General features: G+C 61.1%; 54 protein-coding genes and 1 pseudogene (1 of these 55 cut by a window edge). 18 read left to right on the forward strand and 37 right to left on the reverse strand.

Translation table 11 applies throughout. The annotated features are described in order from the left end of the window. Positions 1–192: 192 nt before the first annotated feature. From pcaC to pcaR, 11 genes are all read right to left on the reverse strand, one after another. Positions 193–585: a 4-carboxymuconolactone decarboxylase gene (gene pcaC / locus CFII68_RS07460; RefSeq protein WP_014336968.1), complete on the reverse strand. Its 393-nt coding sequence runs from the start codon at positions 583–585 to the stop codon at positions 193–195. Between the two features lie 10 nt (positions 586–595). After that, the gene (gene pcaD / locus CFII68_RS07455) at positions 596–1,396 is read right to left on the reverse strand and encodes a 3-oxoadipate enol-lactonase (RefSeq protein ID WP_018610918.1); all 801 of its coding nucleotides are present in this window, start codon (positions 1,394–1,396) and stop codon (positions 596–598) included. Positions 1,397–1,408: 12 nt separating this feature from the next. Continuing rightward, positions 1,409–2,773, reverse strand: coding sequence for a 3-carboxy-cis,cis-muconate cycloisomerase (locus CFII68_RS07450; RefSeq protein WP_018610919.1), 1,365 nt, complete (start codon positions 2,771–2,773; stop codon positions 1,409–1,411). 44 nt (positions 2,774–2,817) lie between these two features. Further along, positions 2,818–4,113, reverse strand: coding sequence for an MFS family transporter (locus tag CFII68_RS07445; RefSeq protein WP_018610920.1), 1,296 nt, complete (start codon positions 4,111–4,113; stop codon positions 2,818–2,820). A gap of 197 nt (positions 4,114–4,310) precedes the next feature. After that, positions 4,311–4,877: a protocatechuate 3,4-dioxygenase subunit alpha gene (pcaG, locus tag CFII68_RS07440; RefSeq protein WP_018610921.1), complete on the reverse strand. Its 567-nt coding sequence runs from the start codon at positions 4,875–4,877 to the stop codon at positions 4,311–4,313. Position 4,878: 1 nt separating this feature from the next. Continuing rightward, the gene (gene pcaH, locus CFII68_RS07435) at positions 4,879–5,583 is read right to left on the reverse strand and encodes a protocatechuate 3,4-dioxygenase subunit beta (protein ID WP_018610922.1); all 705 of its coding nucleotides are present in this window, start codon (positions 5,581–5,583) and stop codon (positions 4,879–4,881) included. A gap of 37 nt (positions 5,584–5,620) precedes the next feature. After that, complete coding sequence (pcaF, locus tag CFII68_RS07430) at positions 5,621–6,826, reverse strand: 3-oxoadipyl-CoA thiolase (protein WP_174553540.1); 1,206 nt, start codon at positions 6,824–6,826, stop codon at positions 5,621–5,623. Beyond that, positions 6,823–7,602 carry a CoA-transferase subunit beta gene (locus CFII68_RS07425; RefSeq protein ID WP_014336962.1) on the reverse strand — a complete coding sequence of 260 codons (780 nt, stop codon included), beginning with the start codon at positions 7,600–7,602 and terminating at the stop codon, positions 6,823–6,825. Before CFII68_RS07425 ends, pcaF begins: the two co-directional genes overlap by 4 nt. Further along, positions 7,599–8,459 carry a CoA transferase subunit A gene (locus tag CFII68_RS07420; RefSeq protein WP_018610924.1) on the reverse strand — a complete coding sequence of 287 codons (861 nt, stop codon included), beginning with the start codon at positions 8,457–8,459 and terminating at the stop codon, positions 7,599–7,601. The genes CFII68_RS07425 and CFII68_RS07420 overlap by 4 nt, the downstream gene beginning before the upstream one ends. A gap of 292 nt (positions 8,460–8,751) precedes the next feature. Next, positions 8,752–10,098: an MFS transporter gene (locus tag CFII68_RS07415; RefSeq protein WP_018610926.1), complete on the reverse strand. Its 1,347-nt coding sequence runs from the start codon at positions 10,096–10,098 to the stop codon at positions 8,752–8,754. Between the two features lie 140 nt (positions 10,099–10,238). Beyond that, entirely contained in the window at positions 10,239–11,081 is an 843-nt protein-coding gene (pcaR, locus tag CFII68_RS07410) for a pca regulon transcriptional regulator PcaR (RefSeq protein ID WP_003184507.1), read from the reverse strand. A 580-nt stretch (positions 11,082–11,661) separates the two neighbouring features. Between pcaR and CFII68_RS07405 the strand changes: the two genes are divergently transcribed. Together CFII68_RS07405 and CFII68_RS07400 are read left to right on the forward strand one after the other, a co-directional pair. Continuing rightward, positions 11,662–11,862, forward strand: a complete 201-nt coding sequence (locus CFII68_RS07405) for a hypothetical protein (RefSeq protein WP_003184509.1) — start codon at positions 11,662–11,664, stop codon at positions 11,860–11,862. Between the two features lie 365 nt (positions 11,863–12,227). Beyond that, positions 12,228–13,703 (forward strand): inorganic phosphate transporter, encoded by a 1,476-nt coding sequence (locus CFII68_RS07400; RefSeq protein ID WP_018610931.1) that lies wholly within the window; start codon positions 12,228–12,230, stop codon positions 13,701–13,703. Between the two features lie 253 nt (positions 13,704–13,956). Here CFII68_RS07400 and ccoM read toward each other — a convergent pair whose 3' ends face one another. The 3 genes from ccoM to CFII68_RS07390 form a co-directional block, all read right to left on the reverse strand. Further along, on the reverse strand, positions 13,957–14,073 hold the full coding sequence (gene ccoM, locus CFII68_RS28080; RefSeq protein ID WP_018610934.1) for a cytochrome c oxidase subunit CcoM: 117 nt from the start codon (positions 14,071–14,073) through the stop codon (positions 13,957–13,959). A gap of 144 nt (positions 14,074–14,217) precedes the next feature. Beyond that, positions 14,218–14,379, reverse strand: a complete 162-nt coding sequence (locus CFII68_RS27760) for a hypothetical protein (protein ID WP_003198631.1) — start codon at positions 14,377–14,379, stop codon at positions 14,218–14,220. Between the two features lie 94 nt (positions 14,380–14,473). Beyond that, positions 14,474–14,815 carry a hypothetical protein gene (locus tag CFII68_RS07390; RefSeq protein WP_018610938.1) on the reverse strand — a complete coding sequence of 114 codons (342 nt, stop codon included), beginning with the start codon at positions 14,813–14,815 and terminating at the stop codon, positions 14,474–14,476. A 229-nt stretch (positions 14,816–15,044) separates the two neighbouring features. Here CFII68_RS07390 and rapA point away from each other — a divergent pair, with 229 nt between their 5' ends. Next, positions 15,045–17,891, forward strand: a complete 2,847-nt coding sequence (rapA, locus tag CFII68_RS07385) for an RNA polymerase-associated protein RapA (protein ID WP_018610940.1) — start codon at positions 15,045–15,047, stop codon at positions 17,889–17,891. Between the two features lie 954 nt (positions 17,892–18,845). On the opposite strand, the gene CFII68_RS07375 is transcribed toward rapA, so the two are convergent. The 4 genes from CFII68_RS07375 to CFII68_RS07360 all read right to left on the reverse strand — a co-directional run bounded on the left by CFII68_RS07375 (position 18,846) and on the right by CFII68_RS07360 (position 22,837). After that, positions 18,846–19,688 (reverse strand): cache domain-containing protein, encoded by an 843-nt coding sequence (locus CFII68_RS07375; RefSeq protein WP_018610944.1) that lies wholly within the window; start codon positions 19,686–19,688, stop codon positions 18,846–18,848. Between the two features lie 188 nt (positions 19,689–19,876). Next, positions 19,877–20,752: a hypothetical protein gene (locus CFII68_RS07370; protein WP_018610946.1), complete on the reverse strand. Its 876-nt coding sequence runs from the start codon at positions 20,750–20,752 to the stop codon at positions 19,877–19,879. Positions 20,753–20,859: 107 nt separating this feature from the next. Further along, positions 20,860–21,852: an NAD(P)-dependent oxidoreductase gene (locus CFII68_RS07365; RefSeq protein ID WP_018610948.1), complete on the reverse strand. Its 993-nt coding sequence runs from the start codon at positions 21,850–21,852 to the stop codon at positions 20,860–20,862. A gap of 85 nt (positions 21,853–21,937) precedes the next feature. After that, on the reverse strand, positions 21,938–22,837 hold the full coding sequence (locus tag CFII68_RS07360) for a LysR family transcriptional regulator ArgP (protein WP_018610950.1): 900 nt from the start codon (positions 22,835–22,837) through the stop codon (positions 21,938–21,940). A 97-nt stretch (positions 22,838–22,934) separates the two neighbouring features. Between CFII68_RS07360 and CFII68_RS07355 the strand changes: the two genes are divergently transcribed. From CFII68_RS07355 to CFII68_RS07340, 4 genes are all read left to right on the forward strand, one after another. Beyond that, a complete protein-coding gene (locus CFII68_RS07355) occupies positions 22,935–23,537 on the forward strand; it encodes a LysE/ArgO family amino acid transporter (protein ID WP_018610952.1) in 603 nt (200 codons plus the stop codon). Positions 23,538–23,712: 175 nt separating this feature from the next. Continuing rightward, positions 23,713–24,309: a superoxide dismutase gene (locus tag CFII68_RS07350; RefSeq protein WP_018610954.1), complete on the forward strand. Its 597-nt coding sequence runs from the start codon at positions 23,713–23,715 to the stop codon at positions 24,307–24,309. A gap of 294 nt (positions 24,310–24,603) precedes the next feature. Next, positions 24,604–26,655, forward strand: coding sequence for a bifunctional diguanylate cyclase/phosphodiesterase (locus CFII68_RS07345; protein ID WP_018610956.1), 2,052 nt, complete (start codon positions 24,604–24,606; stop codon positions 26,653–26,655). Between the two features lie 269 nt (positions 26,656–26,924). Beyond that, positions 26,925–28,268, forward strand: coding sequence for an imelysin family protein (locus CFII68_RS07340; RefSeq protein WP_014336951.1), 1,344 nt, complete (start codon positions 26,925–26,927; stop codon positions 28,266–28,268). A 164-nt stretch (positions 28,269–28,432) separates the two neighbouring features. Here the strand turns inward: CFII68_RS07340 and CFII68_RS07335 are convergent, their stop codons facing one another. The 4 genes and pseudogenes from CFII68_RS07335 to CFII68_RS07320 all read right to left on the reverse strand — a co-directional run bounded on the left by CFII68_RS07335 (position 28,433) and on the right by CFII68_RS07320 (position 30,676). Then, positions 28,433–29,668, reverse strand: a complete 1,236-nt coding sequence (locus CFII68_RS07335) for an RNA polymerase sigma factor (protein ID WP_018610959.1) — start codon at positions 29,666–29,668, stop codon at positions 28,433–28,435. 5 nt (positions 29,669–29,673) lie between these two features. Continuing rightward, a pseudogene (locus tag CFII68_RS07330) lies at positions 29,674–29,802 on the reverse strand (polyketide cyclase); the annotation flags it as partial. A gap of 27 nt (positions 29,803–29,829) precedes the next feature. Continuing rightward, entirely contained in the window at positions 29,830–30,174 is a 345-nt protein-coding gene (locus CFII68_RS07325; protein WP_018610963.1) for a YciI family protein, read from the reverse strand. 67 nt (positions 30,175–30,241) lie between these two features. Continuing rightward, positions 30,242–30,676: an SgcJ/EcaC family oxidoreductase gene (locus tag CFII68_RS07320; protein WP_018610965.1), complete on the reverse strand. Its 435-nt coding sequence runs from the start codon at positions 30,674–30,676 to the stop codon at positions 30,242–30,244. Between the two features lie 141 nt (positions 30,677–30,817). On the opposite strand from CFII68_RS07320, the gene CFII68_RS07315 reads away from it, so the two are divergent. Continuing rightward, positions 30,818–31,303 (forward strand): N-acetyltransferase, encoded by a 486-nt coding sequence (locus tag CFII68_RS07315; RefSeq protein WP_018610967.1) that lies wholly within the window; start codon positions 30,818–30,820, stop codon positions 31,301–31,303. A gap of 103 nt (positions 31,304–31,406) precedes the next feature. On the opposite strand, the gene CFII68_RS07310 is transcribed toward CFII68_RS07315, so the two are convergent. After that, positions 31,407–31,904 (reverse strand): GyrI-like domain-containing protein, encoded by a 498-nt coding sequence (locus CFII68_RS07310; RefSeq protein ID WP_018610971.1) that lies wholly within the window; start codon positions 31,902–31,904, stop codon positions 31,407–31,409. 79 nt (positions 31,905–31,983) lie between these two features. Then, positions 31,984–32,646, reverse strand: coding sequence for a LysE family translocator (locus tag CFII68_RS07305; RefSeq protein ID WP_018610973.1), 663 nt, complete (start codon positions 32,644–32,646; stop codon positions 31,984–31,986). 208 nt (positions 32,647–32,854) lie between these two features. Here CFII68_RS07305 and alaC point away from each other — a divergent pair, with 208 nt between their 5' ends. After that, positions 32,855–34,072, forward strand: coding sequence for an alanine transaminase (gene alaC, locus CFII68_RS07300; protein WP_003198594.1), 1,218 nt, complete (start codon positions 32,855–32,857; stop codon positions 34,070–34,072). Positions 34,073–34,162: 90 nt separating this feature from the next. On the opposite strand, the gene CFII68_RS07295 is transcribed toward alaC, so the two are convergent. Further along, complete coding sequence (locus CFII68_RS07295) at positions 34,163–35,515, reverse strand: GntP family permease (RefSeq protein WP_018610977.1); 1,353 nt, start codon at positions 35,513–35,515, stop codon at positions 34,163–34,165. A gap of 92 nt (positions 35,516–35,607) precedes the next feature. Then, on the reverse strand, positions 35,608–36,141 hold the full coding sequence (locus CFII68_RS07290; RefSeq protein WP_018610979.1) for a gluconokinase: 534 nt from the start codon (positions 36,139–36,141) through the stop codon (positions 35,608–35,610). Between the two features lie 216 nt (positions 36,142–36,357). Between CFII68_RS07290 and CFII68_RS07285 the strand changes: the two genes are divergently transcribed. The 3 genes from CFII68_RS07285 (at position 36,358) to CFII68_RS07275 (ending at position 38,824) form a co-directional block, all read left to right on the forward strand. Further along, positions 36,358–37,389 carry a LacI family DNA-binding transcriptional regulator gene (locus CFII68_RS07285; RefSeq protein WP_018610981.1) on the forward strand — a complete coding sequence of 344 codons (1,032 nt, stop codon included), beginning with the start codon at positions 36,358–36,360 and terminating at the stop codon, positions 37,387–37,389. A 166-nt stretch (positions 37,390–37,555) separates the two neighbouring features. Beyond that, positions 37,556–38,110, forward strand: a complete 555-nt coding sequence (locus tag CFII68_RS07280; RefSeq protein WP_018610983.1) for a hypothetical protein — start codon at positions 37,556–37,558, stop codon at positions 38,108–38,110. 291 nt (positions 38,111–38,401) lie between these two features. After that, a complete protein-coding gene (locus CFII68_RS07275; protein WP_018610989.1) occupies positions 38,402–38,824 on the forward strand; it encodes a GNAT family N-acetyltransferase in 423 nt (140 codons plus the stop codon). Between the two features lie 125 nt (positions 38,825–38,949). On the opposite strand, the gene def is transcribed toward CFII68_RS07275, so the two are convergent. Together def and CFII68_RS07265 are read right to left on the reverse strand one after the other, a co-directional pair. Then, entirely contained in the window at positions 38,950–39,489 is a 540-nt protein-coding gene (def, locus tag CFII68_RS07270; protein ID WP_018610991.1) for a peptide deformylase, read from the reverse strand. After that, the gene (locus CFII68_RS07265) at positions 39,486–40,436 is read right to left on the reverse strand and encodes a YihY/virulence factor BrkB family protein (protein ID WP_018610993.1); all 951 of its coding nucleotides are present in this window, start codon (positions 40,434–40,436) and stop codon (positions 39,486–39,488) included. Before CFII68_RS07265 ends, def begins: the two co-directional genes overlap by 4 nt. A 245-nt stretch (positions 40,437–40,681) precedes the next feature. On the opposite strand from CFII68_RS07265, the gene CFII68_RS07260 reads away from it, so the two are divergent. Further along, complete coding sequence (locus CFII68_RS07260) at positions 40,682–41,059, forward strand: hypothetical protein (RefSeq protein WP_018610995.1); 378 nt, start codon at positions 40,682–40,684, stop codon at positions 41,057–41,059. Positions 41,060–42,048: 989 nt separating this feature from the next. On the opposite strand, the gene fadD1 is transcribed toward CFII68_RS07260, so the two are convergent. Together fadD1 and fadD2 are read right to left on the reverse strand one after the other, a co-directional pair. Beyond that, on the reverse strand, positions 42,049–43,740 hold the full coding sequence (fadD1, locus tag CFII68_RS07255) for a long-chain-fatty-acid--CoA ligase FadD1 (RefSeq protein WP_018610999.1): 1,692 nt from the start codon (positions 43,738–43,740) through the stop codon (positions 42,049–42,051). A 374-nt stretch (positions 43,741–44,114) separates the two neighbouring features. After that, positions 44,115–45,803, reverse strand: coding sequence for a long-chain-fatty-acid--CoA ligase FadD2 (gene fadD2, locus CFII68_RS07250; protein ID WP_018611000.1), 1,689 nt, complete (start codon positions 45,801–45,803; stop codon positions 44,115–44,117). 213 nt (positions 45,804–46,016) lie between these two features. On the opposite strand from fadD2, the gene CFII68_RS07245 reads away from it, so the two are divergent. Together CFII68_RS07245 and CFII68_RS07240 are read left to right on the forward strand one after the other, a co-directional pair. After that, positions 46,017–46,961 carry an alpha/beta hydrolase gene (locus tag CFII68_RS07245; RefSeq protein ID WP_018611002.1) on the forward strand — a complete coding sequence of 315 codons (945 nt, stop codon included), beginning with the start codon at positions 46,017–46,019 and terminating at the stop codon, positions 46,959–46,961. Between the two features lie 44 nt (positions 46,962–47,005). Further along, positions 47,006–47,476 carry a MaoC family dehydratase gene (locus CFII68_RS07240; RefSeq protein ID WP_014336929.1) on the forward strand — a complete coding sequence of 157 codons (471 nt, stop codon included), beginning with the start codon at positions 47,006–47,008 and terminating at the stop codon, positions 47,474–47,476. A gap of 130 nt (positions 47,477–47,606) precedes the next feature. Here the strand turns inward: CFII68_RS07240 and CFII68_RS07235 are convergent, their stop codons facing one another. From CFII68_RS07235 to CFII68_RS07220, 4 genes are all read right to left on the reverse strand, one after another. Further along, on the reverse strand, positions 47,607–48,470 hold the full coding sequence (locus tag CFII68_RS07235; RefSeq protein WP_018611004.1) for an HlyD family secretion protein: 864 nt from the start codon (positions 48,468–48,470) through the stop codon (positions 47,607–47,609). A 9-nt stretch (positions 48,471–48,479) separates the two neighbouring features. Then, positions 48,480–48,686 carry a DUF1656 domain-containing protein gene (locus CFII68_RS07230; protein ID WP_003198565.1) on the reverse strand — a complete coding sequence of 69 codons (207 nt, stop codon included), beginning with the start codon at positions 48,684–48,686 and terminating at the stop codon, positions 48,480–48,482. After that, positions 48,673–50,673, reverse strand: coding sequence for an FUSC family protein (locus CFII68_RS07225; RefSeq protein ID WP_018611006.1), 2,001 nt, complete (start codon positions 50,671–50,673; stop codon positions 48,673–48,675). The genes CFII68_RS07230 and CFII68_RS07225 overlap by 14 nt, the downstream gene beginning before the upstream one ends. A 382-nt stretch (positions 50,674–51,055) precedes the next feature. Then, positions 51,056–51,520, reverse strand: a complete 465-nt coding sequence (locus CFII68_RS07220; protein ID WP_014336925.1) for a PA2169 family four-helix-bundle protein — start codon at positions 51,518–51,520, stop codon at positions 51,056–51,058. A 207-nt stretch (positions 51,521–51,727) separates the two neighbouring features. On the opposite strand from CFII68_RS07220, the gene CFII68_RS07215 reads away from it, so the two are divergent. Together CFII68_RS07215 and CFII68_RS07210 are read left to right on the forward strand one after the other, a co-directional pair. After that, on the forward strand, positions 51,728–51,964 hold the full coding sequence (locus CFII68_RS07215; protein ID WP_014336924.1) for a DUF3820 family protein: 237 nt from the start codon (positions 51,728–51,730) through the stop codon (positions 51,962–51,964). Between the two features lie 16 nt (positions 51,965–51,980). Then, a complete protein-coding gene (locus CFII68_RS07210) occupies positions 51,981–53,168 on the forward strand; it encodes an aminotransferase class V-fold PLP-dependent enzyme (RefSeq protein ID WP_018611009.1) in 1,188 nt (395 codons plus the stop codon). Positions 53,169–53,382: 214 nt separating this feature from the next. On the opposite strand, the gene CFII68_RS07205 is transcribed toward CFII68_RS07210, so the two are convergent. The 3 genes from CFII68_RS07205 to zwf are packed head-to-tail and all read right to left on the reverse strand — an operon-like array spanning position 53,383 to position 56,235. Continuing rightward, positions 53,383–54,048 carry a bifunctional 4-hydroxy-2-oxoglutarate aldolase/2-dehydro-3-deoxy-phosphogluconate aldolase gene (locus CFII68_RS07205; RefSeq protein WP_018611012.1) on the reverse strand — a complete coding sequence of 222 codons (666 nt, stop codon included), beginning with the start codon at positions 54,046–54,048 and terminating at the stop codon, positions 53,383–53,385. Positions 54,049–54,065: 17 nt separating this feature from the next. Further along, positions 54,066–54,779, reverse strand: coding sequence for a 6-phosphogluconolactonase (gene pgl, locus CFII68_RS07200; protein WP_018611014.1), 714 nt, complete (start codon positions 54,777–54,779; stop codon positions 54,066–54,068). Beyond that, the gene (zwf, locus tag CFII68_RS07195; RefSeq protein ID WP_018611016.1) at positions 54,766–56,235 is read right to left on the reverse strand and encodes a glucose-6-phosphate dehydrogenase; all 1,470 of its coding nucleotides are present in this window, start codon (positions 56,233–56,235) and stop codon (positions 54,766–54,768) included. The genes pgl and zwf overlap by 14 nt, the downstream gene beginning before the upstream one ends. A gap of 196 nt (positions 56,236–56,431) precedes the next feature. Between zwf and CFII68_RS07190 the strand changes: the two genes are divergently transcribed. Then, positions 56,432–56,719 carry the 5' portion of a MurR/RpiR family transcriptional regulator gene (locus CFII68_RS07190; RefSeq protein WP_170842276.1) on the forward strand. 573 nt of this gene lie beyond the right edge of the window, so 288 of the gene's 861 nt are visible here — the first part of the coding sequence; it begins with the start codon at positions 56,432–56,434; its stop codon lies off the right edge, out of view.

Below are 56,719 nucleotides of genomic sequence, written 5' to 3' on the forward strand. Positions count from 1 at the left end.
ATCGCGAGCAGGCTCGCTCCCACAGGGGGATCAGTGCCGAGCACAAAATTTGTGCTCACTGAAAATCCAGTGTGGGAGCAAAGCTTGCTCGCGATCGCGGTGGGTCAGTGGCATTTCTGGTGAGTGAGGCATTGCATCGCGAGCAAGCTTTGCTCCCACAGTATTGACTCCCACAGGGATTGGCGGTGGTTCTCAAGCCCGCGATTCGACGCCCAATTCATCCCACACCGACTCGGCCAGGTGGAAGGTGGCGTTGGCTGCCGGGATGCCGCAGTAGATGGCGCTCTGCATGATCACTTCCTTGATCTCGCTGCGGCTCACGCCGTTGTTGGCGGCGGCGCGCAGGTGCAGCTTGAGTTCTTCGTTGCGGTTCATGCCAATCAGCATGGCAATGGTGATCAGGCTGCGGGTATGGCGCGGCAGGCCCGGGCGGGTCCAGATGTCGCCCCAGGCGTGACGGGTGATCATCTCCTGGAATTCGCTGTTGAACTCGGTCAGGGCATTGAGGCTGCGATCGACGTGGGCATCGCCCAGCACCGCGCGGCGCACTTGCATGCCTTCGTCGTAACGTTGTTTCTCGTCCACAAAAAACTCCTCAGGCACGGCCAGAATCGAGCAGGAAATCCAGCACCCGCGCGCTGAACGCGGCGCCGGCCTGGACGTTGGACAGGTGCGCGGCGTAGAACTCGGCGTACTCGGCCCCACGGACCCGCTCCTGGATAAAGTGCCCACCCGACGGCGGCGTCACCGCATCTTCAGTGCCGGCGATCACCAGCAGCGGTACGCGAATCGACGACAACTGCTCGCGGAAATCGGCATCACGCACCGCCGCACAGTTGGCGGCATAGCCCTGAGGCGAAGTGGCGGCGAGCATGTCGGTGATTTTTTTTGCCGTCGCAGGCTGGGCCTCGGCAAAGTCAGGAGTAAACCAACGGGCAATCGAGGCATCGCGCAACGCCACCATCGCCGCCTTACCGTCACGCAGCACGGTTTCGATACGCGGGTTCCACACCGACGGATCGCCGATCTTGGCCGCGGTGTTGCACACCACCAGTTTGTGCAGGCGCTCGCCGGCGTTGATCCCCAGCCACTGGCCGATCAAGCCCCCCATGGACAAGCCACAGAAATGCACCTTGTCGAGGTTCAACTGATCAAGCATCGCCAGCACATCGCGGCCCAGTTGTTCGATGCTGTACGGTCCTTCGGTGACCAGCGACTGGCCATGGCCGCGCGTGTCGAAGCGCAGCACACGAAAGTGTTCGCTGATAGCCGCGACCTGGTCGTCCCACATGTGCAGGTCGGTGCCCAGGGAATTGGAGAGCACCAACACAGGGGCGTCTTGCGGCCCATCAAAACGATAGTTCAGATCGCCCTCGGCGAGTTTGACGAATCCCACAACAATCTCCTTTCAGGCGTTCAAGGCTAGGTGTTCGGCCACGGCCCGGGCGACCCAGGTCTGGGCTTGTCCGAGGTAGTGCGCCGGGTCGAGCAGATGATCAAGCTCGGTCGCGGATAGCTGCGCAGTGACCTGAGGTTCATCCCCCAGCACATCACGCAAATGCCGTTGCTCGGCCACGGCGCGCTTGCAACATTGCTCCAGCAGATGGTGCGCCGTGTCGCGCCCGACACGCTGGGCCAGGACGATGCTCACCGCTTCGGCCAGCACCAACCCCTGGGTCAGTTCCAGGTTGCGGGCCATGCGCGCCGCGTCCACTTCCAGCCCTTCGGCCAGCAGCCGCGCCTGGTGCAAGGCACCGGACACCAGGCAGCAGATCTCCGGCAGGGTTTCCCATTCGGCATGCCACAGGCCCAGGCTGCGCTCGTGCTCCTGGGGCATGGCGCTGAACAGCGTCGACAATAAGCCAGGCACTCGCGTCGCCGCGCCGATCAGCACCGCCGCGCCCACCGGGTTGCGCTTGTGCGGCATGGTGGACGAACCGCCCTTGCCCGGCGCCGACGGCTCGAACGCTTCGCCGGCCTCGGTCTGCATCAACAGGCTGACGTCGCGGCCCAGCTTGCCCAGGCTGCCAGCGATCAAACCCAGCACCGCGCCGAACTCCACCAGGCGATCGCGCTGGGTGTGCCACGGTTGTTCCGGCAGGTTCAGTTGCAACTCGGCGGCCAGGGCTTCGGCGACAGGTAGCGCCTGTTCGCCCAACGCGGCGAGCGTTCCGGAGGCACCGCCGAATTGCAGCACCAGCAAGCGCGGCTTGAGTTCCCGCAAGCGTTGGCGACTGCGAGTGATCGCCCCCAGCCAACCGGCGATTTTCATGCCCAGAGTCACCGGCGTGGCGTGTTGCAGCCAGGTGCGCCCGGCCAACGGCGTGGCAGCGTAGCGTTCAGCTTGTCGGGCCAGGGTGACGGCCAGTTGCGCCAACTCTCCCTCAATCAAGCCCAACGCTTGGCGCAGTTGCAGTACCAATCCGCTGTCCATCACATCCTGACTGGTGGCGCCCAGGTGTACGTAGCGTTCAGCTTCGGCACTCTCGGTGGCGATGCGCTTGCCCAACGCCTTGACCAGCGGAATCGCCGAATTGCCGGCACTGGCAATCGCATCGCTCAACGCGGAAAAATCGTACAGCTGGGCACGGCAGGCGTTCTCGATCGGCGCCACCGCATCCTGAGGGATCAACCCTACCCGCGCCTCGGCCCGGGCCAGCGCGGCCTCGACATCCAGCATGGCCTGGACCCGCCCCGCATCGCAGAACACCTCGCGCATGTCGCGGGCGGTGAAGTAGGCATCGAACAGCTGATTGCCCGGTCGTTCGCTCATAAACAGTCCTTGGGTGCGCCGGCCTCACGGCCGGCGCGGTTGGGTCAAAGGTCGTGGTGCAAATACGCCGGCTGCTTGGGCAGGCGCAGGCTGAACAGGAACGCCACCACCATCATCACCGTGACATACCAGTAAAAGGCGTTCTCCATGCCCTGGGCCTTCAGGCTCAAGGCAACGTACTCCGCCGAACCGCCAAAAATCGCATTGGCCACCGCGTAAGCCAACCCTACTCCCAGTGCCCGCACTTCAGGTGGAAACATTTCCGCTTTCACCAGGCCACTGATGGAGGTGTAGAAACTGACAATCGCCAGCGCCAACGTAATCAGGACAAACGCCAGGAACGGGCTGCTGATGCTTTTGAGGGTCAGCAGGATCGGCACCGTGCACAACGCTCCCAGGGCTCCGAACCAGAGCATGGAACTACGCCGGCCGATCTTGTCCGCCAACATGCCGAACAACGGCTGCATGCACATATACAGGAACAGCGCGCCGGTCATGATGTAGCTGGCGGTCTTGGCGTGCAGGCCGGCGGTGTTCACCAGGTATTTCTGCATGTAGGTGGTGAACGTGTAGAAAATCAGCGAGCCGCCGGCGGTGTAGCCCAGCACGGTGATGAACGCAGCCTTGTGATCGCGAAACAACGCCATAATGCTGCCAGCGTCCTTGTTCTCGCGCATTTCCTTGCTGCTGGTTTCCTTCAAAGAACGTCGTAGGAACAGGGAGATCAACGCCGCCACCGCGCCCACCACGAATGGAATCCGCCAGCCATAGGCGCGCAGTTCGTCTTCGCTGAGAAACTGTTGCAGGATCACCACCAGCGACACCGCCAGCAGTTGCCCGCCGATCAGCGTCACGTACTGGAACGAGGCGAAAAAGCCACGTTGGCCCTTGAGGGCGACTTCGCTCATGTAGGTGGCGGTGGTGCCGTATTCGCCACCTACCGACAGGCCCTGCAGCAAGCGCGCAAACAACAGCAACAGCGGCGCCCAGACGCCGATGTCCTTGTAGGTGGGCAGGCAGGCGATGAGCAACGAGCCAAAGCACATCATCAGCACCGAAATCATCATCGAGTTCTTGCGCCCGTGACGGTCCGCCACCCGGCCAAAAATCCAGCCGCCGATGGGCCGCATCAGGAACCCGGCGGCGAACACACCGGCCGTGTTGACCAGTTGCACCGTAGGGTTGTCCGAAGGGAAGAACGCCGGCGCGAAATAAATCGCACAGAACGCATAGACGTAAAAGTCGAACCATTCGACCAGGTTGCCGGATGAGGCGCCGACGATGGCGAAGATGCGCTTGCTGCGTTCTTCACCGGTGTAATGGCTGATTGGGATGGCCATGGGTTACTCACTCGTTGGGGACTGACGAAGTTCTAGACACACTTAGTAACAATCCCGTTCCACAGTATTGCATTGCCTGGACTGACGCTATCGCGGGCAAGCCTTGCTCCCACAGGGGTTGTTGCCATTGCTCAACCACATGTCGTGTACCCCTGTGGGAGCAAGGCTTGCCCGCGATGGCTCCACGATTGGCTCACTCAGTAATCGAAGAACACCGTCTCGGCATCCGTGCCCTGCAGGATCACGTTCCACTGATACACGCCCGACGCATCGGGCTTGCTCACGATCGTGGCGCGACGCTCCTCAGGTACGCAGGCCAGCAGCGGGTCGGTTTCGTTGGCCTGTTCGCCGTCGAAGTAGATGCGCGTCAGCAAATGCTTGACCAGCCCGCGAGCGAACACCAGCACCACCAGGTGCGGTGCCTGGGTCGTACCGTTCAACCCTGGCACAGTGCCCGGCTTGATGGTGGTGAAGCGGAAGCGCCCTTCGGCATCCACCGGCACCCGGCCGAAGCCTTCGAAGTGCGGGTCCAGGGGTTTGTCCTGGTCGTCTTCCGGGTGGGCGTATTTGCCGGCGGCGTTGGCCTGCCAGACTTCCAGCATCGCGTCGTTGACGAACTGGCCATTGCCGTCGACCACCTGCCCGGTGATCGCCACGCGCTGGCCAAGGGTTTGTGTGACGGTCAGGTCTTCGCGGTTCAGCCAGGTCAGGCCGATGTGGTAGTACGGGCCAACGGTGTGGGACGTGGTGGCGGTGAGCGTCATCTTATTTCTCCATCGGCGTGGCATCGCGGCCGCGCAAGACGATGTCCCAGCGGTAACCGAGGGCGTAGTGAGGGACGGTTTTTTCCAGGTCGAAACGGGCGATCAGGCGTTCCTTGGCACGGGTGTCCGGCACGCAGTTGTAGATCGGGTCGTAGGCCAGCAACGGGTCGCCAGGGAAATACATCTGCGTCACCAGGCGCGTCAGAATGCTCGGCCCGAACAGTGAGAAATGGATGTGCGCCGGGCGCCAGGCGTTGTGGTGGTTGCCCCACGGATAGGCGCCAGGCTTGATGGTCTGGAACTGATACCAGCCGTCGGCGTCGGTGACGGTACGACCGGTGCCGGTGAAATTCGGGTCCAGCGGCGCGTCATGGTTGTCGCGGTCGTGGTTGTAGCGACCGGCGGCGTTGGCCTGCCAGATCTCCACCAGAATGCCCGGCACCGGCCGGCCATTCTCATCCAGCACGCGCCCGTGGATGATGATCCGCTCCCCCAGCGGCTCGCCGGCATGCTGGGCGGTCAGGTCGTGGTCCTTCTCTTGCACGCGGTCGGCACCGACAGTCGGGCCGGTAATTTCCGACAGCGAATGCGGCAGGAACACCAACGGCTTGGACGGCGAGCGCAGGTTGGTGGACTGGTACGGCGGGTGCAGATACTCCGGCTGGGTGCCCGCTTGGGGGCGACGATAACCAGGCTTGTCAGTCATGAAGCATTCCTCGGTTTCTTATTAGTAGAACGACGCGTCAGACGCGTTCGATCGCCAGCGCCAGCCCTTGGCCGACGCCGACGCACATGGTCGCCAGGCCTTTCTTGCCGCCGGTCTTTTCCAGATGGTGCAGCGCCGTCAGTACCAAGCGCGCCCCGCTCATGCCCAGGGGATGGCCGAGGGCGATGGCGCCGCCGTTCGGGTTGACCTGGGGCGCATCGTCCGCCAGACCGAGGTCGCGCAACACCGCCAGGCCCTGGCTGGCAAACGCTTCATTGAGTTCAATCACATCGAAATCCGCGACCGCCAGGCCCAGGCGCTCAATGAGCTTGCGCACCGCCGGCACCGGACCGACGCCCATCACTCGGGGCGCCACGCCGGCACTGGCCATGCCCAGCACTTTGCCGCGCGGCGTCAGGCCGTGTTTCTTCACCGCTTCGGCCGACGCCAGGATCAGTGCAGCCGCGCCGTCGTTGACACCCGAGGCGTTGCCGGCAGTGACGGTCTTGTCGGGGCCGTTGACCGGTTTGAGTTTGCTCAAGGTTTCCAGCGTGGTGTCGGCGCGAGGATGCTCATCCTGCTCAACCACGGTTTCGCCTTTTTTATGGGTGATGCGCACCGGAACGATTTCTTCGGCAAAAAAACCCGCCGCCTGGGCCGCCGCCGTGCGCTGTTGGCTGCGCAAGGCGAAAGCGTCCTGGTCGACGCGGGATACGGCGTAGTCATCAGCCACGTTATCGGCGGTCTGCGGCATCGCGTCCACGCCATATTGGGCTTTCATCAATGGGTTGATGAAACGCCAGCCGATGGTGGTGTCTTCCAGCTTCATGTTGCGGGAAAACGCCGCGTCGGCCTTGCCCATTACGAACGGCGCACGGGACATCGACTCCACCCCACCGGCGATGGCCAGTTCCATTTCACCACTGGCGATGGCGCGGAACGCCGTGCCGATGGCGTCCATGCCCGAGGCGCAAAGACGGTTGAGGGTCACGCCGGGAATGCTTTCCGGCAGGCCCGCCAACAGCAGCGCCATGCGCGCCACGTTGCGGTTGTCTTCGCCGGCCTGGTTGGCGCAGCCGAGAAACACTTCGTCCACCGCGCTCCAGTCCACCGATGGGTTGCGCTCCATCAGCGCCTTGATCGGCACGGCCGCCAGGTCGTCGGCACGCACGGCGGACAAACCGCCGCCAAACCGACCGATAGGGGTTCGAATCGCATCACAGATATAAACGTCGCGCATCAGGCTTCTCCCGGTGCCTGGCCGTGGGCCGCCGCGGTACGAGCTTCCAGGTCGCGCAGTGCGCGCAGCTCCACTTCGGTCGGTTCGGCGGTGGTTTGCACCTGGTCGGCGAAACGGATCGCCCACCCGGTGGCCGCAATGACTTGCTCGCGGGTCACGCCGGGGTGCAACGCGGTGACCACGAACTCATGGGTGTCGGCTTCCGGTTCCATGATGCACAAGTCGGTGATGATACCGACGGGACCGGCGCCTGGCAGGCCCAGGCGTTTGCGTGAATCGCCGCCTTCACCATGGCCGACCGAAGTGATGAAATCCAGCTTGTCGACAAACGAGCGAGCCGACTGCTTGAGGATGATCAACACGCTCTTGGCCGAACCGGCGATTTCCGGCGCGCCACCGGCACCCGGCAAGCGGACTTTCGGCTGATGGTAGTCGCCCACCACCGTGGTGTTGATGTTGCCGAAACGGTCGACCTGGGCGGCGCCGAGGAAACCGACGTCGATACGCCCGCCCTGCAGCCAATAGCGAAAAATCTCACCGGTCGGGACGACGGTATCGGCGGTTTCTGCCAGCTCACCGTCACCGATGGACAGTGGCAGTACGCTGGGCTTGGCACCGATCGGGCCGGATTCGTAGATCAATACGACGTCCGGCGACGAGGTCAGCCGCGCCAGGTTGGCCGCTTTCGACGGCAGGCCGATGCCAACGAAGCACACGGCATTGTTCTTCAAGCGACGCGCCGCGGCGACGGTCATCATTTCGTTGGTGGAGTAAGTCATGGTTTCACCTGCGAAGCGGCTGCCAGTCTGGCCTGGAATTCACTGAAGTCTTTAGTGCCATGGATGTATTCGTTGATCCAGGCGGTAAAGGTCTCACGGTCCCGGGCGATCGGATCCCACGCCTGGTAGAAACGGTTGTCACGCTCGGTGTAGCCGTGGGCGTAGGACGGATGAGCGCCACCCGGCACGTGGCAGACGGCGCTCAATGCCCAGGTCGGCAGCACGCAGGCGTTCATCGGTGCATTGAGGTCATCGACGATTTCTTCCACGGTGACGATGCAACGCTTGGCGGCCAGGGCGGCTTCTTTCTGCACACCGAGGATGCCCCACAGCAGCACGTTGCCCTTGCGGTCGGCTTTCTGGGCGTGGATCACCGTGATGTCCGGGCGCACCGAAGGCACGGCGGCCAATACTTCACCGGTGAAGGGACAGGTCACGCTCTTGATCAGCGGGTTGACCTTCGGCAGGTCGGAACCGGCGTAGGCCCGCAGCACCGCGAACGGCAGGCCGGAGGCGCCGGCGACGTAGGCGTTGGCCAGGTCGGCGTGGCTGTGTTCCTCGATCTCCAGCGGGTGTGGCCATTGTTTCTCCACGGCATCGCGCAAGCGGTGCAACGACCCTACGCCAGGGTTGCCGCCCCAGGAGAAAATCAACTTGCGAGCACAACCGGCGCCGATCAACTGGTCATAGATCAGGTCAGGCGTCATACGCACCAGGGTCAGATCTTTCTTGCCCTGGCGAATGATTTCATGACCCGCCGCCGTAGGAATCAGGTGAGTGAAGCCTTCGAGCGCGACGGTATCGCCGTCGTTGACGAATTGCTTCACCGCGTCGTGCAGCGAAAGGATTTCAGCCATGGGGCAGGCTCCCGTTTTCCAGTAGACCGACATGAAGAAAAAGGCGCGAGGTTAAGCGCCGGAGTGACTGAAGATTAAGCCGGGGGGAAAAGCCAAACAATCCGATAATCGACTGAGTGTTCGTTTATCGAACAGATTGTTGTTTGGCTATCTATTTGCACAAAGCCATCCTCTTGTGGGAGCGAGCCTGCTCGCGATAGCGGTGTATCAACTTGCATAAGTGTTGACTGATCCACCGCAATCGCGAGCAGGCTCGCTCCCACAGGTCTTTCGCAGGCTTAAGCTTTATGGCTCAGGTCGCATCCGCATGACTGACCATGCCCTTGATCACCACCGCCGTGGTCGCCAGGGCCGCCGGGATCACCAGGGCGGTCAGGACCTGTTCGAAGTTCCAGCCCAGGCCCAGCAGGGTCGCGCCCATCCAGGCGCCGAGGATCGCGCCGAAACGACCGATGCCCAGCATCCACGAGACACCAGTGGCGCGGCCTTGGGTCGGGTAGAAACGCGCGGCCAGGGAAGGCATCGCCGATTGCGCGCCGTTGACGCACATGCCGGCCACCAGCACCAGGGTGGCGAGCAAGGTGATGTTGCCCAGACTCTGCCCCACCGCGTAGGCAAACACCCCGGCCATCAGATAGAAAATGCCGATGACCTTGTGCGGATTGAACCGGTCCATCGCCCAACCCACCCCGACGGCGCTCAACACGCCGCCGAATTGGAACAGCGCACCGATAAACGCGGCCTGCTCCATGCTCGCGCCGCTGTCGCGCATCAGGGTCGGCAGCCAACTGGTCAACAGGTAGACGATCACCAGGCCCATGAAATAGGTCAGCCACAGCAGCAAGGTGCCAGCGCTGTAGGTGCCGGAGAAGATCACCGCCAGCACATTGCGGGCTTTCACGGTTTTCTGTTCCGGCACACTGAAACTCGCCGCTTGGGCCACCGTGTTCGGTTCGATCGGTGCCAGGGTCTTGCGCACCTTGTCGGTACCGCGATTGTGCACCACCAGATAACGCGCCGACTCCGGCAGCCAGAACAGCAACACGACCGCCAGGATCAACGGCAGGATCCCGCCAATCAGCAGCAGGCTGTGCCAACCGAACGCCGGTATCAGCTTGGCGGAGATGAACCCGCCGCCGGCCATGCCCAGGTTGAAGCCGCAGAACATGCTGGTCACCAACAGGGATTTCTTGCGTTCCGGGGTGTATTCCGAGAGCAAGGTGGTGGCGTTCGGCATCCCGGCGCCCAATCCCAGACCGGTCAGGAAACGCAGTACCAGCAATTGATCGACGTTGGTGCTGTAGGCCGACGCCAGGCTGAAGGCGCCGAACAGCAGGACCGCGCCCACCAGTACGACTTTTCGTCCGAAGCGATCAGCCAGCGGCCCTGAACCCAATGCGCCAAACACCATGCCGATCAGCGCGGCGCTCATCACCGGGCCTAGGCTGGCGCGATCGATGCCCCAGTCCTGGGACAGCGCCGGGGCGATGAAGCCCATGGCCGCTGTATCGAGGCCGTCGAGGAAAACAATCAGGAAACAAAGAATCACCACCCGCCACTGGTAGCGCGAAATGGGTTGGGCATTGATGAAGGACTGCACATCGAGGCAGTTGCCTACGGAGGTCTGGGGCTGGTTCATTTTATTTTTATTCCACGCGATAAACGCAGGCGAACGATCAGGGACCGGCGAAACCCGCCGGATGACGCTGCGCGACATTAATGAGGGCAGGCAAATACCGTCAATTCATCGCCGCCGACTGTGTGCGTTTATCGAACAGCTTAAGTGAACAGCTGCGCGCTCAAGTCGCGGCTGGCCCCCAGCAGGCCTGGCAGGAAACGCTGTTCCAGCTCATTGCGGCTGACCCGCCCGGCATGGGTACTGACATTCAGCGCCGCGACCACCTGGCCGGAAGCGTCGTACACCGGCACGGCAATCGAACGCAGGCCCTGTTCCAGTTCCTGGTCGACGATGCACCAGCCTTGCTGCCGTACCTGTTGCAGGCATTCGAGCAATGCCTCGGGGGTGTGCAAGGTGCGGCTGGTCTTGGCTTGCAGGTCGGCGTGGTCGAGGTAGTCGCGCAGCGAAGCATCATCCAGGGCCGCCAGGAGAATCCTGCCCATTGAGGTGCAGTAGGCTGGCAGGCGCCCGCCGACCGACAGATCGACCGAAATCAGGCGCTGGGTGGTGGCTGACCGGGCGATATAGAGGATGTCGTCGCCTTCGAGCGTGGCCATGTTGCAGGCTTCGTGCAATTGCTCGCTCATGCGGTCCAGGTACGGCTGGGCAGAAACAGCCAAAGGCGTCGAGGACAGATAGGCGTGCCCCAGCGTCAGCACTTTGGGCAGCAGCGAATAGGTGCGTCCGTCCGTGGTGGCGTAACCAAGCTTGATCAAGGTATGCAGGCAACGTCTGACGGCCGCTCGAGGGATTTCCGTGCGATGGCTGATCTGGGCGATAGTCAGGTGCCGCTTGCGCTCCTGGAAGGCCTGGACCACAGCCAATCCGCGGGCCAGGGAGGTCATGAAATCAGGATCGCCGGTCAGGGCCTGGATCCGTTTGGCCGGCGAGGCGACGATCGGTGGCGCGACTGAAGTGAAAGCATTGCGCAATTGGTCGTTCATGTCTGGTCCTTCCCCGGGAATGACGGCTATTACAAGCGGCGGCCCGACGGACAGACAAGGGTCGGACCGTCAACAGTGTTCGATTATCGAACCAGCAACCGATAATCGCAATCCTGCCAGGTATCATGGATTCGCCAGCCGTCGAACGCTCGATAACAAGTTGGGCGATAGTGACAAGCGATTTGACGGAAGGGGTGGCCGATATTGAACTTGTCGCCTTGAAGGGCATCAGGATACCGGCACTAGCAAGCATCTTCTGAAACCTGATTGACACAAGTTTTCACATACAAACATCCATTCACACAAACAACAGGCCCTTTGAATTTTTCCCGATAGTGTTATTCAGCTGGACCGCTATAATGCAACTCAGCGACGGTACGGCCAATCGACCGTTTCCGTACGCCGGCACCTTTGGTTAATACCGTGGCGCCCGAAGCACCTCTAGGGTCGCTTCCCCTGTATTGGCAACAACACGAAGCCCTGATGCTACGTCAGCTGTCAGCTCTGGTGCCGTGGCCGTCTGCATGTTCTGCATGCAGTGCGTATCACCAGATTCAATTTCAATTAATTAGGTAAAACTGTGACGAAAGACGAACTGCGCGCGGAACTTGAGCGCCAGGAACAACGTTACAAGGAAGTTTACGGCGGGGAAGTCACCACCTACGCCGCGCAACCTGAACCGGAACGCAAACCCTGGCGCAAGCGCGCCACCGTTCAGGACCAGGCCTTCACCCAGGAACTCCAGAAAATGGAAAAAGAACTCAAAGCCGAAGAGCAATGACGCTCTGGGCCTGATGTTCTTGTGAAGAGGTCTCCGGCCACCACCCAGACCGGAAACCGTAGTGCACGCCCGCCATGAGCGGGCCGCCATCCGCTCCCGTCCGACGGCAGGGAAGGGTCATGGCCGACCTCCTTTTCAGATATTTCATACAACCGCGTGAGGCGTCTGTCAGTGGGCGGCGATCCTGTTCGGGTGCGCTTTGCGCCACCTAATCAAAGGGTTACGCACCCCGCGGAAAACCTCGCTCCGGCGGCTTTCCTACAAATTATTTCGTTGAAGAATGTTACCGATGAGCAGGCAATGCATCGATTACCGAGGTTTTCTGGCATAATCGCGCCCCCTTACGACCGGGTCAGAAAACCTTCATGATCGATTTATTCAGCGGACTGGATGCTTGGGTGCTTGTGAGCCTCTTGCTCGCCCTGGCTTTTGTCCTCGCCTTCGAGTTCATCAACGGCTTTCATGACACCGCTAACGCGGTTGCCACTGTTATCTACACCAAAGCCATGCCGCCTCATCTGGCGGTGTTCTTTTCCGGTGTGTTCAATTTCCTCGGCGTGCTGCTGGGTGGCGTGGGGGTGGCGTACGCCATCGTTCACCTGCTGCCCGTGGAACTGCTGATCAATGTGAACACCGGACACGGGCTGGCCATGGTGTTTTCGCTGCTCGCAGCGGCCATTACCTGGAACCTGGGCACCTGGTACTTCGGTATCCCGGCGTCCAGTTCCCACACGTTGATCGGCTCGATCCTCGGCGTGGGCCTGGCCAACGCGCTGATCAACGATATTCCGTTGGCCGACGGGGTGAACTGGCAGAAGGCGATCGATATCGGCGCCTCCCTGGTGTTCTCGCCCATGGCCGGTTTCCTGATCGCCGCCCTGGTGCTGATCAGCCTGAAATGGTGGCGTCCGCTGTCGAAGATGCACAAGACGCCAGAACAGCGCCGCCAGATCGACGACAAGAAGCACCCGCCGTTCTGGAACCGCCTGGTGCTGGTGATCTCGGCCATGGCCGTCAGCTTTGTCCACGGTTCCAACGATGGTCAAAAAGGTATCGGCCTGATCATGCTGGTGCTGATCGGTATCGTGCCGGCGCAGTTCGTACTCGACTTGGGCAGCACCACCTACCAGATCGAGCGGACCCGTGACGCGACCCTGCACCTGAGCCAGTTCTACCAACGCAACAGCGAGTCCCTGGGTGAATACCTGGCACTGGGCAAAAGCGTGAAAGGCGATCTGCCAGAGAAGTTCCGCTGCAACCCGCAGCAGACAGAGCCGACCATCAATGCCCTGCTGGACACGCTCAAAGGCGTGGCGGACTACCATTCGCTGCCGTCGGAACGACGCATCGAGGTTCGTCGCTACCTGCTCTGCCTGGACGATACGGCGAAGAAGGTCGGCAAGCTGCCAGGCCTGGCCGCCCGTGAAAAAGACGACCTGAACAAGCTGCGCAAGGACCTGACCGCCACCACCGAATACGCCCCGTTCTGGGTGATCCTGGCAGTCGCCCTGGCGCTGGGCCTGGGCACCATGGTCGGCTGGAAGCGTGTGGTCCTGACCATCGGCGAGAAGATCGGCAAGCAAGGCATGACCTACGCCCAGGGCATGTCGGCGCAGATCACCACCGCGTGCATGATCGGCATGGCGAACATCTTCAGCCTGCCGGTTTCCACCACCCACGTACTCTCCTCGGGCGTGGCCGGCACCATGGTCGCCAACAAGAGCGGCCTGCAAGGCGGCACCGTGCGCACCATCCTGCTGGCCTGGGTGCTGACCCTGCCGGCGACGGTGGCGCTGTCGGCCGGGCTGTTCTGGCTGGCGTCCAAGGCCCTGGGCAGCTGATTCCAGCGGCTCAAAAAAGAAGGTGCGATCCTTGCGGTTCGCACCTTTTTTTATGCCCAACGCTGAACAACTTGTGGGAGCGGGCTTGCTCGCGAAAGCGTCGGTTCAGTCAGCTATTCAGTGGCTGACATACCGCTTTCGCGAGCAAGCCCGCTCCCACAGTTGTTTTGTGTCAAACAGGGGAAATTTGCCAAAAAAAAGGGCGACCGAAGTCGCCCAAAATGCCTTGCGTGCTCGTTGTAACCGGAAAGACCTAGGGTTCTTTGCGCTTGTGTGCGTCTTTCCAGATGAATAATCCAAAGCCTGCGAAAAATACGACCATGAGGCCAACCGTCAGCACTCCGGCAAACACCACATTATCGAAAAACATGACTGGCCTCCTGGTCTTGCCCCTGTTGCGATGGGTTCAAGTTAACCAATCAGGCCTGGATGAAAATTGACCGGGGTCAATAACGCCCGCAAGCGGGCGAAAAGGTGGGGAAATAACTGATCTGCATCAATGGATCGAGGGGGTTCAGCGCTTTTTCGGTTTGTTTTTCGACTTTTTCTTGGGCTTGCCCAAGGGCATGGCCTGCTCGAAAGCCTGACGGACTTCATTGAGGCGTTTTTCGTTGAGGTCGTGAACGCGCTTGGCGCGTTCGGCACTGAGGTCGATCAGCTTGTCGTCTTGGCTCATGGCGTGTGGGCATCATGCAGTGAATTGCGGATGCCCCCATGATGCGGGCTGTCGGCGGCGTTGACCAGCCTGCGTACGTCGGCAAACACCTGAATCAGATCTGGATATCGACCCACAAGCCCTGGCGCGACTCGTCGTCTATCAGCGGCACCACCGGCACGGTGTTGTCGGCGTTGAGTTCGTTGCCCGGTACGGCCAGGTGTTCTTCAGGGTCTTCATCGGCCTCGCGGTGGCGCTTGTCACGCTCCTGCCGGCGACGCTGCTCCTCGCGCAACAGCAACGCGGCCTCTTCCGGGTCGCGGTTTTTCAGGTCGATGGTGCTTTCGTTGGAGCTTTGCTGCACCGGGACCACGGGCGGTATGTCCGGTCGCTGGCGAACCGGATCCTGTTGAGCGGTGACGGGTACGGCGCTCAAAGGGAGCATGGGTGGCAACATAAAGGTCTCCTGTCTTCAGGTTGTCGGCTGGGAAAGTGGCAGCTTGAACCGCCGGTCCGAAACTTGTGACCCAGTTGGCATTGCAGCGATCCCCAGGGCCAAGCTTGTTTGATCGCAGGGCAAGCTTAAGTTCCGTGCCACCGGTAATGAATCAGCATACGTAAATCCTTTGGTCTGAAGGATCCTTCCGTTAAGATAACCGGCTTTTTCAAGGCGGGAGTCAGGCAGCATGGCGCAGCAGTATCAACCGGGGCAACGCTGGATCAGTGACAGCGAAGCCGAGCTGGGTTTAGGCACCGTTCTGGCACAGGACGGCCGCTTGTTGACCGTGCTCTATCCGGCCACTGGCGACACTCGCCAGTACGCGCTACGGAATGCGCCGCTCACCCGTGTACGGTTTTCGCCGGGCGATGTGATCACTCACTTCGAAGGCTGGAAAATGACCGTGCGCGAAGTCGATGACGTCGATGGGCTGCTGGTCTACCACGGCCTCAACGGGCAGAACGAAGTCGTCACCCTGCCCGAAACCCAGCTGTCGAACTTTATCCAGTTCCGCCTGGCGAGCGACCGTCTGTTCGCCGGCCAGATCGACCCACTGGCGTGGTTCTCCCTGCGCTACCACACCCTGGAACACACCAGCCGCCAGTTGCAGTCTTCGCTTTGGGGCCTGGGCGGCGTCCGTGCCCAGCCGATTGCCCACCAATTGCACATTGCCCGAGAAGTGGCCGACCGCATTGCGCCGCGGGTGTTGCTGGCGGACGAAGTGGGCCTGGGCAAGACCATCGAAGCCGGCTTGATCATCCACCGTCAGTTGCTGTCCGGCCGCGCCAACCGCGTCCTGATCCTGGTACCGGAAAACCTCCAGCACCAGTGGCTGGTGGAAATGCGCCGACGCTTCAACCTGCAGGTCGCGTTGTTCGACGAAGAACGCTTCATCGAAAGCGATGCCAGCAACCCGTTCGAAGACACGCAACTGGCCCTGGTGGCGCTGGAATGGCTGGTGGACGACGAGAAGGCCCAGGACGCGCTGTTCGCCGCCGGCTGGGACCTGATGGTGGTCGACGAGGCCCATCACCTGGTATGGCACGAAGACCAGGCCAGCCCGCAATACGCCCTGGTCGAACAACTCGCCGAGACGATCCCCGGCGTGCTGCTGCTGACCGCAACCCCGGAACAACTGGGCCAGGACAGCCACTTCGCCCGCCTGCGCCTGCTGGACCCAAATCGCTTCCACGACCTCAAGGCCTTCCGCGCCGAGAGCGAAAACTATCGCCCGGTGGCCGAAGCCGTGCAGGAGCTGCTGGACAAGGGCCGTCTCTCGCCTGAGGCCCACAAGACCATCCACGGCTTTCTGGGCAACGAAGGCGAAGCCTTGCTGACCGCCGTCAATGATGGCGATGTCGAAGCCAGTGCCCGCCTGGTACGTGAGTTGCTGGACCGCCACGGCACCGGCCGCGTGCTGTTTCGCAACACCCGCGCCGCTGTGCAGGGCTTCCCCGAGCGCAAGCTGCATGCCTACCCGCTGCCGTGCCCGGACGAATACCTCGAGCTGCCCCTGGGCGATCACCCCGAGCTGTACCCGGAAGTCAGCTTCCAGGCCCAGCCGGACGCCAGTGAAGAAGAGCGCTGGTGGCGTTTCGACCCGCGGGTCGAGTGGCTGATCGACACCCTGAAGATGCTCAAGCGCACCAAAGTACTGGTGATCTGTGCCCACGCCGAAACTGCCATGGACCTGGAAGACGCCCTGCGCGTGCGTTCCGGCATCCCGGCCACGGTGTTCCACGAAGGCATGAATATCCTGGAACGCGACCGCGCGGCGGCCTATTTCGCCGACGAAGAGTTCGGTGCCCAGGTGCTGATCTGCTCGGAAATCGGCAGTGAGGGCCGCAACTTCCAATTCGCCCATCACCTGGTGCTGTTCGATCTGCCGGCGCACCCGGACTTGCTGGAACAACGCATCGGTCGTCTGGACCGGATCGGCCAGAAACACACCATCGAACTGCACGCGCCGTACCTGGAAACCAGCCCGCAAGCGCGGCTGTTCCAGTGGTACCACGAAGCGCTGAATGCCTTCCTCAACACTTGCCCGACCGGCAACGCCTTGCAGCATCAGTTCGGCCCGCGCCTGCTGCCATTGCTGGAAGAAGCCGACGATGGCCAGTGGCAAGCGCTGATCGACGAAGCCCGCACCGAACGCGAGCGCCTGGAGGCCGAGCTGCACACCGGTCGCGACCGTTTGCTGGAGCTCAACTCCGGCGGCGCCGGTGAAGGCGATGCGCTGGTGGAAGCCATTCTCGAGCAGGACGACCAGTTCGCCCTGCCGATCTACATGGAAACCTTGTTCGACGCCTTTGGTATCGACAGCGAGGACCATTCGGAAAACGCGCTGATCCTCAAGCCGAGCGAAAAAATGCTCGACGCCAGCTTCCCGCTGGGCGACGACGAAGGCGTGACCATCACCTACGACCGCAACCAGGCACTGTCACGCGAAGACATGCAGTTCATCACCTGGGAGCACCCGATGGTGCAAGGCGGCATGGACCTGGTGCTGTCCGGGTCCATGGGCAACACCGCCGTGGCACTGATCAAGAACAAAGCCCTCAAGCCCGGCACCGTGTTGCTGGAATTGCTCTACGTCAGTGAAGTAGTGGCTCCGCGCTCGCTGCAACTGGGCCGCTACCTGCCGCCGGCCGCCCTGCGCTGCCTGCTGGACGCCAACGGCAACGACCTGGCCGCCCGGGTCTCGTTCGAAACCTTGAACGACCAGCTCGAAAGCGTGCCCCGTGCCAGCGCCAACAAGTTCATCCAGGCCCAGCGCGACCAGCTAACGCCCCGGATCAATGCCGGCGAAGAAAAGATCGCCCCGCGTCACGCCGAACGCGTGGCCGAGGCCCAGCGTCGCCTGGCCGCCGATACCGACGAGGAACTGGCACGCCTGACCGCCCTGCAAGCGGTCAACCCGACCGTGCGCGACAGCGAACTGGTAGCCCTGCGCCAACAGCGCGAGCAAGGACTGGCGATGCTTGAGAAGGCGGCGTTGCGTTTGGAGGCGATTCGGGTGTTGGTGGCGGGCTGAGTTTGGCGGGGGGTCCCGATATGGGTCCCCGCTGTGGTGGTTTTATCGGGTGTATATCCGTTGCTGCGGTAACGGCGGCTGGCGGTTCCGCTCTTACAGCGGCTCACTTTTGAGAAGCGCAAAAGTAAGCAAAACGCTTTTGCCCCACCACTCGGCACCTCGCTTAGGCTCGGTGTGCCCTCACTCCGGCATTGCTCCGTGGGCCCGCCGCGAAGGGCCATCCATGGCCCAGCGCGGCTATCCCGGCATCCATGCCGGGATACCCACTCCACAATGCCTGCGTTCGGCCAGCGTGGTTAACGGGGCGCCGAAATCAACGTCCTCCCCGAGGCGGCCTGATAGCCGACCTGGCTCTCCCGGTCGTACACCCATCAGATCTGTGGGAGCAAAGCTTGCTCGCGATGGGGCCAGTCAGCTCAACATCCATGTGACTGAACCACCGCCATCGCGAGTAAGCTCGCTCCCACATTCAGTCTTCAGCGGACAAAAAATTTATATTCAACACAGAACCACTGTGGGAGCGGGCTTGCTCGCGAAGAGGCCGGTACATCCAGCATCTTCATCGACTGTATCGCCGCCTTCGCGAGCAAGCTTTGCTCCCACAGATCTGACGGTTGTAAGACCGGGAGAACCAGGTCGGCTATTAGGCCGCCTCGGTTTTGTTTTTGATCTGGGGCGCCCCGTTAACCACGCTGGCTGAACGAAGGTATTGCGCAGTGGGCATCCCGGCATGGATGCCGGGATAGCCGCGCTGGGCCATGGATGGCCCTTCGCGGCGGCCCACGGAGCAATGCCTTCGTTCAGGCATGCCGAGCCTAGGCGAGGCACCGAGTGGTGGGGCAAAAGCGTTTTGCTTACTTTTGCGCTTCTCAAAAGTGAGCCGCTGTAAGAGCGGAACCCTAAGTAGCCGTTACCAAAGAAACGGATATACACCCAAAACCCAGCCCTAACCCCTCAAGGACTGTAATACCCCACCGCCACCAGAAAATGCCCAACCTTCTTCAAGTACGCATGCTTGTCCTCAACCTTGCCAGTCACCGGGTTCTTCCAGCGATACTCATACTCCCCCACATCCTGCTTGCCGATCATGGCCAGGATCGGCTCCCCCACCGGCTTGCCATCCGGATCCTTGACCTTGGCGAAATCGGTATTGATCAAGCGCAGATTGGTGCCGTGGCCAACATACCGCCGGGTATCGAGGTCAACGACAAAGACATACAGGTCATCCTGCAGATACCCGCCCTTGAGGGAGTTGACCGCCGTCAGCGTGGTTTTCTCGTTTTTCAGCAGATCACTTGAGGCCTTGTCCAGCAGCGCCCTGGCCTGCTCGGCGGAAGCCCGGGGCAGGTAGTAGCCGACGGCCAGGATCCGCTCGCCGACGCGCTGGAAATACACATGCTTGCGCTCGACCTTGCCGTCCGCCCAGTTCTGCCAACGGTACTCGGCTTGCTGGATGCCACTGGCCTCGGGAGTCTTCAAGGCGTCCTTGAAGGCTTTGCGCAGGTCCGGGCCCAGCACTTCGGACACGTCTCGCCCGATCAGCGCCGAGGAAGGCCCGCCGCTGGCGAGCATCACACCCTGGGTATCCACCACGAATACGTAGCGATCCTTGTCGACGAATTCCCCTTGGCGACTGAAGGCAGCAAAGGCTTTGTCGCCGTTGTCGTGGTAGTAGGCCAAGGCCTTTTCCAGCAGCGAGCGGGCCGCCTGGCCGTCATCCGGTGTCGCTGCCTGAACCGGTGCCAGCCCCAGCACAAGCATTGCGCCCAGCCAGGCCATCTTGTGAAAAAAAACCATATGCGCGCCCCTCGTTCTTGTTGGTGTTTCAAGAGCGTAGACGGCGTGGGGAAGTAGGAGCTGACGAGTGCAACGAGGCTGCGATCTTTTCCCAGACAATTAAGTCTTGAGCGAAAGATCAAAAGATCGCAGCCTTCGGCAGCTCCTACAGGGATAGGCGCGGGCCGAACATCAGGGCCACCTCAGGCTTATTGAGCCCCAGCGCGCAGTTGCTGCTGCAAGTTCTGGATCTGCGCTTGCAAGGTGTTGATGTTGCGAGTGACCTGGCCGCGGAAGGCGTCGAACTCGGCAGTGTTGCCGTTATCCTGCTGGCTCTTGAGCACGATCACGTCTTGCTCCAGGCGGTCGATGGCCGAGTTGGAGGTGGCTCTTTTCAGGGCGGTGATGTCAGCACCGATGCTCTTGAGCTGGGCATCCAGGGCACCACCCTCACCCTGGTTTTTCAGGGCGGTCACTTCAGCCACCAGCGTCTTGACCTGGGCTTGGAGCTCCTTGTTGGACGCTTGCAACTGGGTGTTGGTGTTCTGCTGTTCAGTGGCCTGGGCAATGAGCTGGGCCAGTTCCTTGTCCAGGTCGGCGGACGGGCCGAAGGTCGCTTGCTGTTGCTTGTACTGCTCCAGCAGTTTGCTGTCGAATTGTTTGCCCTGATCCTGCAACTTGTTTTCCAACTGCTTGATTTGCAGTTTCAAGGCCTCACTGTCGCTCATCACATTCGACTGACCAGCGACGACCTTGCCGGAAAACTCCTGCAGGCGTCCCGCCGCATCTTCACTGATCCGCGCGAAGCTCTCCTGGGTGGCCACCAGTTGCTGCTCCATCAGGGAAATCTGCTGGAAGCTCCACCAGGCCAGGAAACCGAACGCACACAACAACGCACCGACCAATGCCCACAGCGGCCCGGTGCTGGGGCCCTTGACCTTGGCCGCCGCGGCAGCGGGCGCAGAGCGGGCTTGCGCAGGGGGCTGGCGGTTGGGCAGAAAGTCATCGTCATCGGGAATGTCGGCCCGCATCCGCAGGCTCGGTACATCGTCGAAGTCGTCGTTGGCATCGTTACGCATGGGCATTGGTTCAACCTTTGGGAAACCGGTGATGGCTTGATACGGCAAGTATAACCCCCTCGCCCGCCGCACCGATTGACCCCAAACATGGCACTCGGTTCATGACGGGCCGATCAGCGGGCAGTTTGGACCTTCCACCAGGCACAAAATTCATCAAGGGCGGTCCACAGGCTGACCTGCGGGTCGTAATCGAGATAATGCCGGGCCCGGCTGATGTCCAAGGTGAAATTCTTGTTCATGACCTGCATGCCCAGGCGCGACAGCGTTGGTTCGGGGCGGCCCGGCCACAATTTGCAGAAACCTTCATTCAGGGCCGCGACACTATAAGCCAAGCCGTAGGAACGATAACGCCGGACCTGCGGGACTTCCATCTGGCGCATCACATAATTGACCACATCCCACAGCGGAACCGGTGCCCCATTGCTGATGTTATAGGCCTTGCCCAACGCTGAATCGGTCGCCAGCAGGCTGCTGAGCAGCGCTTCGTTGAGGTTTTGCACGCTGGTGAAATCCACTTTGTTCAGCCCGTTGCCGACAATCGCCAGGCGCCCCTTGCGCTGCATTTTCAACAAGCGCGGAAAAATGCTCATGTCACCGGCACCGGTCACGAAACGCGGGCGCAGGGCCAGCACTTCGAGGCCGAACTCCTGGGCGCCGAAGACTTTCTGCTCGGCCAGGTACTTGGTGGCCGCGTAAGGGTGCTTGAAACGCTTGGGGACTTGTTCTTCGGTCAACCCAAGGTGGTCACGACCGTCGAAGTAGATGGACGGCGAGGACAGATGAACCAGGCGGCGCACCTTCTGCTTGAGGCAGGCCTCGACAACATTTTCCGTGACCTGGACATTGCCCTGGTGGAAATCCTGGTAGCGACCCCAAAGCCCCACGGAGCCGGCACAGTGCACCACGGCCTCGACATCCAGGCACAAATCCCGGGCCAGCAGCGGGTCGCTCAGATCCCCTTGGACAAACTGTGCACCGCGACGCACCAGGTGTTCCACGCTCTCGGCCCGGCGACCGTTGACCCGTACATCCAGGCCTTGCTCCAGGGCGAAACGCGCAAAGCGCCCGCCGATGAAGCCGCTCGCGCCGGTGACCAGAATTTTCATGAATGCTCCTAAGAAATGCGGTTACGAGCCTCGCGCTACAACCTGCAAATTTATCTGTGCGCCGCTTTTACCTGCAGCTTGACGTCTACGGCGCCTCCCAAGGCACCAGCCACTGCCGGGAGGCGCGGATCAACTGTTCGGTCAACAAGCCAAGCAACTGCCCGCCATTGCGCCAATGATGCCAGTACAGCGGCACATCGATCGGTTTATCTGCCAGCAATTCCACCAGCACGCCGCGCTCCAGCTGTTCGCGCGCCTGCAGCTCCGGCACGAGCCCCCAGCCGAGCCCGACTTCAGCAAGACGAATGAAACCTTCGGACGAGGGGCACAGATGGTGCTCGAAACCGCCCTCCACGCCCACGGACGCGAGGTAGCGGTGCTGCAGGAAATCATCCGGGCCAAACACCAATGCCGGCGTACGGGCCAGTTGATCGGCCCGCACGCCGTCGGGGAAATGCCGGGCGATGAACCCCGGGCTGGCCAGCGCCCGGTAACGCATCGCCCCCAGCAACACGCTGCGGGCGCCAGCCACCGGGCGTTCGCTGGCGCAGACACATGCCGCCACTTCACCGGCGCGCATGCGCTTGAGGCCAACGGTCTGGTCCTCCACCACCAAGTCGAGCAACAGATGCTGCTCGGCGCAGAAATCGCCCACGGCCGCCGCCCACCAGGTCGCCAGGCTGTCGGCATTCAGGGCGATACGCAAACGCTCCGGCAGGCCCTCTTCATCCAGGGCCGGCACCAGGCTTTGCAGGTCGCGCTCAAGCAGACGCACCTGCTGCACGTGATTGAGCAGCCGGCGGCCGATTTCCGTGGGTGCCGGCGGCGTGGCACGCACCAGCACCGGCTGGCCAACGCGCGCTTCCAGCAGTTTGATCCGTTGGGAAATGGCCGATTGCGACAAACCCAACACCTGGGCCGCGCGCTCGAAACCGGCCTGCTCGACCACGGCAGCCAGGGCAGAGAGCAATTTGTAATCGAACATCAGTTTTCCTAATGAGCAATCAGCAGGATTGGTTTTTCTTATACAGCTTGCCACCGGAGAATGGCCAGCATTCAGGTATCGATGGGGAGTAAAAATCATGTGGCAAAGTTATGTGAACGGACTGCTGGTGGCCCTCGGGCTGATCATGGCCATCGGCGCGCAGAACGCGTTTGTGCTGGCCCAGAGCCTGCGCCGCGAGCATCACTTGCCGGTCGCCGCGTTGTGTATCACCTGCGATGCACTGCTGGTGGCCGCTGGCGTGTTCGGACTGGCAACGCTGCTGGCCCAGAGCCCGATGTTGCTGGCAATTGCCCGCTGGGGTGGCGCGGTTTTCCTGCTCTGGTACGGCAGCCAGGCGTTGCGTCGGGCTTGTTCGAAGCAAAGCCTGCAACAAGGTGAGCACCAGGCCGTGCGCTCGCTGCGGGCGGTGCTGCTCAGCGCCCTGGCGGTGACACTGCTCAACCCCCACGTCTACCTCGACACCGTGCTGCTGATCGGTTCCCTCGGTGCCCAGCAGAGCGTACCCGGTGCCTATGTCGTGGGCGCGGCCAGTGCCTCGCTGCTGTGGTTCCTCACCCTGGCCATCGGCGCGGCATGGCTGGCCCCCTGGTTGGCCCGTCCAAGCACCTGGCGGATCCTGGACCTGTTGGTGGCAGTGATGATGTTGACCGTGGCGGTGCAATTGATCGTCAACGGCTGATTATTCCAAACCGCTCTGGAACCTCTATTCCACACAGTTGTTGCGTGGTTATGCCGCACCCCCAGTGCTATGATCCGACTCCTGCGCCGCAAAGAGTACAAACTCCCCGGCGCTAGTCTGGCCGCCCGTGATCGGCCTTGCGCTCACCGCAACTGACCTGATTAGGAGAATCACCATGGCTTTCGAATTGCCGCCTCTGCCCTATGCACACGATGCACTGCAGCCGCACATCTCCAAAGAGACTCTGGAATACCACCACGACAAGCACCACAACACCTATGTCGTGAACCTGAACAACCTGGTGCCTGGCACCGAGTTCGAAGGCAAGACCCTGGAAGAAATCGTCAAGACTTCCTCGGGCGGTATCTTCAACAACGCCGCTCAGATCTGGAACCACACCTTCTACTGGAACTGCCTGGCGCCAAACGCCGGCGGTCAACCAACCGGCGCGCTGGCTGAAGCCATCAATGCGGCCTTCGGTTCGTTCGACAAGTTCAAGGAAGAATTCAGCAAGACGTCCATCGGCACCTTCGGTTCCGGCTGGGGCTGGCTGGTGAAAAAGGCTGACGGTTCCCTGGCCCTGGCCAGCACCATCGGCGCCGGCAACCCGCTGACCAGCGGCGACACCCCGCTGCTGACCTGCGACGTCTGGGAACACGCCTACTACATCGACTACCGCAACGTTCGTCCGAAATACGTCGAAGCGTTCTGGAACCTGGTCAACTGGAAATTCGTCGCCGAGCAGTTCGAAGGCAAAGCCTTCACTGCCTAAGCTCGATGCCAGACAAAGGAAACCCGGCGCCGTGCCGGGTTTTTTTTGCGCGGCAAAATTGAGTGCAAACAAAATACCTCGCGTCCGGAACCCAAGAAAAAATCCCTGGAGGCCTCAAGTTGCGGCGCCTTCCAACCGACACAATGGTCGTAGAGCAATCACTCTGGAAAAAACGTACATCGGTCAGGTTTCAAGCGAAAACCCTTGTGTTTGATTGTCCCTTTGACTGACATCACAGGATTGCCAATACTCATGGCAACTTGACGCTACCCGCACGGAACAAGGAACCACTCTTTGAAGCTGGAACTCAAGAACAGCTTGTCTGTGAAGTTGCTCCGGGTCGTGCTCCTCTCGGCATTGATCGTTGGCATGGTCTTGAGCTGCGCCCAGATCGTGTTCGATGCCTACAAAACCAACCAGGCCGTCGCCAGTGACGCCCAACGGATCCTCGACATGTTCCGCGATCCTTCGACCCAGGCCGTCTACAGCCTGGACCGGGAGATGGGCATGCAAGTGATCGAGGGCCTGTTCCAGGACGAAGCCGTACGCATGGCTTCCATCGGCCATCCCCGCGAAACCATGCTCGCCGAAAAAACCCGGCCCTTGCAGCACTCCGAAAGCCGCTGGCTGACCGACCTGATCCTGGGCAAGGAACGCACGTTCACCACGCAACTGGTGGGACGCGGGCCCTACAGCGAATATTACGGTGACCTGAGCATTACCCTCGACACCGCCACCTACGGCGAGGGCTTCATCGTCAGCTCGGTGATCATCTTCATCTCCGGGATGCTGCGGGCCCTGGCCATGGGCCTGGTGCTGTACCTGGTCTATCACTGGCTGCTGACCAGGCCGTTGTCGCGGATCATCCAGCACCTGACCGAAATCAACCCTGACCGCCCCAGCGCACACAAGATCCCGCAGTTGCGCGGCCACGAACAAAACGAGCTGGGCCTGTGGATCAATACGGCCAATCAACTGCTCGAATCCATCGAGCGCAACACGCACCTGCGCCACGAAGCGGAAAACAGCCTGCTGCGCATGGCCCAGTACGACTTCCTCACCGGCCTGCCCAACCGCCAGCAGCTGCAACAGCAACTGGACAAGATCCTGGTGGACGCCGGGCGCCTGCAACGCCGGGTGGCGGTGCTGTGTGTGGGGCTGGATGATTTCAAGGGCATCAACGAACAGTTCAGCTATCAGACCGGCGACCAGCTGCTGCTGGCCCTGGCCGACCGGCTGCGGGCCCACAGCGGCCGGCTCGGCGCACTGGCGCGGCTGGGGGGCGATCAGTTCGCCCTGGTCCAGGCCGACATCGAACAGCCTTACGAGGCCGCCGAACTGGCCCAGAGTATTCTTGATGACCTGGAAGCGCCGTTCGCCATCGACGATCAGCAAATCCGCCTGCGGGCCACCATCGGCATCACCCTTTTCCCCGAGGATGGCGACAGTACCGAAAAGCTGTTGCAGAAAGCCGAGCAGACCATGACCCTGGCCAAGAGCCGCTCGCGCAATCGCTACCAGTTCTACATTGCCAGCGTCGACAGCGAGATGCGTCGCCGGCGCGAACTGGAGAAAGACTTGCGCGAGGCCCTGGCCCGTGAGCAGTTCACCCTGGTGTACCAACCGCAGATCAGCTACCGCGACCTACGAGTAGTGGGCACTGAAGCCCTGATCCGCTGGCACCACCCCGAGCACGGCCTGGTGCCGCCGGACCTGTTCATTCCCCTGGCCGAGCAGAACGGCACCATCATCGCCATCGGTGAGTGGGTGCTGGACCAGGCTTGCAAGCAACTGCGCGAATGGCACGACCAGGGCTTCCTCGACCTGCGCATGGCAGTCAACCTCTCCACGGTGCAACTGCACCACGCCGAACTGCCGCGGGTGGTGAACAATCTCCTGCAAATGTACCGGCTGCCGCCGCGCAGCCTGGAGCTGGAAGTCACCGAGACCGGCCTGATGGAAGACATCACCACCGCAGCCCAGCATTTGTTGAGCCTGCGCCGCTCCGGGGCGCTGATTGCCATCGATGACTTCGGGACCGGCTATTCGTCCTTGAGCTACCTCAAGAGCCTGCCGCTGGACAAGATCAAGATCGACAAGAGCTTCGTCCAGGACCTGCTCGACGACGAGGACGACGCAACCATCGTCCGGGCCATCATCCAGTTGGGCAAAAGCCTGGGCATGCAGGTCATTGCCGAGGGCGTCGAGACGGTCGAGCAGGAAGCCTACATCATCGCCGAGGGCTGCCACGAAGGTCAGGGGTATTACTACAGCAAACCGCTGCCGGCACGGGAATTGGGCCTTTACCTGAAGCAGGCCGAGCGCAGCAAGGTTTCCATCATCTAACTCCCCCCGAGCGCCAAGCCTTTGTAGGAGCTGGCGAAGCCTGCGATCTTTTGATCTTTAGCTTGAGACTCAAGTGTTTGGGGAAAGATCGCAGCCTCGCTTCGCTCGGCAGCTCCTACAGACGCTACCGAAGGCGGCAACTCCCATCATTAAATAAGAAATATTTACACCTGCAACCCTTTACACATAATGCAAATCTTTCGCATTATGTCGCAGTTTTTGCGCACCCTCGCGCCTGTCCCATCCATCACCGAAGCAGGATGTTCGCCATGATTCGTATGCCCCTGGCTACCGCCAGTCTGCTGGCCATCGCTATTTCCCTCGCCGGTTGCGGCGAAGGCAAAGACAAGGCCGCCGCGCCGCAAGCGCCAACGCCGGCCGCCAGCACCGCGGCACCGGTCGCCCCTGCTGCTGCCGGCAAAGTCGACGAAGCTGCCGCCAAGGCCGTTGTCGCGCACTACGCCGACATCGTTTATGCCGTCTACAGCGATGCCGAATCCACGGCAAAAACCCTGCAAACCGCCGTCGACGCGTTCCTGGCCAAGCCGAACGCCGAGACCCTGAAAGCCGCCAAGGCTGCCTGGGTCGCCGCACGCGTGCCTTACCTGCAAAGCGAAGTGTTCCGCTTCGGCAACACCATCATCGACGACTGGGAAGGCCAAGTGAACGCCTGGCCGCTGGACGAAGGCCTGATCGACTACGTCGACAAATCCTACGAGCACGCCTTGGGTAACCCGGGCGCCACCGCCAACATCATCGCCAACACCGAAGTCCAGGTCGGCGAAGACAAGGTCGACGTCAAAGACATCACGGCGGAAAAACTTGCCGGCCTGAACGAGCTGGGCGGTTCCGAGGCCAACGTCGCCACCGGCTACCACGCCATCGAATTCCTGCTGTGGGGCCAGGACCTCAACGGCACCGGCCCGGGTGCCGGCAACCGCCCGGCGTCCGACTATCTGCAAGGTGCCGGCGCCACCGGCGGCCACAACGACCGTCGTCGTGCCTACCTCAAGTCCGTGACCCAATTGCTGGTCAACGACCTGGAAGAGATGGTCGGCAACTGGAAGCCGAACGTGACCGACAACTACCGCGCCACCCTGGAAGCCGAGCCAGGCGAAAGCGGCCTGCGCAAGATGCTGTTCGGCATGGGCAGCCTGTCCCTGGGTGAACTGGCGGGCGAGCGCATGAAGGTGTCCCTGGAAGCCAACTCGCCAGAAGACGAGCAGGATTGCTTCAGCGACAACACTCATAACTCGCACTTCTACGATGCCAAGGGCGTTCGTAACGTGTACCTGGGCGAATACACCCGTGTAGACGGCACCAAGATGACCGGTGCGAGCCTGTCGTCCCTGGTCGCCAAGGCCGATCCGGCCGCGGACACCGCGCTCAAGGCCGACCTGGCCGACACCGAGGCCAAGATCCAGGTCATGGTCGATCACGCCAACAAGGGTGAGCACTACGACCAACTGATCGCCGCCGGCAACACCGCGGGTAACCAGATCGTGCGCGACGCCATCGCCGCACTGGTCAAGCAGACCGGTTCGATCGAACAGGCTGCGGGCAAACTGGGCATCAGCGACCTGAACCCGGACAGCGCTGATCACGAGTTCTGATCAACGCCGGCTGGCTGAAGCGGATTAACGCAGCCAGCCAAACCACAAAACCTGTGGGAGCGAGCTTGCTCGCGATAGCGGTGGGTCAAGCAACGGCAATGTTGACTGTGTCGACGCTTTCGCGAGCAAGCCCGCTCCCACAGGAATTTCGTCGCTTGTGGTCATCACTGCAACCCCGCCAACCGCCCTTCGATAAACCGCCGTTCCGGCAATTGCTGCGTCAACTCAAGCGCGCGTCGATACGCCGCCCTCGCCTCGTCCAATCGCCCCAGTTGACGACAGAACTCCGCCTGTGCCGAGTAGGCCAGGTGATAATCGAGTAATTCCCCACGCCCCAGGATCGCCTCGACCAGGCGCAAGCCGACTTCCGGTCCGTCGCGCTTGGCCAGGGCGGCGGCGCGGTTGAGTTCGATCACCGGTGACGGCACGGCCCGCAACAGCACATCATAAAGCCCGACGATCTGCGGCCAGTCGGTCTCCTGCGCCGTCGGTGCTTCGGCATGCACCGCCGCAATCGCCGCTTGCAGGCAGTACGGCCCGAACCGCCGGGTTTTCAGCGCGGCTTCCACCAACGTGCAGCCCTCGGCGATCAGCTCGGCATCCCACAAGGATCGCGCCTGTTCATCCAGCAGGATCAGTTCACCGGTCGATGACGTTCGCGCCGGGCGCCGGGATTCGTGCAGCAGCATCAACGCCAGCAACCCCATGACCTCAGCCTCGGGCAGCAACTCCATCAGCAGGCGCCCGAGGCGGATGGCTTCGCGCGTCAGGTCTTCGCGGGTCAGCTCGGCGCCCATCGTGGCCGAATAACCCTCGTTGAACACCAGGTAGATCACCCGCAGCACGCTGTCCAGCCGTTCCGGCAGTTCCGCGCGAGACGGCACTTGGTAGGGGATCCTGGCATCGCGGATTTTCGCCTTGGCCCGCACGATACGCTGGGCAATGGCCGCCGGGGCGGCGAGGAAAGCCCGGGCGATTTGCTCGGTGGTCAGGTCGCAGACTTCCCGCAGCGTCAGGGGCACCTGGGCGTCCGCCGCCAGGGCCGGGTGGCAACAGGTGAAAATCAGCCGCAGGCGATCGTCTTCCACGTCTTCGTCACTCCACTGGCCCTGCTCCAGCGCTTCGAGCTGGGCGATCAACATCGGCCGGGACGCGGCGAAACGCGCACGCCGGCGCAAACTGTCGATGGCTTTGAAACGCCCGGCAGACACCAGCCAGGCCCGCGGGTTGTCCGGCACACCGTCGCGCTGCCAGCGCTCGACCGCAATGAAAAAGGCCTCGTGCATGGCTTCTTCGGCAAGGTTGAAGTCCCCCAACAGACGAATCAGTGTCGCCAGGATCCGCCGCGAGTCTTGCCGATATACCTGCTCGACCCGCGCCTTGACCGTTTCGGCCGACATCAGTCGGACATGCCTTGGGGGCCCCACCCTTGGACCGGCAAGGACGGCTCGGTCCAGGCGCGGAAAACCTTCTGGCGCGGGGGATCGATCACCCGGCTGATGGATAACGCGTAAGGGGCAGTTGCACGGTTCATGAGTGAAGTCCTGTTTGTATTTGTTGTTCAGGGGTTCAGTTGGCGTACCGGTCGTACTTCGACGCAGCCGACCCGGGCCGCCGGGATATTGCCGGCGACCTGGAGGGCTTCGTTGAGGTCCTTGGCATCGATCAGGTAGAAGCCCGCCAGTTGCTCCTTGGTTTCGGCGAACGGGCCGTCGGTGATCGACAGCTTGCCGCCGCGCATGCGTACCGTGGTGGCGGTCTGTACCGACTCCAGGGCCTCGGCGGCCAGCATGCGCCCACTGCCCTGGATCGATTCGGCATAGGCCATGCACTCGGCGTCCTCCGGGCTGTCGGGCGAGTTGTGCAGCGTGTGTTCGTTGCTATACACCAGGCATAGGTACTTCATGGGAGGCTCCGTGATCGGACTGATCAACTATGGACGGCAGAATGGTGCTCGGCGAAAAAACCGACGATCAGGGCTGCAGGTCGAACAGCGCCGTACCGGCCATTGGGTCGAACGGTGCGGACCAATGTTCGTGGACGATCCGCCATTGCCCGGCTACACGCTGGTAGCAGGCCGTCACGCGCATCCAGCAAGCCTGTTCCTCGCCTTTTTCGTTGGTGCCGCCGCAATAGGCCAGCCAGTGGGCAAAAGCGATGTTGTCGGCCGGGGTAATCTTGACCTGATGGAAGTCGAACTTGTGCGGACCGGGGCACATTTCCATGCAGGCTTGCCAATGGGCCCGGTAAGCGACCTTGCCCTTGAATTGCAAGGCCTGGATGGCATCGAACGAGACGATGTCTTCGTCATAGAGTGCCATGACCTTTTCAACGTCCTTGGCCATGACCGCTTGGCGATAGGTGTCGATCAGGGCCTGGATTTCAGTTTCAGTGGCTTGGGTATTCATGGTGATTCTCCGCAGTTTTTTGTTGAAGACACCCTTTGTCGTTTGGAGAAACAGTGAATCGACAACCCAACAAAAATAATTCAAAGAAAAAAATTCGCTAGAATCCAGGTCCTATTCTGCCGACAAACAACGGACGTTCTTGTGACCGCTCAGCTCGTACCCTACGAAGACCTGACCCCGCTGCAACGCGAACAGGTCACCGCGATCGAAATCCACCCCGAACAGATCAAGTTCGCTGGCGATATCCACGGTGCCCTGCACACGCTGCTGTCCAAGCCCGGCCCCGGGGTCAAAGGGTTTGCGCTATTGGCTAAAGAGGTGCCGGTGGCCTTCCTGCTGCTCAAGCGCCCTCCGGTGCTGCCCGCCTGGGCCAATGAACACAGCGCCACCCTGCATGCCCTGCAAGTCGATCACCGGGCCCAGGGCAAAGGTTATGGCAAGGCCTGCCTGCAGGCGCTACCCGCCGTGGCGCGAGCCGCCTGGCCGGAAATCCGCGGGTTGGAACTGTCGGTTGACGCCGATAACGACTCGGCCATTGGCCTGTACGCCCGGCTGGGTTGGGTCGACAGTGGCGAAGCCTACAAGGGCCGCATTGGTTACGAGCGGCGAATGGGGTTGGCGTTCTGACACCTGCCCCCGTAGGAGCTGTCGAGCGAAGCGAGGCTGCGATCTTTCCACAGCCAATCAAGTCTTAGAGCCAAGATCAAAAGATCGCAGCCTTCGGCAGCTCCTACACGGCGCCTGGACTTTTGAGCGGGATCCAGATCTCCAGGGTGCCTTCGCCGGTCCTGGGGTTGAAATCCTCGCTGTAGCGCTCGAACTCCGGCAGCTCGGCGGCTGTATGACCGGAATGTGGCAGCCACTCGTTCCAGATGTATTGGAACGTGTCCGGTAGTTGTTTCAACGGCCCCTTGTGTTCGAAGACGGCGTAATACCCAGGCTGGATTTCGATCCAGCGGTATTGCTCCGGCAGATCGTCGAGCCGGCTGATTTCCACGCCAGCGATGTATTCGAACCCACCCTTCCCGTCCGGGTTGCAACACACGCCGTAGGTCACTTCATCTTTCTGCCCTGGCACCTTGCCGAGCCAGGGCAGGAACTTTTCCCAGAGCAAAGGGATGTCCTGGGCAGTGTCCTGAGTAAACCGAGCACCAAAGCCGGCGATAAGCTGAAAACGTCCCTGTTCAAAGCGTGGTTCGGCTGTGTAATCGCGTTTGTGCTTTTCCATTCGGCAACACTCCAGCAAACGTGAAGTCGGGCTTGGCAGTATAGAAGCCAAACGGTGATTGCCAGGGCCGTTTCGCTGGTCAGATTCCGGGGAAGGCGCTGGTGACGGCTTTTCCTACAAACTCGTTGTAGCCAGAAACGATCACGTACACCGCGAAATAGCAGAAGATCGCGGCGGATGCCCAATAGGAGTAACGCAGCAGTTTATCCCCCAACAATTTACCGCCCTGGGTTGCCGCCAGGCACAGAGCCGCGCACCACAACAACCCGGCGCAGAGAAAACCACTGAGGAACAGCGCCGAGCTGAGCAAGGTGCCACCACCCGAACGTGCGATCAGTGTGCCGCCCACCGCTGCAAACCAGAGGATGGCACTGGGCGATGACATGGCCAGGAAAATCCCGCGAAAGAACTCATGGCGCGAGGAGTTGCCCTGCACCTCGCCGGCCTCGGCGAGCACGGCGCTGTGATAGATCGCCGAGTGGATCATCTTCGCTGCGAAATACAGCAACAGCACCGAGCCACCGAGCCACAGCACCCAACGCACCGCCTCGTATTGCAGCAGCACGGTCATGCCGGCCAGGGCCAGGACGGCATAGACCAGATCGCCTACGCAGGTGCCCAGGCCCAGGGCGAAACCCTGGAAGTAACCGCGCTGCATCGCCAGGGTGATCATCGCGATATTGGCCACGCCAATGTCCAGGCACAGGGAGAGACTCAGCAGGAAACCGCTGGAAAATTCCATCATTCATTCCGTTCGATTGGGCTACAGCGAATTCAACTGCCCGCAGCCGGCGTTGATGGCTGCGTGGCAAGGTCGACAGTGTCGTCGAAAATAGTTGCGCGCGGCTACTGGACAATCCGACATCCGCCCGATTATCTTTCGCCGCAGGCCACCGCAGTGGCCAACGTCGCTCGGACGGTTCCGGGCGCTCACGTATCTCGAGGCAACAATGGCCGAACAAGGTTCGCCGCGCCGCTTTGCGCGCATCGATCGACTCCCCCCTTACGTATTCAATATCACTGCCGAGCTGAAGATGGCTGCGCGTCGGCGCGGCGAAGACATCATCGACTTGAGCATGGGTAACCCCGACGGCGCCACGCCCCCGCACATCGTGGAAAAGCTGGTCACCGTCGCCCAGCGGGAAGACACCCACGGCTATTCCACCTCCAAAGGCATCCCGCGCCTGCGCCGCGCCATTTCGCGCTGGTACAAGGACCGCTACGAGGTGGACATTGACCCGGAAACCGAAGCCATTGTCACCATCGGTTCCAAGGAAGGCCTGGCCCACCTGATGCTGGCAACCCTGGACCAGGGCGACACGGTGCTGGTGCCCAACCCCAGCTATCCGATCCACATCTACGGCGCGGTGATCGCCGGCGCCCAGGTGCGTTCGGTACCGCTGGTGCCGGGCGTGGATTTCTTCGCTGAACTGGAGCGGGCCATCCGCGGCTCGATTCCCAAGCCGAAGATGATGATCCTGGGCTTTCCCTCCAACCCCACCGCCCAGTGCGTGGAGCTGGATTTCTTCGAACGGGTCATCGCCCTGGCCAAGCAGTACGACGTGCTGGTGATCCACGACCTGGCCTACGCCGACATCGTCTACGACGGCTGGAAAGCCCCATCGATCATGCAGGTGCCTGGCGCGAAAGACATCGCGGTGGAGTTCTTCACCCTGTCCAAGAGCTACAACATGGCCGGCTGGCGCATCGGTTTCATGGTGGGCAACCCGGAACTGGTCAACGCCCTGGCGCGGATCAAGAGCTACCACGACTACGGCACCTTCACCCCGCTGCAAGTGGCCGCCATCGCCGCCCTTGAAGGCGACCAGCAATGCGTGCGCGACATCGCCGAGCAGTACCGCCAGCGCCGCAACGTATTGGTCAAGGGCCTGCATGAACTGGGCTGGATGGTGGAAAACCCCAAGGCGTCGATGTACGTCTGGGCCAAGATTCCCGAGGCCTATGCCCACCTGGGCTCACTGGAGTTTGCCAAGAAGCTGTTGGCCGAAGCCAAGGTCTGCGTCTCGCCGGGGGTGGGGTTTGGGGAATATGGGGATGATCACGTGCGCTTCGCGCTGATCGAAAACCAGGACCGGATTCGCCAGGCTGTGCGCGGGATCCGTGGGATGTTTCGGGCCGATGGGTTGATAAACAAACCTGGCGCCTGACGCAAGACCAACGGTGGGAGTTTGCTCCCACCCTGGCTCCACTGATCACCAGAAACCAATGTGGGAGCGAGCTTGCTCGCTCCCACAGGTTCAGATCACCAGCGACAACAGCAGGATAAAGATCAACCCCACCACGGACAGGATGGTTTCCATCGCGGTCCAGGTCTTGAAGGTTTCGGCCACGGTCATGTTGAAGTACTGCTTGACCAGCCAGAAGCCCGCGTCGTTGACGTGGGACAGGATCAACGAACCGGCACCGGTCGCCAACACCAGCAGCTCACGGTTCACACCCGGCATCATCCCCACCACCGGCACCACGATCCCGGCACCGGTAATGGTTGCCACCGTCGCCGAACCCGTCGCAATCCGAATCACTGCCGCCACCAGCCACGCCAACAGGATCGGCGAGATCTGTGCGCTGACCGCCATGTGGCCGATCACATCGCCCACGCCGCTGGTCACCAGCATCTGCTTGAAGCCGCCACCGGCACCGATGATCAGAATGATCGCGGCAGTCGGGGCCAGGCTTGCGTCCAGCCATTTGAGCATCTGGCTGGAGCCAATGCCCTGCTTGTAGCCGAAGGTGTACAGCGACAGCAGCAACGCCAGCAGCAAGGCCGAGATCGGGTGACCGATCATGTCCATCCAGACGCGGAAGAGGTTGCCGTCCGGCAGCGCTACGTCAGCAAAGGTCTTGAGCAGCATCAGGAACACCGGCGACAGTACGGTGATCAGGGTGATGCTGAAGCTTGGCAGCTCGGCGGAGTTCGTCTCGCGGGCCAGTTGATCCACCAGCTCCTGGTTCGGATGGCCGGGGATGTGCTTGGCAATGAACGTACCGAAGATCGGTCCGGCAATGATGGCCGTTGGCAGCGCCACGATCAGGCCGTAGAGAATGGTCTTGCCGATGTCAGCGCCAAATATGCCGATCGCCAGCAGCGGCCCCGGGTGCGGCGGCACCAGGCCGTGGACGGCGGAAAGGCCGGCCAGCAGCGGGATACCGATCTTGATGATCGACACGCCGGTACGGCGCGCAACGATGAACACCAGCGGGATCAGCAACACGAAGCCGATTTCGAAGAACAGCGGGATGCCCACCAGGAACGCGGCGAACATCATGGCCCACTGCACCTTGTCCTTGCCGAAGGCGCGGATCAGGGTCTGGGCGATCTGATCGGCCCCGCCCGACTCGGCCATCATTTTGCCGAGCATCGTGCCCAGCGCCAGGATGATGCCGACAAAGCCCAGCACGCCACCGAAGCCGTCCTGGAACGCCTTGATGATGGTGCCGGTCGGCATGCCCGACGTCAGGCCGAGGAACGCGGCGGCGATGGTCAGGGCAATGAACGGGTGGAATTTGAACTTGGTGATGAGGATGATGAGTCCGATCACCGTGACCACTGCATCAAGCAGCAGGAACGTCTCGTGGGACATGCCGAACATGGGAGGTGTCTCCTGATTTGTTGTTGTTATTGAAGCAGTTATTTATGAGTCGTCGGGACAGCGCTATCTTTCTGACGCAAATTTTTTGAAACTCAGCCGGCAAGCTTCAAACCATGGTCCAGCCACCAGACGTAAGCCTGATGCGCCAACTCCTCAACGCTGTGGCTGGACGCGTCCAGAGTCAGGGTCAGGGGCTCGCCAACAGGGGATTGAAGGGTGGCAAACTGGCTGTCGATCAAGGTCGACGGCATGAAATGACCGGGACGATGGGAAACGCGGTCGGCGGCCACTTCGGGGGTCAATTCAAGGAATACGAAGCCCAGGCCGGGCAAGGCACTGCGCAGACGCTCGCGATAACTGTGCTTGAGGGCCGAGCAGGTCAGCACCGGGCGCTCGCCCGTGGCGTCGACACGGCGCAACTCGTCGCACAGGCTGTCGAGCCAGCCGGCACGGTCGTCGTCGTTCAAAGGAATACCGGCGCTCATCTTCTGGATGTTGGCCGCGGGGTGGAAGGTGTCGCCTTCGATGGCGGTGGCGCCGCTCAATTGGCACAGGGCCTGGCTGACGCATGTCTTGCCGCAACCGGCAACGCCCATGATGACCAGGGCGGTGATGGGATTGTTCATGTAACACCTCAGCGCGCAGACAGCGCTACCTTTGCCAGTGATGACACCGCAGCAAAAGCAGAAGTTGCCGACGCCTTCTTGTCATTTTTGTGGTTGCAGCATGTTCGTTCACGACACCAACGGACGGGGGATCAGGCAAACCCCATTCACGCATTTGCAGCGGCGTCGAGACAGCGCTACCTTAGTACCTTGATTTTTGTTTGGCAAGCCGCCCTGATGACCGTCCCTAAAAACGATAAGAATACTCGCACCACTGGTCGCCCCACGCTCAATGAAGTCGCACGCCTGGCCGGTGTCAGCCCCATCACCGCCTCCCGTGCCCTGCGCGGCGTCAGCACCGTTGCCTCGGAACTGGTGGAAAAAGTCCGCCAGGCCGCCGTGGAACTCAACTACGTCGTCAACCCCGCCGCCCGCGCCCTGGCTTCGGCCCAGAGCCATTCGGTGGTGGTGCTGGTGCCGTCGTTGTCCAACCTGTTGTTCATCGACACCCTGGAAGCCATTCATCGGGTGCTGCGACCCAAGGGCTTCGAAGTGGTGATCGGCAACTACCACTACTCCCGGGACGAAGAAGAAGACCTGCTGCGCAACTACATGGCCTATCAGCCGCGCGGTTTGCTGCTGACCGGTTTCGACCGCACCGAAAGCGCCCGGCGCATGATCGAGGCCAGCAACATTCCCTGCGTGTACATGATGGAGCTGGACCCCGGCGCCGGGCTCAACTGCGTCGGCTTTTCCCAGCTCAAGGCCGGCGAAACGGCGGCTGAGCACTTGATTTCCAAGGGCCGCAAGCGCCTAGCCTACATCGGCGCGCAACTGGACCAACGCACCCTGCTGCGTGGCGAAGGTTTTCGCCGCGCCCTGCAGAAAGCCGGCCTGTATGACCCGGACCTGGAACTGCTGACCCCACGCCCATCATCGGTAGGCCTGGGCGGCGAATTGTTCCTGCAGTTGCTGGACAGCCACCCGGACGTCGATGCGATCTTCTTCGGCAACGACGACCTGGCCCACGGTGCCTTGTTCGAGGCCCTTCGCTGCGGCATCAAGATTCCCGAGCGGGTTTCGGTGCTGGGCTTCAACGACCTGCCCGCCTCGGCCCACATGGTGCCGCGCCTGAGCAGCATCAGCACGCCAAGGGAAGCCATCGGCCGTCGCGCCGCCGAGCAAATGCTGACCTTGATGGCCGGCAACCGCATCGCGCAGCCGGTGGTGGACATGGGCTTTGAGCTCAAGGTCCGCGAAAGCACCTGAGTCGGCCCGCCACACACCAGTGCGGTCGATCCATGCCGTCCGCCGGCAAGGGTTGGCCGCCCCGCTCGCCGCGTTCCTGCCCACAAGCCTTGGAATAGAGGCCTTGCGGCGACGGCATGGGAATTGCTCCTGCCCATCGCTCAGCCATTACCCACAGGTGTTCATCATGTTGGTCAGTGCAAAACAGCAAGCGATGGTCTTGCCGCTCAAACGCCCGGGCGAGGATCCCACCGCCGAAGCCGCCAGCGGCCTGCAAAGCGCCGCGTTGCAGGCCCTGCGCGATAACGTCCAGGCCCAGGCCAGCCAGGGCAGTACCCAGGTCCAGGATTCCTTCACCCAACAAGCCACGCAACAGGTCAACGCCGCCACCGCCATCAGCGACAAGGTGGACGAGGCGTTCGCCAAGACCCGTGTGTACTTGCAGGCCGTGGCTTCACCAGCGTCCGAAGAAACCACGACACTGGGTGGTTCTGCGACGGCAGAATTCAAGGACTACATGAGCAAGACGCCCGAAGAGCGCCTGCGCGACAGCATTCTCGAAGAGATGGGCATTACTGAGGAAGAGTTCGAAGCGATGCCGCCCGAGAAGCAGATGGCGGTCAGCCAGGAGATTGCCCAGCGCATGCAGGACAAGTCGGCGATCGCCCAAGTGGAAAAGGCCCAGCAGAGCCGCACCGACGACAAAGCCTCGGCCACGGACATGTTTCTCGCCTCGCTTTAAGCCTCGGCACATCGCGCAACGTTTGAGCTGGGGTTAGCGCCCCAGCTCAAACCTGAGGCCAACCGAGGCAGTATCGGCTCAATGACCGAACAGGTTCACCTTCTTGGTTTTTTTGTCGGCGCGCTTTTCATCGGCAGTCTTCGCCGGTTTTTTCTTTGCCGCTTTTTTTGAATCCATGCCTTTGGCCATGATACGTACTCCACTCATACGGGATGTGAAGTCAGGTATACACCTATCGCCGCACCTGCGTTCTTTTATAATCGCCCTCCCCTTATCGCCCACGACCCTGCCATGTCCGAAATCCATTACGCAGCGCTCGAAGAATCGCTTTGGCCGCTGATGAACAAGTTTTATCGCGCCCACCAATCCTCGATGAAAGCCGTGCGTGACGCGCAGCTTTGGGTGGCGCGGCGCGATGAGATCGTCGCCGCCCTGTGCCTGCGGCCGGTGTCGGGCGGGCATTGGTTGACAGGGGTGTTCGTCGACCCGGCGTACCGCGTACAAGGCATCGCCGCACGGTTGATCGCCGAAGCGGTGAACGGCGTGAATGAGCCGGTGTGGCTGTTCTGCCACCCGGACTTGCGTGGTTTTTATGAGCGGCGTGGTTTCAGCTTCGACCCCGAACTGCCCTATGCGATGGCCGAACGCCTGAGCCGGTATGCGCGTAGCAAGCCGATGATTGCGATGGGGTTTGAGCCAAAAATACGCTTCTGAAACTCAAGACAATCCATTGTGGGAGCGGGCTTGCTCGCGAAAGCGGTGGGTCAGCCTGCATTGATGTTGGATGTGCCGCCGTCTTCGCGAGCAAGCCCGCTCCCACAGGGTTTGAGAGTCGAATATCAATCGTCGGCCGTCGGGTCCAAATCGGGGAACATCACTTCGGTAAACCCGAACTTGCTGAAGTCACTGATGCGCGACGGGTACAAGCGCCCGATCAAGTGATCGCATTCATGCTGCACCACCCGCGCATGAAAGCCCGACGCGTAACGCACGATCGGCTCGCCCTTGGGATCGAAGCCTTCGTAGCGGATGTCCTGGTAGCGATCCACCGCCCCGCGCAGGCCCGGCACTGACAGGCAACCTTCGAAGCCCTCTTCCATCTGCGGGCCCAGCGGGGTGATCAGCGGGTTGATCAGGATGGTCTGGGGCACCGCCTCGGCGTCGGGGTAACGCTCGCTGTGCTCGAATCCGAAGATCACCAGTTGCAGGTCCACGCCGATCTGTGGCGCCGCCAGGCCGACGCCGCCGACACTTTCCATGGTCTGGAACATGTCGTCGATCAATTGCCACAATTCCGGGCTGTCGAACATGTCGGCAGGCACCGGCGGGGCGATGCGCAGCAGGCGTTCGTCGCCCATTTTCAGGATTTCACGGATCATGGTCGGGCTTCGTCAGGGTGGGGATGAGGGATGGAATGGTCGCGGCCCAGGCCCGACACATGCTGCTTTTCGTGCTCGCCCGCGCTCTTTTCGCCCGGGTTCTTGCCTTCAGTGGACATGTGCTCGATGACCGCATTCATCTCTGCACCGAGCAACAGCACCGCCGCAGAGATATAGAAATACAGCAACAACACGATGATCGCACCGATGCTGCCATACATGGCGTTGTAGTTGGCAAAGGTCTTGACGTAAAACGCGAAGCCCAGGGAGGCGATGATCCACACCACCACCGCCAGCACCGACCCCGGGGTGATGAAGCGAAACTCTTGTTTGACGTCGGGCATCACGTAATAGATCAAGGCCACGGCGACCATCAGCAAGATCACGATCACTGGCCAGCGCACGATCGTCCAGAGCGTGACAATGAACTCCTCCAAGCCGACCTGGGCCGCGATCCAGCCCATCACCTGTGGCCCGAGCACCATCAGCGCCGCAGCGGCCAGCAGCATGCCGGCGATGCCGACCGTGTAGAAGATCGACAGCGGAAAACGCTTCCAGGCCGGGCGGCCTTCCACCACATCATAGGCGGCGTTCATCGCGCTCATCATCAACCGCACGCCCGCCGAGGCGGTCCACAAGGCAATGACGATACCCACCGACAACAACCCGCCCTTGGATTGCTGGAGCTGGTCGATCACCGGGTTGACCTGCTCCAGGGCCTGGGGCGGCAGCACCAGTTCCGATTGCAGGCGCAGCCAGGAGAAGAAGTCCGGCAGGTGCAGGAAGCCGATCAAGGCGATCAAAAAGAGGATGAAAGGAAACAGCGAAAACAGCATTTGGTACGCCAATGCCGAGGCGTAGGTCGACATCTCGTCGTCGAGAAACTCGGTCACGGTGCGCATCATCACACGATGCAAGGGTAAGCCTTTCAAGGCCGGGAACATCATGTGCGTCTCCTTTCGCCGCAAAAAAGGGGGTCGCTTGGCGACTCAAGGGCCGTTATCACAACAAAGTAGCCTGTTTGGCGACTTCGGATCAATTTCGTCTTTCATGCCCGACGCTGAATTGACCGGCGATTGCCGAGCCAAGTTTCATTGTTCCTACAAGCGGGGCTTTATGTTTGCCCGGCAACCACCGAGAATGCCCCACGTATTCAGGCTGCGGCCTGAAGCTCCAACCCCGTAGGAACGTTATGAAACTCGATAAAAAGCAGGCCATCGCCCGCAGAAACCAGGATCTGGGCGGCGCCGTACTGGGCGTCAACAACTGCCACTTCAGCGAATTGAACCGTAACCGCAACATCTTCTGGTTCGATATCCCGGTGGGGCGCCTGGCCATCGGTCAATACGAATGGATTCACCTGCTGCTGCACACGCCGGCCACCGATGAGCTGCTGCACCTGAAAGTGCCGACCGTGTTCCTGCGCGAAAAGATGGAAGGCCTGGAAGTGCGCAACCAGGGGAAACGCAAGGCAGCCTTGAGTCTGGAACTGAGTGCTGACAAGGACTCCTATCTTCAGGACATGCGGCCCGGTGGCACCAATCTGGATTTTGCGCAGTTCAGGTTGTAATGCGATTTCCTAGCTTTGGTGTGTATATCCGTTTTTTGCGTAACGGCGGCTTATGGTTCCGCCCTTACGGCGGGTCACTTTTGGAAGAGCGCCAAAAGTAACCAAAAGCGCTTTGCCCCACCACTCGGTGCCTCGCCTAGGCTCGGCATGCCCTCACTCCGGCATTGCTCCGTGGGCCCGCCGCGAAGGGCCATCCATGGCCCAGCGCGGCTATCCCGGCATCCATGCCGGGATGCCCACTCCACAATGCCTGCGTTCGGCCAGCGTGGTTTAACGGGGCGTCCAGATCAAGATCCAAAGCAAGGCAAGGCAAGAGCAAGAGCAAGAGCAAGAGCAAGAGCAAGAGCAAGAGCGGGGCTTATGCCGGCATCTATGTGGCTGAGCCACCGCTATCGCGAGCAAGCTCGCTCCCACATAGGATCTTCAGCAGACAGAAAACCCATACACACCGCAAAACCTGTGGGAGCGAGCTTGCTCGCGATGACGTCGGCACATCCAACATCACCGCAAACTGACACACCGCCTTCGCGAGCAAGCCCGCTCCCACAGGAGAAACGCGGTCCCACCAAGAACCAGGTCGGCTATAAGGCCGCCTCGCGGTGGACGTTGATCTCGGGCGCCCCGTTAACCACGATGGCTGAACGAAGGTGTTGCGCAGTGGGCACCTCGGCATGGATGCCGAGGTAGCCGCGCTGGGCCATGGATGGCCCTTCGCGGCGGGCCCACGGAGCAATGCCTTCGTTCAGGCATGCCGAGCCTAGGCGAGGCACCGAGTGGTGGGGCAAAAGCGTTTTGCTTACTTTTGCGCTTCTCAAAAGTGAGCCGCCGTAAGGGCGGAACCATAAGTCGACGTTACCGAAGAAACGGATATACACCCCGTCACCCGAAACGAAGCCAAAAAAAACGGCGCTTCCCATTTCTGAAAGAAGCGCCGTTTCTTTAAGTGAACAGCATCACCGCATCAGCGGGGCTCTTCATTGGCAACGGTCTTACTTCTTCAAACCCAGCTTCCTGAGCTCTTCATCCCGCAACTCGCGCCGCAGGATCTTGCCCACGTTGGTCGTCGGCAAGGCATCACGGAACTCCACGGCCCTGGGCACTTTGTAGCCGGTGACGTTGGCACGCATGTGTTCCATCACCTGTTCCTTGGTCAACGTGACACCCGGCCGTGCAACGATGAAGATCTTGATCGCCTCGCCAGACTTCTCGTCCGGAATGCCAATGGCCGCGCATTGCAGCACGCCCGGCAGGGTTGCCAGCACGTCTTCCAGTTCGTTGGGGTACACGTTGAAACCGGAAATCAGGATCATGTCTTTCTTGCGATCGACGATGCGCATGTAGCCGTCCGGCTGGATCAGTGCAATGTCACCGGTCTTGAGCCAGCCTTCGCTGTCGAGGATCTCGTCGGTGGCGTCCTGGCGCTGCCAGTAGCCCTTCATGACCTGCGGACCTTTCACACACAATTCGCCGATTTCGCCCAATGGCTGCTCGACGCCCGCGTCATTGATCACCTTGCACAGCGTCGACGGCACCGGAATGCCGATGGTACCGACCTGGATCTTCTGGATCGGGTTGACGGTCGCCACCGGGCTGGTCTCGGTCATGCCGTAGCCTTCGCAGATCGGGCAACCGGTCACCGCCTTCCAACGCTCAGCCGCTGCCAGTTGCAGGGCCATGCCGCCAGACAGGGTGACTTTCAGGGCTGAGAAATCCAGCTTGCGGAAGGCTTCGTTGTTGCACAGGGCCACGAACAGGGTATTGAGGCCGACGAAACCGCTGAACTTCCACTTCGACAGCTCCTTGACCATCGCCGGCAGGTCGCGCGGGTTGCTGATCAGGATGTTGTGGTTGCCGATCAGCATCATCGCCATGCAATGAAAGGTGAAGGCATAGATGTGGTACAGCGGCAGCGGCGTGATCAGAATCTCGCAACCTTCATTGAGGTTGGAGCCCATCAGCGCCTTGCACTGCAACATGTTCGCCACCAGGTTGCGGTGGGTGAGCATCGCGCCCTTGGCCACGCCGGTGGTGCCGCCGGTGTATTGCAGCACGGCGACATCGTCGCTGGTGGGGTTGGCTTCGCTCACGGGCTGGCCGTGGCCTTTGCTCAGCACGTCGTTGAACTTGACGGCCTTGGGCAAGTGATAGGCCGGGACCATCTTCTTGACGTACTTGATCACGCTGTTGATCAACAGGCGCTTGAGCGGCGGCAGCAGGTCGGCAACTTCGGTGACGATGACGTGCTTGACGCCCGTCTTGGGTACCACGGTCTCGGCCAGGTGCGCCATGTTCGCCAGGCACACCAGCGCCTTGGCCCCGGAGTCGTTGAACTGGTGTTCCATTTCCCGCGCGGTGTACAGCGGGTTGGTGTTGACCACGATCAGCCCTGCGCGGATCGCACCGAACACGGCCACCGGGTACTGGAGAACGTTGGGCAGTTGCACGGCGATTCGATCGCCCGGCTGTAAATCGGTATGCTGTTGCAGGTACGCGGCAAACGCCCCGGACAACTCGTAAAGCTCACCGTAGGTGATCGTCTTGCCGAGGTTGCTGAATGCCGGCTTGTTGGCAAAGCGTTGGCAGGACTGCTTCAACACCGCCTGAATATTCGGATACTCGTCTGGATTGATGTCGGCAGCAATCCCAGCTGGGTACTTATCCTTCCAAAAGTCTTCAATCATGGAAGCCCACTCCTCAGCAACGCGAATTCTCACCGCATTTGATGCGATTATTATTGGTGTGTGTTTATTGGTGAATCTGGCTTGAATCAAGGCCGAGAAGTCACAAAAGCGCGCCGAGAGTAGCAGCTTTGCCGAGGGCCGCCTAGAGCCAAAAGCAGCCACCACAGTCACAAACATGACTCACGAATACTTTATGGTCACTTTTAGAGTAAAAAACCTACGCCCTATTAAATCTCTCTGAATCAAACAACTGTGGGAGCACAGCTTGCTCGCGATGGAGGTATGTCAGCCAATACAAATGAGGCTGTTCCACCGCTATCGCGAGCAAGCTGTGCTCCCACAGGTTTTCGTCAGGACAGATACCCCGGCGGGCCTCAGGCGATATCCCGCAACTCCCGCCGCAGAATCTTGCCCACCGGGGTCATGGGCAACGACTCCCGCAGCACGATGTGCTTGGGAATCTTGTAGCCGGTGAAGTTCTCCTTGCAATAGGCCTTGAGTTCTTCAAGGCTGACGCCGGTTTCCCGCGCCACCACGAACAGCTTCACCGCCTCCCCCGAACGTTCGTCCGGCACGCCGATCACTGCGCAGTTGGCCACCTTGGGATGGGCCATCACCACGTCTTCGATCTCGTTGGGGTACACATTGAAACCCGAGACGATGATCATGTCTTTCTTGCGGTCGACGATCCGCACGAAACCGTCCGGGTCGATCACCGCGATATCGCCGGATTTGAACCAGCCCTCGTGGTCCAGCACTTCGGCGGTAGCCTCAGGCTTGTTCCAGTAGCCTTTCATGATCTGCGGGCCCTTGATGCACAGCTCGCCGCGCTCGCCCAGGGGCTGCTCGACGCCATCGTCGTTGATCACTTTCATCAGCGTGCCCGGCACCGGCATCCCCACCGTGCCCAACCGGGACTTGCCACCATAAGGATTGGCACTGGCCACTGGCGAGGTTTCGGTCAGGCCATAACCTTCGGTGATGCCGCAACCGGTGATCTGCTCCCAACGCTCGGCGGTGGCCTTGATCAGCGCCGTGCCACCTGAGTTGGTGACCTTGAGGTTGGAAAAATCCAGGGTCTTGAAATCCGGATGGTCCATCAGTGCCACGAACAACGTGTTGAGCCCCAGCAGCAGCGAGAAACGCCAGTTCTTCAGTTCCTTGATGAAACCACCGATGTCCCGCGGATTGGTGATCAGCACGTTGTGGTTGCCGGTCACCATCATGCACATGCAGTTCGCCGTGAATGCATAGATATGGTACAGCGGCAGCGGTGCGATCATGACCTCCTGGCCTTCGCGCAACAGTGGATGGCCGTCATCGCCGAGCTGCCCCAGGCAGGCCCGGGCCTGTTGCATGTTGGCCACCAGGTTGCCGTGGGTCAGCATTGCGCCCTTCGCCAACCCGGTGGTGCCGCCGGTGTACTGCAACACCGCAATGTCATCGAGGCTGACGTTCAGCGGCTTGATGCCCTGGCCGCGTCCCAGGCGCAAGGCGCTCTTGAAGGAAATGGCCTGGGGCAGCGAATAGGCCGGGACCATTTTCTTGACCTTGCTCACCATCGTGTTGACCAGCCAGCCCTTGGCAGTGGGCATCAGGTCGCCCATCTTCGCTTCGATCAGGTACTGCAGGTCCGTATCGGGCAACACCTCCTGGACTTTCTGCCCGAACATATTCAGGTACACCAGCGCCCGTGCACCGGAGTCCTTGAACTGATGACGCATTTCCCGCGCGGTGTACAACGGGTTGGTGTTGACCACGACCAGCCCGGCGCGCAAGGCACCGAACACGGCGATCGGGTATTGCAGGATGTTGGGCATCTGCACTGCGATTCGATCACCTGGCGCCAGGTCGGTATGGGCTTGCAGGTAGCCGGCAAAAGCCGCGCTGTAGCGCTCGAGCTCGGCATAGGTGAGCGTCACCCCCATGTTGCTGAACGCCGGACGGTCGGCAAATTTCTTACAGGAACGTTCGAACACCTCGATCACCGACTTGTAGGCCCCAAGGTCAACATCCAGGGGCACGCCGGCCGGGCGCTTGTCATTCCAGAAATCAGGCTGCATTGTTTTTGTCCTCTTTACCTGAGCATGTCCGGGCCGCCTCTGTATCGCTTGCAGAGGTGGAACTCCTGGGACACTAGCAGCTATGGCCAATCAGGCAAATATGGCAACCTGCGTCATAGATTGTGTGAATCTTCTTGCCTAGGTGTGGCCTGATCAGGCGAGACGCAAAGGATGCGCTATACAATGCAGCGACGCTGCACAAAAGGAATCGCCATGATCCACCAAACGTTCTGGCTGACCGCGACCGACCATAGCCGCCTGTTCGTCAACCAGTGGCTGCCTGAAACCGCCCCGTTGGCGGTGATCATGCTGGCCCATGGCATGGCCGAACACAGCGGCCGCTACGCCCGCCTGGCCCAGGCACTGTGCGACGAGGGCTACGGTGTCTGCGCTGTGGACCTGCGCGGCCATGGCAAGACGGGCGAGGAAGCGATTCTCGGTCACTTTGCCGATGAGGACGGTTGGCTCAAGGTCGTGGGCGACCTGGCCAGCCTCAACCACCACATCGTCCAGCAATATCCCGATACCCCCATCCTGCTGCTGGGCCACAGCATGGGCAGCTACATCGCCCAGGGTTATTTGTTGCATCACAGCGCCAGCCTGCACGGGGCGATTCTCAGCGGCTCGAACTTTCAGCCGGTGACGCTCTACCGCAGCGCTCGCCTGATCGCCCGCTTCGAACGCTGGCGCCAGGGTGCCACGGGGCGCAGCGCGTTGATCGAGTGGCTGTCGTTCGGCAGTTTCAACAAGAAATTCAAACCCACGCGTACCCCCTTCGACTGGCTCAGCCGCGACCCGGCCGAAGTCGACAAGTACGTCCACGACCCGCTGTGCGGCTTTCGCTGCACCAATCAACTGTGGGTCGATCTGCTCGGTGGCTTGCAGCAAATCAGCAAAGCGTCCAATCTCGCCCAGATCGATCCGGGCCTGCCCCTGCTGGTGATCGGCGGCGAATGTGATCCGGTGAGCGAAGGCAAGCGTCTGAAGGATCTGGCCGACGCCCTGCGCGACGCCGGCAGCCAGCACCTGCAATTGACGATTTACCCACAGGCCCGGCACGAATTGTTCAATGAAACCAACCGCGATGAAGTGACCGCCGACGTGCTGGCCTGGATTGCCCAGGCCCTGAGCCACAAGCGGCCGCCACGTAGCGAGTAGGCTTGCCGCGTTTTTCCTTTACCCCGTCACAGGATTTGAAACAGATGACCCAGGTTACCAACACCCCTTACGAAGCCCTCGAAATTGGCCAGACCGCCAGCTACAGCAAGACCGTCGAAGAGCGTGACATCCAGCTGTTCGCGGCGATGTCGGGCGATCACAACCCGGTGCACCTGGACGCCGAGTTCGCCGCAGCGAGCATGTTCAAGGAGCGCATCGCCCATGGCATGTTCAGCGGTGCGCTGATCAGCGCGGCGGTGGCCTGCGAGCTGCCTGGGCCGGGCACCATCTACATCGGCCAGCAGATGAGCTTCCAGAAACCGGTGAAAATCGGCGACACCCTGACCGTGCGCCTGGAAATCCTGGAAAAACTGCCGAAGTTTCGTGTACGCATCGCCACCCGCGTGTTCAACCAGCGCGATGAGCTGGTGGTGGACGGCGAAGCCGAAATCCTCGCACCGCGCAAGCAGCAGACCGTGACTTTGCCGACGTTGCCGGCGATTACTGTGGGTTGATTACCGCGATCTAAAGTGAATGACTTGTGGCGAGCCATAAATGTGGGAGCAAAGCTTGCTCGCGATGCAGGCGCCTCGGTTCCCTGAGAGACTGAGTTATCTTCATCGCGGGCAAGCCTTGCTCCCACATTTAAGGCGAGTCTTCGCGCACCTGCACGCTCGCCGTCATCCCCGCGCTCAGGTTCACCCCCTCCGGCACCTTGTCCAACTTGATCCGCACCGGTATCCGCTGGGCCAGGCGCACCCAGTTGAAGGTCGGCTCGACCTCCGCCAGCAACTGTGCATCGGGGTTGGTGTTGCGGTCGGTAATGCCACGGCTGATGCTTTCGACATGCCCCTCCAGTGCATGACCGGCGCTCATCAGCCAGATCTTGACCGGATCGCCTACGCGAATCCTCGGCAACTTGGTTTCTTCGAAATAGGCCTGCACATAGAACGTCGAGTCGTCGATCAGCGCCATCACCGGCTGCCCGGCATTCACGTAGTTGCCTTCGGCCAGGCGCAGGTTGGTGATGTGGCCATTGCGTGGGGCCAGGACCTGGCTGCGCGCCAGGTTCAGTTCGGCGACCTTGGCCTCGGCCTGGGCTTCGCGCAGTTCGCCTCGGGCGATGCCGGCGTTGATCTGGGCGTTTTCCCGCAGTTCGGCGCTGATGGCCTGGGGCCCAAGGGCGGCGCGGCGGCTGGCTTCGTGTTCGCGCAGGCTCAGTTGCTGCTGGCGCGTCTGCACAACGGCCCGTGCCTTCTCCAGCGCTGCCTCGAAACGCTCACGGTCGATACTCAGCAACACATCGCCGGCCTTGACCTGTTGGTTATCCACCGCCTTGAGCTCACGCACCCAACCCGACACGTCGGGGGCAATCACCACCACGTCGGCGCGGATCCGCGCATCGCGGGTCCAGGGTGTGAGCATGTAGTACTGCCACAAGTGAAACCCGGCGAAGATCGCCACGGCCACCATGCACAGCGTGACGGCGACACGTACGGATGTACGCATGTTCAACTCCTATAGCGGCCCGAGGACCACGGTAATAACGGTCAGGACACAGACATACAGGGCGCAGTCGAACAAGGCTTCATGCCAGATCCAGCGCCCGGCCGGCACCAGGCTGAGCAGCAGGCGCAACGCACCGGTCACCAGCAACGCCAGCACCACATAAATCAGGAACGGGCTGAGCAACACCCCGCCAATCGACCACTCACGCAAGCCCATGGCTGTGCTCCCGTCGTTCAGGTTCGTGCTGGCGGCACCAGGCGCGCCAGCTATTTTGCAATTGCACCACCGCGCCCTGGGCCAGCTTCAGTGCGTCACCGGGCGGCTGGGACGACAACACCTTCAGGAACTCGGCGCTTGCCGGGGCCAGCGCATCGGCCTGGTCACCGGTCGGGCCGTGTTCAAGCACCTGCTCCAGCGCTTCGAAATAAAGGCGCTGCGCCCGGGTATCAGGCACCTGGGCGACGGCCAGGCTCAGGCGCAAATGCAACAATTCATCGCCAATATCCAGGCCAAGCAAACCATCATCCCAACGGCTGCGCGCCTGCACCGGCAATTCAGGGTAATGCCGCGCCAACTGCAACAGCCGGTCGGCCATGCGCCCGCCGAACCAGCTCTCGGCGCCACGCAAGCTGCGATGGGTCAAACGCACCAGATCGTGGAGGGTCGCGGCCAGCAGGCGGCGGCTGTGCCAGGCCGGGTTGCGCAAAATCAGCAGATTGAAGGCCAGCACCGCCGCGCCCACGCCGATCATCATGGCCTGGGCGTTGTTGAAGAACGCCGCGACGTCGTACTTCATGGCATTGAGCGGTGAAATCAACACCACGAAATGCAGGCAGAACGACGTCGCCGTGGCGAAGATCTGCGGCTTGGCCATACCCAGCGCACCGAAAAACAACGGCACGCCCATGGCCATGCACAGCATCGCAAAGCTGCTCCATTGCGGTAGCAAAAGCTCGCCAATCACGAACGCCGTCGGCACGGCCAACAGAATGCCGCGCAGAAAACTCATGCCGATCTGCGCGCCGTTTTCACGACTGGCAAACAGGCTGCACACCACGCACGTCAACAGCATCGCGCCCGATGCGGCGGGCCAGGCGGTCGCCAACCAGAAACCGGCAACGACCAAGAACGCCAGGGCGCTGCGCGCGCCGAAGACCATGGCCAGGGACAGATCACGATGAGACGCCAGGGTCCGCGGTGGATCCGCCGCCGCCCTGCCCTCCTGCACCGCCGTCAAGGCCGCGCAGGCGGCCAGGGCGGTATCGAGCAACAAAGCGAACCGCGCCAGGCAGTAACTTTGCGCCGAGCTGATCTGCGGGTCGTGAGACGCATCCCATACCCGGGGGCGCAAGGCTTGCAGGGTTGCACTGTCGGCGTCGAGGGCTTGCTGCACCTCGTTCATCCACGGCTGGACTGCCTCTGCCTCCTCGGGGTCGAGCTGTTTCCACTGCCTACGCACCGAGCGCGAAAGGCGCAGCAGCATCAGCAATTTCTGGCTCAAGCCGCTGATAGCACGGGCGCGCTGTCGGCCACGGCTGCCTTCGAACCAGGCATGTTCGCGCTGGGCATCCACCGCGACGATCCTGCCCAGGATTTCCAGCAACCCTTTACGGGCCTGGGCATCGCCAGCCAGGGTGGCACGGGCTGCCTGCATACCGCTCTGCCAGGCAGCAAACGCCTGACCGGCCAATTGCCGCTCGACCCGCAACGGCCAGAGCAAGGCACTGGCCGCCGTGGCGCAGACGATGCCCAGGCTGATCTCGGTGCAGCGCGCCACCGCCTGGTCGAATATACCCAACGGGTGGGAAATGGCCGGCAAGGCAATGATCGCCACTGTGTAGCCGGCCAACACGAATGAATACGACCAGGCACTGCGCAGCAGCGTCGAACAGGCTGTGCACAACCCCAGCCAGAGCGCCAAGGCCAGCAGGAACAACCAGGGCGCCTGGGCAAACAGGCCCATGAACACCACCGACATGACGGTGCCCACCAACGTACCGAGCAATCGCGCCAAGCCCTTTTGCACCACCATCCCGGACAGTGGCTGGGCGACGATGATCGCGGTCATCAGCGCCCATGACGGCTGCTCCAACCCCCAGCGCAACGCCAGCCACAACGCCAGCCCAGCGCCAAGCACGGTCTTGATGGCGAACTGCAAAGCGAGACGGTCAGGGGCAAACAAGGCCTGGAAGGTTATGGGCACGCGAAAAACTCTTTGGGGGACGCCAGTAACAATAGATGCAATGCAAGGGATCGGCGGTGCAATTATTAGCTAGCTATCTATTCGAGTCCAGAGCTGATTATTGATGGATTTAACAACACACTTTTTCTGTTTGATGCTGAGTGAGTTGAAATGCCATCTCCCTCACTCGCCCTGACCTTGTGGCGAGGGGATTTATCCCCGCTGGGTTGCGAAGCAGCCCCCGTGTTCAGGCTGACACGGCGCAGTGATACTAGGGGTTGGGGCTGCTATGCAGCCCAGCGGGGATAAATCCCCTCGCCACAACAGTGTTCACCTTAAATCTGAGTCGTCGCCACAAAAAAACGCCAGGCATGCTGGCGTTTTTTCGATCGGGACGCGGTGTTTAGCTGGCGCGCGCCTGGTTACGCAGGGCCTTGACCTGGTCATGGTTGCGTTGCACACCGTGGTACTGACGCTCAACCAAATCACGGATACCCACCAGGTTGTGCTTGCTGATTTTCTCCAGCGCTTCCTTGTAGGCCTTGAGCGCATGGTCTTCGCCACGCTCGGCTTCGTTGAGCACCGCTTCTTCATCCTTGCCGGTGAACATGGATTTCACGTCCACCCAACGACGGTGCAGGTCACCAGCGACGCTGGTGGAGGTTTCCGGATCGCCGCCCAGGGAACGAACCGCCGCTTGCAGCTCGGCCGCAGCGGTCGCGCAATCCGCAGCACGTTGAACGAACAGCGCCTTGAGTTGTGGGTGCTTGATGTCTTGAGCGCAGGTCTTGAAGCCTTCCTGGCCATCTTTGCTGGTCTCGATCAGGTCGTTCAAGACGGAGATGGATTCTTTGTTGATGTCAGTCATTTTTCAGTTCCTTTGCTGGGTGAATAGAAAACCTGCAAGGGATATTGCATCGGCCATGCCAGCCCAATAACCTGATAAATTTAATTAAAAATCAATTAGTTATCAAAAAATCAGAAAACTGTATCCGCGTTATTTGCATGATCTGTCATTTGGCCTGCATGCAGAATGCCTGTATTTTCGAAGCAGATTTGAATCAAGACGATTGCCATGAACCCGGAAAAGCTCGAATTGCTCATCACGCGTCAAATGCCATTCGGCAAATACAAGGGTCGAATCCTGGCTGACCTGCCCGGTCAATACCTGAACTGGTTCGCCCGCGAGGGTTTTCCTCACGGAGAACTGGGTGGTTTGCTGGCACTGATGCAGGAAATCGATCACAACGGGCTGTCGGACCTGCTCGATCCATTGCGTGCCAAACACGGCAAACCCAAGCCTCGCCCCTGACCAGTTGAGCCCCGTCATGCCCGAAAACACGCTACGCGCCCATGATGAAGCTTTCTGGCAGACGTTTGTCGGCCGCTACGACGTCGATCCCGCCGGGCCACTCAATCTGGAAAATGGCTACTTCGGGCGCATGTCCCGCACCGTGGTGGAGGAGTACCAGCGCAACATCGAATTCATCAACCGGGGCAACTCGGTGTACGTGCGCCAGCATTTCGACCGTGAACACGGCGAAGCCATTCGTCGACAGGTAGCCCGGCTGATCCACGCATCCCCCCAGAGCGTGGCATTGGCCGGTAGCGCGGTGGACGCCTTGCAGACGCTGATTCGCAACTACAACGGCCTCAAGCCGGGCGATCAAGTGCTGATCTGTGATCTGGAATATGCCTCGGTCAAAAGCGCCATGCGCTGGCTGGCCCGCCAGCGTGGCGTGGAGGTGATCGAAATCGTCCACCAGCACCCTGCCAGTTTCGAAAGCCTGGTGGGCACCTATCGCGAAGCGTTCATTCGCTACCCGCGCCTCAAGCTGATGGCGCTGACCTACGTCAACCACCTCACCGGGCTGGTGATGCCGGTCCAGGCCATTGCCGAGAATGCCCGCGAGTTTGCCGTCGACATCATCCTCGACGGGGCCCACGCCCTGGGCCAGATCGATTTCGACCTGAAGAAGCTCGGGATCGAATTCGCCGGGTTCAACCTGCAGAAGTGGATCGGCGGGCCCCTCTCCCAGGGCTTCCTGTACATCGCCCCGCAGCGCTTGGCCGACATTGACCCGGACATGGACGAAGACAGCTACCCCGCCACCGACGTCCGCTCACGTACGCCCCACAGCACGCCCAACATCCCTGCCCTGCTCACCCTGCCGCTGGTCTTCGAAGAACACCAGGCCCTGGGTGGCGCCTCGGCCAAAGGCGCACGCCTCTGTTATCTGCGCGACCTATGGGTGAGCGCCGTGCGCGATGTGCCGGGCATCGAAGTCATGACCCCGGATGACCGGCGTCTCTATTGCGGGATCACCGCGATGCGCTTCACCGCCCAGGCCGATCAACAGGCGATGGCCGATCGATTGCTCCACGAGCATGGGATCTTCACGGTGGTACGCCACACCAGCGTCGGGCCGTGCATTCGCATTACCCCGGGGCTGATAACCTTGGCGAGTGATATCGAGCGGTTGACTGCAGCACTGATTGACCTGAGCCGAACATAGTTCATGGCGAGGGGATTTGGCGAAACGGCGCGCCGCCCCGCTGTGTGGGAGCAAAGCTTGCTCGCGAAACAGGCACCTCGATTCCTCAAAGACCGCATCGCCTCCATCGCGAGCAAGCTTTGCTCCCACAAACAAAAACCCAGGCAAAAAAAACGGCGCGCCGACCAAGCGCACCGTAAAACCGTAGAACACCCAACGAGGTTCGGTAAAACAATCAGTCCAGCAGCGCCAAGGCCTCGGCGGTGCATTCCTGAATGCGGGCCCAGTCGCCGTTCTTGATCCACTCAGGATCAAGCATCCAGCTTCCGCCCACGCACATCACGTTTTTCAACGCCATGTAGCTCTTGATGTTGGCCGGGCTCACGCCGCCGGTCGGGCAGAATTTCACTTCGCCGAACGGACCACCCAAGGCCTTGATGGCCGCGACGCCGCCGCTGACTTCGGCCGGGAACAGTTTGAAGCGGCGATAGCCCAGGCTGTAGCCTTCCATGATGCCCGAGGCGTTGCTGATGCCAGGCAGTAACGGGATAGAGCTGTAGACGCTGGCCTCGAGCAGATCACGGGTGATGCCCGGAGTGACGATGAACTGCGAACCGGCCGCCTCGGCGGCGTCCAGCATGTGGCGGTCGAGCACCGTGCCGGCACCGGTCACCAGTTCCGGACGCTGCTCGCGCAGCACCTGGATAGCCTTGAGGCCGTATTGGGAACGCAGCGTCACTTCCAGCGCCGTCAGGCCACCGGCAGCCAGGGCATCGGCCAGCGGCAGGATGTCCTGTTCACGGGCGATGGTGATCACCGGCAGGATCCGCGCCTTGGCGCAGAGGCTGTCGATCAGGGCAACTTTGTCCGCCATGGAAACGGTCGGGGATGGGTTTGTCATAGCGGCTGATCCTTGGTTCATGGGCACCAGTAAATCTCTAACGTAGGTTGCAAAAACGCGCGGATCGGCATTTCGGCGACATCGTCACCCGCCACCGCAGCGTTCAAGGTGGTCAATTTCGACTGACCGGAAATCGACAGCACTTTGTGTTGCGCCGAAGCCAGCAAGGCGCGGCTCATGGTCAGGCGCTGGTGCGGCACGGTCGGCGCCAGCATCGGCCAGCAGCGACGTGTGCCATTGGCGTCCAGAGCCTGGGCCAGGTTCGGGCTGTCAGGGAACAGCGAGGCGGTGTGCCCGTCATCGCCCATGCCCAATACCAGCACGTCGATCGGCGGCAACTCGGCCAACAGACGATCGGCCTGCTCGGCAGCCGCTTCCAGATTGGCACTGGCGCTGTAAAGGCTCAGGAACTGGGCCTTGGCTGCCGCGCCTTGCAGCAGGTAACGCTTGAGCAGGCCGGCGTTGCTGTCGGCGTGTTCAACCGGTACCCAGCGCTCATCGGCCAGGCTGACCACCACGTTGGACCAGTCCAGCGCCTGCTTGGCCAGATGCTGGAAAAACGCCACCGGGCTGCGGCCGCCGGAGACCACCAGGGTCGCCGCACCGCGCGCCTCGATTGCGTTGCGCAACTGCTCGGCCACGTTCAGCGCCAGGCCTTCGGCCAGCACCACCGGGTTCTTGAATTCATGGGCGCGAACGCCCTGCGGCAGTTTCAATTCAGATATCGCCATACCATGACCTCCCATCCCGCGTGATCAGTGCAATGGAGCTCATCGGCCCCCAGGACCCAGCCGCATACGGCTTGGGCGCATCGCCGGATTTCTTCCATCCGGCGATCAACTGGTCACACCACGTCCACGCGGCTTCAATTTCATCTTTACGGACAAACAGGTTCTGATTGCCGTTCATGACTTCCAGCAACAACCGCTCGTAGGCATCGGGAATCCGTGCGCTGCGATAGGTGTCGGAGAAGTTGAGTTGCAACGGACCGCTGCGCAATTGCATGCCCTTGTCCAGGCCCTGCTCCTTGGTCATCACTCGCAAGGAAATCCCTTCGTCCGGTTGCAGGCGGATGATCAGCTTGTTGCTGATCTGCAAGCGCTGCTCGGGCGCGAAGATGTAGTGGGACGGTTCCTTGAAGTGGATGACGATCTGCGACAGCTTTTGTGGCATGCGCTTGCCGGTACGCAGGTAAAACGGCACACCGGCCCAACGCCAGTTGCGGATGTCGGCGCGCAGGGCGACGAACGTCTCGGTGTCGCTCTGGGTATTGGAGTTGGGTTCTTCGAGGTAGCCAGGCACTGCCTTGCCTTCGCTGTGGCCGGCGATGTACTGGCCGCGCACCACCTGGGTGGTCAAGCCTTCCGGGCTGATCGGCGCCAGGGCCTTGAGCACCTTGACCTTCTCGTCACGGATGCTGTCGGCGGACAAGTCGGCCGGTGGGTCCATGGCGATCAGGCACAGCAGCTGCAGCAGGTGGTTCTGGATCATGTCCCGCAGTTGGCCGGCCTTGTCGAAATAGCCCCAGCGGCCTTCGATACCGACCTTCTCGGCCACGGTGATTTCCACGTGGGAAATGTAGTTCTGGTTCCACTGGGTTTCGAACAGGCTGTTGGCGAACCGCAGCGCGATCAGGTTCTGGACCGTCTCTTTGCCCAGGTAATGGTCGATGCGATAGGTACGGTTTTCCGGGAAGAACTGCGCCACGGCGTCGTTGACCTTGCGCGAAGACTCCAGGTCCGAACCGATGGGCTTCTCCAGCACGACACGGGTGTTTTCGCTCAAGCCAACCTTCGCCAGGTTCTCGCAGATCGCCCCATACACCGCAGCAGGGGTGGCGAAATAGGCAATGACCTGCTGGGTCGAGCCGGCCGCTTCGGCCAAGGTGACGTAATCGTCGGCCTTGAGGAAATCCACGTGCAGGTAAGTCAATCGCGCCAGGAAGCGCTCGAACACGGCTTCGTCCAGGTCTTTTTCACCGACGTAGCGCCGCAGTTCGGCGGCGATGAATGCCAGGTGCTGCTGCTCGCCGCCGGGTTCACGGGCCAGCGCAATGATTCGCGTGTCCTCGTGCAACAACTGGGCGCCATCGAGCTGATAGAGGGCAGGAAAGAGCTTGCGCAAGGCCAGATCGCCCAACGCGCCAAACAAGGCAAAGGTGCACGGTTCAACCGTAATCGAAGGCATGATGTTTGTTCTTTTATCAAGTTAAACTACAAATACCTTTTTTCAAGGCATCACTCAAGGAAAAATGTAGTAATAACCACAACATTTTTCGAAAATACCGATTCCGAGTGGTGGTCCGTCGGAGCCATCAGTAGGATAGGCCACCGCAAAGGGTCGTATCAAAGACCCGTCTTCCTAGGAATCTTGTATGGACCGCGTGCGAAATTTACTGGAACAGATCCAGAGTCGCCTTGAAGACCTGAACAAGGCCGAACGCAAGGTGGCCGAGATCATCCTGCTCAACCCGCAGCAGGCGACCCGCTTCAGCATCGCCGCCCTCGCCCAGGCGGCTTCGGTCAGCGAACCGACCGTCAACCGTTTCTGCCGCTCGTTCGGCGTCAGCGGTTACCCGGAGCTCAAGCTGCAACTGGCCCAAAGCCTGGCCAGCGGCGCTGCTTATGTGAGCCGAGCGGTGGAGGCCGACGACAACCCGGAAGCCTACACC

The sequence above is a fragment of the Pseudomonas sp. CFII68 genome (assembly GCF_000416195.1).
GTDB classification, from domain to species: Bacteria; Pseudomonadota; Gammaproteobacteria; order Pseudomonadales; family Pseudomonadaceae; genus Aquipseudomonas; species Aquipseudomonas kilonensis.

Bases quoted from the DNA above. Each gene is read 5' to 3' on its own strand.
- CFII68_RS07450 (WP_018610919.1), bottom strand. From the start codon at position 2,773: ATGAGCGAACGACCGGGCAATCAGCTGTTCGATGCCTACTTCACCGCC.
- CFII68_RS07445 (WP_018610920.1), bottom strand. From the start codon at position 4,113: ATGGCCATCCCAATCAGCCATTACACCGGTGAAGAACGCAGCAAGCGC.
- pcaG (WP_018610921.1), bottom strand. From the start codon at position 4,877: ATGACGCTCACCGCCACCACGTCCCACACCGTTGGCCCGTACTACCAC.
- pcaH (WP_018610922.1), bottom strand. From the start codon at position 5,583: ATGACTGACAAGCCTGGTTATCGTCGCCCCCAAGCGGGCACCCAGCCG.
- CFII68_RS07425 (WP_014336962.1), bottom strand. From the start codon at position 7,602: ATGACTTACTCCACCAACGAAATGATGACCGTCGCCGCGGCGCGTCGC.
- CFII68_RS07420 (WP_018610924.1), bottom strand. From the start codon at position 8,459: ATGGCTGAAATCCTTTCGCTGCACGACGCGGTGAAGCAATTCGTCAAC.
- CFII68_RS07415 (WP_018610926.1), bottom strand. From the start codon at position 10,098: ATGAACCAGCCCCAGACCTCCGTAGGCAACTGCCTCGATGTGCAGTCC.
- pcaR (WP_003184507.1), bottom strand. From the start codon at position 11,081: ATGAACGACCAATTGCGCAATGCTTTCACTTCAGTCGCGCCACCGATC.
- CFII68_RS07400 (WP_018610931.1), top strand. From the start codon at position 12,228: ATGATCGATTTATTCAGCGGACTGGATGCTTGGGTGCTTGTGAGCCTC.
- ccoM (WP_018610934.1), bottom strand. From the start codon at position 14,073: ATGTTTTTCGATAATGTGGTGTTTGCCGGAGTGCTGACGGTTGGCCTC.
- CFII68_RS27760 (WP_003198631.1), bottom strand. From the start codon at position 14,379: ATGAGCCAAGACGACAAGCTGATCGACCTCAGTGCCGAACGCGCCAAG.
- CFII68_RS07390 (WP_018610938.1), bottom strand. From the start codon at position 14,815: ATGTTGCCACCCATGCTCCCTTTGAGCGCCGTACCCGTCACCGCTCAA.
- rapA (WP_018610940.1), top strand. From the start codon at position 15,045: ATGGCGCAGCAGTATCAACCGGGGCAACGCTGGATCAGTGACAGCGAA.
- CFII68_RS07375 (WP_018610944.1), bottom strand. From the start codon at position 19,688: ATGGTTTTTTTTCACAAGATGGCCTGGCTGGGCGCAATGCTTGTGCTG.
- CFII68_RS07370 (WP_018610946.1), bottom strand. From the start codon at position 20,752: ATGCCCATGCGTAACGATGCCAACGACGACTTCGACGATGTACCGAGC.
- CFII68_RS07365 (WP_018610948.1), bottom strand. From the start codon at position 21,852: ATGAAAATTCTGGTCACCGGCGCGAGCGGCTTCATCGGCGGGCGCTTT.
- CFII68_RS07360 (WP_018610950.1), bottom strand. From the start codon at position 22,837: ATGTTCGATTACAAATTGCTCTCTGCCCTGGCTGCCGTGGTCGAGCAG.
- CFII68_RS07355 (WP_018610952.1), top strand. From the start codon at position 22,935: ATGTGGCAAAGTTATGTGAACGGACTGCTGGTGGCCCTCGGGCTGATC.
- CFII68_RS07350 (WP_018610954.1), top strand. From the start codon at position 23,713: ATGGCTTTCGAATTGCCGCCTCTGCCCTATGCACACGATGCACTGCAG.
- CFII68_RS07340 (WP_014336951.1), top strand. From the start codon at position 26,925: ATGATTCGTATGCCCCTGGCTACCGCCAGTCTGCTGGCCATCGCTATT.
- CFII68_RS07335 (WP_018610959.1), bottom strand. From the start codon at position 29,668: ATGTCGGCCGAAACGGTCAAGGCGCGGGTCGAGCAGGTATATCGGCAA.
- CFII68_RS07325 (WP_018610963.1), bottom strand. From the start codon at position 30,174: ATGAAGTACCTATGCCTGGTGTATAGCAACGAACACACGCTGCACAAC.
- CFII68_RS07320 (WP_018610965.1), bottom strand. From the start codon at position 30,676: ATGAATACCCAAGCCACTGAAACTGAAATCCAGGCCCTGATCGACACC.
- CFII68_RS07310 (WP_018610971.1), bottom strand. From the start codon at position 31,904: ATGGAAAAGCACAAACGCGATTACACAGCCGAACCACGCTTTGAACAG.
- CFII68_RS07305 (WP_018610973.1), bottom strand. From the start codon at position 32,646: ATGGAATTTTCCAGCGGTTTCCTGCTGAGTCTCTCCCTGTGCCTGGAC.
- alaC (WP_003198594.1), top strand. From the start codon at position 32,855: ATGGCCGAACAAGGTTCGCCGCGCCGCTTTGCGCGCATCGATCGACTC.
- CFII68_RS07295 (WP_018610977.1), bottom strand. From the start codon at position 35,515: ATGTTCGGCATGTCCCACGAGACGTTCCTGCTGCTTGATGCAGTGGTC.
- CFII68_RS07290 (WP_018610979.1), bottom strand. From the start codon at position 36,141: ATGAACAATCCCATCACCGCCCTGGTCATCATGGGCGTTGCCGGTTGC.
- CFII68_RS07285 (WP_018610981.1), top strand. From the start codon at position 36,358: ATGACCGTCCCTAAAAACGATAAGAATACTCGCACCACTGGTCGCCCC.
- CFII68_RS07280 (WP_018610983.1), top strand. From the start codon at position 37,556: ATGTTGGTCAGTGCAAAACAGCAAGCGATGGTCTTGCCGCTCAAACGC.
- CFII68_RS07275 (WP_018610989.1), top strand. From the start codon at position 38,402: ATGTCCGAAATCCATTACGCAGCGCTCGAAGAATCGCTTTGGCCGCTG.
- def (WP_018610991.1), bottom strand. From the start codon at position 39,489: ATGATCCGTGAAATCCTGAAAATGGGCGACGAACGCCTGCTGCGCATC.
- CFII68_RS07265 (WP_018610993.1), bottom strand. From the start codon at position 40,436: ATGATGTTCCCGGCCTTGAAAGGCTTACCCTTGCATCGTGTGATGATG.
- CFII68_RS07260 (WP_018610995.1), top strand. From the start codon at position 40,682: ATGAAACTCGATAAAAAGCAGGCCATCGCCCGCAGAAACCAGGATCTG.
- fadD1 (WP_018610999.1), bottom strand. From the start codon at position 43,740: ATGATTGAAGACTTTTGGAAGGATAAGTACCCAGCTGGGATTGCTGCC.
- fadD2 (WP_018611000.1), bottom strand. From the start codon at position 45,803: ATGCAGCCTGATTTCTGGAATGACAAGCGCCCGGCCGGCGTGCCCCTG.
- CFII68_RS07245 (WP_018611002.1), top strand. From the start codon at position 46,017: ATGATCCACCAAACGTTCTGGCTGACCGCGACCGACCATAGCCGCCTG.
- CFII68_RS07240 (WP_014336929.1), top strand. From the start codon at position 47,006: ATGACCCAGGTTACCAACACCCCTTACGAAGCCCTCGAAATTGGCCAG.
- CFII68_RS07235 (WP_018611004.1), bottom strand. From the start codon at position 48,470: ATGCGTACATCCGTACGTGTCGCCGTCACGCTGTGCATGGTGGCCGTG.
- CFII68_RS07230 (WP_003198565.1), bottom strand. From the start codon at position 48,686: ATGGGCTTGCGTGAGTGGTCGATTGGCGGGGTGTTGCTCAGCCCGTTC.
- CFII68_RS07220 (WP_014336925.1), bottom strand. From the start codon at position 51,520: ATGACTGACATCAACAAAGAATCCATCTCCGTCTTGAACGACCTGATC.
- CFII68_RS07215 (WP_014336924.1), top strand. From the start codon at position 51,728: ATGAACCCGGAAAAGCTCGAATTGCTCATCACGCGTCAAATGCCATTC.
- CFII68_RS07210 (WP_018611009.1), top strand. From the start codon at position 51,981: ATGCCCGAAAACACGCTACGCGCCCATGATGAAGCTTTCTGGCAGACG.
- CFII68_RS07205 (WP_018611012.1), bottom strand. From the start codon at position 54,048: ATGACAAACCCATCCCCGACCGTTTCCATGGCGGACAAAGTTGCCCTG.
- pgl (WP_018611014.1), bottom strand. From the start codon at position 54,779: ATGGCGATATCTGAATTGAAACTGCCGCAGGGCGTTCGCGCCCATGAA.
- zwf (WP_018611016.1), bottom strand. From the start codon at position 56,235: ATGCCTTCGATTACGGTTGAACCGTGCACCTTTGCCTTGTTTGGCGCG.